General features: G+C 46.1%; 48 protein-coding genes (2 of these 48 only partly in view). 29 read left to right on the top strand and 19 right to left on the bottom strand.

From position 1 onward, the window contains the following. From pgi to RIG68_RS14995, 6 genes are all read left to right on the top strand, one after another. A protein-coding gene (pgi, locus tag RIG68_RS15020; protein WP_350123781.1) for a glucose-6-phosphate isomerase crosses the window boundary here: on the top strand, positions 1 to 1,251 show its 3' portion. It extends 402 nt beyond the left edge of the window; the window shows 1,251 of its 1,653 coding nt (coding positions 403-1,653); the start codon falls outside the window, past its left edge; it ends in the stop codon at positions 1,249 to 1,251. An 87-nt stretch (positions 1,252 to 1,338) separates the two neighbouring features. After that, positions 1,339 to 2,043, top strand: a complete 705-nt coding sequence (locus RIG68_RS15015) for a helix-turn-helix transcriptional regulator (RefSeq protein WP_350123779.1) — start codon at positions 1,339 to 1,341, stop codon at positions 2,041 to 2,043. A 44-nt stretch (positions 2,044 to 2,087) separates the two neighbouring features. Next, on the top strand, positions 2,088 to 2,510 hold the full coding sequence (locus tag RIG68_RS15010; RefSeq protein WP_350123776.1) for a hypothetical protein: 423 nt from the start codon (positions 2,088 to 2,090) through the stop codon (positions 2,508 to 2,510). A gap of 20 nt (positions 2,511 to 2,530) precedes the next feature. Further along, complete coding sequence (locus tag RIG68_RS15005) at positions 2,531 to 2,944, top strand: ATPase (RefSeq protein WP_350123773.1); 414 nt, start codon at positions 2,531 to 2,533, stop codon at positions 2,942 to 2,944. A 111-nt stretch (positions 2,945 to 3,055) separates the two neighbouring features. Then, the gene (locus tag RIG68_RS15000; RefSeq protein ID WP_350123770.1) at positions 3,056 to 4,012 is read left to right on the top strand and encodes a glycosyl hydrolase family 18 protein; all 957 of its coding nucleotides are present in this window, start codon (positions 3,056 to 3,058) and stop codon (positions 4,010 to 4,012) included. A gap of 239 nt (positions 4,013 to 4,251) precedes the next feature. Then, positions 4,252 to 5,199, top strand: a complete 948-nt coding sequence (locus tag RIG68_RS14995; RefSeq protein ID WP_350123767.1) for a glycosyltransferase family 2 protein — start codon at positions 4,252 to 4,254, stop codon at positions 5,197 to 5,199. A 4-nt stretch (positions 5,200 to 5,203) separates the two neighbouring features. Here the strand turns inward: RIG68_RS14995 and RIG68_RS14990 are convergent, their stop codons facing one another. Further along, a complete protein-coding gene (locus RIG68_RS14990; protein WP_350123764.1) occupies positions 5,204 to 6,769 on the bottom strand; it encodes an ArnT family glycosyltransferase in 1,566 nt (521 codons plus the stop codon). A 143-nt stretch (positions 6,770 to 6,912) separates the two neighbouring features. Between RIG68_RS14990 and RIG68_RS14985 the strand changes: the two genes are divergently transcribed. From RIG68_RS14985 to RIG68_RS14970, 4 genes are all read left to right on the top strand, one after another. Further along, positions 6,913 to 8,151 (top strand): CehA/McbA family metallohydrolase domain-containing protein, encoded by a 1,239-nt coding sequence (locus tag RIG68_RS14985; protein WP_350123761.1) that lies wholly within the window; start codon positions 6,913 to 6,915, stop codon positions 8,149 to 8,151. Positions 8,152 to 8,519: 368 nt separating this feature from the next. Then, entirely contained in the window at positions 8,520 to 8,966 is a 447-nt protein-coding gene (locus tag RIG68_RS14980; protein WP_339793510.1) for a hypothetical protein, read from the top strand. Between the two features lie 272 nt (positions 8,967 to 9,238). Beyond that, a complete protein-coding gene (gene susR, locus RIG68_RS14975; protein ID WP_350123758.1) occupies positions 9,239 to 10,825 on the top strand; it encodes a SusR family glycan utilization regulator in 1,587 nt (528 codons plus the stop codon). Between the two features lie 61 nt (positions 10,826 to 10,886). Then, entirely contained in the window at positions 10,887 to 12,164 is a 1,278-nt protein-coding gene (locus RIG68_RS14970; RefSeq protein ID WP_350123755.1) for an amidohydrolase family protein, read from the top strand. Positions 12,165 to 12,214: 50 nt separating this feature from the next. Here the strand turns inward: RIG68_RS14970 and RIG68_RS14965 are convergent, their stop codons facing one another. After that, on the bottom strand, positions 12,215 to 13,810 hold the full coding sequence (locus RIG68_RS14965; RefSeq protein WP_350123752.1) for a zinc-dependent metalloprotease: 1,596 nt from the start codon (positions 13,808 to 13,810) through the stop codon (positions 12,215 to 12,217). A gap of 348 nt (positions 13,811 to 14,158) precedes the next feature. Between RIG68_RS14965 and RIG68_RS14960 the strand changes: the two genes are divergently transcribed. From RIG68_RS14960 to RIG68_RS14925, 8 genes are all read left to right on the top strand, one after another. Continuing rightward, positions 14,159 to 14,545, top strand: a complete 387-nt coding sequence (locus RIG68_RS14960; protein ID WP_350123749.1) for a hypothetical protein — start codon at positions 14,159 to 14,161, stop codon at positions 14,543 to 14,545. Positions 14,546 to 14,554: 9 nt separating this feature from the next. Beyond that, positions 14,555 to 15,454 carry a DUF5777 family beta-barrel protein gene (locus RIG68_RS14955; protein ID WP_350123746.1) on the top strand — a complete coding sequence of 300 codons (900 nt, stop codon included), beginning with the start codon at positions 14,555 to 14,557 and terminating at the stop codon, positions 15,452 to 15,454. Continuing rightward, the gene (locus RIG68_RS14950) at positions 15,451 to 16,011 is read left to right on the top strand and encodes a YceI family protein (protein ID WP_350123743.1); all 561 of its coding nucleotides are present in this window, start codon (positions 15,451 to 15,453) and stop codon (positions 16,009 to 16,011) included. Before RIG68_RS14955 ends, RIG68_RS14950 begins: the two co-directional genes overlap by 4 nt. Positions 16,012 to 16,049: 38 nt before the next feature. Next, the gene (locus tag RIG68_RS14945) at positions 16,050 to 16,532 is read left to right on the top strand and encodes a TspO/MBR family protein (protein ID WP_350123740.1); all 483 of its coding nucleotides are present in this window, start codon (positions 16,050 to 16,052) and stop codon (positions 16,530 to 16,532) included. Between the two features lie 34 nt (positions 16,533 to 16,566). Next, a complete protein-coding gene (locus RIG68_RS14940; protein ID WP_350123737.1) occupies positions 16,567 to 16,935 on the top strand; it encodes a DMT family protein in 369 nt (122 codons plus the stop codon). Between the two features lie 158 nt (positions 16,936 to 17,093). Further along, on the top strand, positions 17,094 to 18,176 hold the full coding sequence (locus RIG68_RS14935; protein WP_350123734.1) for an SGNH/GDSL hydrolase family protein: 1,083 nt from the start codon (positions 17,094 to 17,096) through the stop codon (positions 18,174 to 18,176). Continuing rightward, a complete protein-coding gene (locus RIG68_RS14930; RefSeq protein ID WP_350123731.1) occupies positions 18,176 to 18,670 on the top strand; it encodes a hypothetical protein in 495 nt (164 codons plus the stop codon). Before RIG68_RS14935 ends, RIG68_RS14930 begins: the two co-directional genes overlap by 1 nt. Positions 18,671 to 18,726: 56 nt before the next feature. After that, positions 18,727 to 19,257, top strand: coding sequence for a hypothetical protein (locus RIG68_RS14925; RefSeq protein ID WP_350123729.1), 531 nt, complete (start codon positions 18,727 to 18,729; stop codon positions 19,255 to 19,257). Positions 19,258 to 19,287: 30 nt separating this feature from the next. Here RIG68_RS14925 and RIG68_RS14920 read toward each other — a convergent pair whose 3' ends face one another. Continuing rightward, the gene (locus RIG68_RS14920; RefSeq protein ID WP_350123726.1) at positions 19,288 to 20,352 is read right to left on the bottom strand and encodes an endonuclease/exonuclease/phosphatase family protein; all 1,065 of its coding nucleotides are present in this window, start codon (positions 20,350 to 20,352) and stop codon (positions 19,288 to 19,290) included. A gap of 85 nt (positions 20,353 to 20,437) precedes the next feature. Here RIG68_RS14920 and RIG68_RS14915 point away from each other — a divergent pair, with 85 nt between their 5' ends. Beyond that, positions 20,438 to 22,051 carry an AsmA family protein gene (locus RIG68_RS14915; RefSeq protein WP_350123723.1) on the top strand — a complete coding sequence of 538 codons (1,614 nt, stop codon included), beginning with the start codon at positions 20,438 to 20,440 and terminating at the stop codon, positions 22,049 to 22,051. A 20-nt stretch (positions 22,052 to 22,071) separates the two neighbouring features. Here RIG68_RS14915 and RIG68_RS14910 read toward each other — a convergent pair whose 3' ends face one another. From RIG68_RS14910 to RIG68_RS14895, 4 genes are all read right to left on the bottom strand, one after another. Further along, a complete protein-coding gene (locus RIG68_RS14910; protein WP_350123720.1) occupies positions 22,072 to 22,974 on the bottom strand; it encodes a DUF4340 domain-containing protein in 903 nt (300 codons plus the stop codon). A gap of 47 nt (positions 22,975 to 23,021) precedes the next feature. Then, positions 23,022 to 24,539, bottom strand: coding sequence for a GldG family protein (locus tag RIG68_RS14905; protein ID WP_350123718.1), 1,518 nt, complete (start codon positions 24,537 to 24,539; stop codon positions 23,022 to 23,024). Between the two features lie 12 nt (positions 24,540 to 24,551). Beyond that, positions 24,552 to 25,277, bottom strand: a complete 726-nt coding sequence (locus tag RIG68_RS14900) for an ABC transporter permease (protein ID WP_350070523.1) — start codon at positions 25,275 to 25,277, stop codon at positions 24,552 to 24,554. Positions 25,278 to 25,380: 103 nt separating this feature from the next. After that, positions 25,381 to 26,304 carry an ATP-binding cassette domain-containing protein gene (locus RIG68_RS14895; protein WP_350123715.1) on the bottom strand — a complete coding sequence of 308 codons (924 nt, stop codon included), beginning with the start codon at positions 26,302 to 26,304 and terminating at the stop codon, positions 25,381 to 25,383. Between the two features lie 333 nt (positions 26,305 to 26,637). On the opposite strand from RIG68_RS14895, the gene RIG68_RS14890 reads away from it, so the two are divergent. After that, positions 26,638 to 28,560 carry a PAS domain-containing protein gene (locus RIG68_RS14890; RefSeq protein ID WP_350123713.1) on the top strand — a complete coding sequence of 641 codons (1,923 nt, stop codon included), beginning with the start codon at positions 26,638 to 26,640 and terminating at the stop codon, positions 28,558 to 28,560. 82 nt (positions 28,561 to 28,642) lie between these two features. Here RIG68_RS14890 and RIG68_RS14885 read toward each other — a convergent pair whose 3' ends face one another. Continuing rightward, on the bottom strand, positions 28,643 to 29,092 hold the full coding sequence (locus tag RIG68_RS14885) for a DinB family protein (RefSeq protein WP_339791716.1): 450 nt from the start codon (positions 29,090 to 29,092) through the stop codon (positions 28,643 to 28,645). 309 nt (positions 29,093 to 29,401) lie between these two features. Here RIG68_RS14885 and RIG68_RS14880 point away from each other — a divergent pair, with 309 nt between their 5' ends. Genes RIG68_RS14880 through RIG68_RS14870 form a run of 3 tightly spaced genes read left to right on the top strand, consistent with a single transcriptional unit; the run spans position 29,402 to position 33,543 of the window. Beyond that, positions 29,402 to 30,748, top strand: a complete 1,347-nt coding sequence (locus RIG68_RS14880; protein ID WP_350123711.1) for an efflux RND transporter periplasmic adaptor subunit — start codon at positions 29,402 to 29,404, stop codon at positions 30,746 to 30,748. A 1-nt stretch (position 30,749) separates the two neighbouring features. Then, positions 30,750 to 32,090 (top strand): ABC transporter permease, encoded by a 1,341-nt coding sequence (locus RIG68_RS14875; RefSeq protein WP_350123708.1) that lies wholly within the window; start codon positions 30,750 to 30,752, stop codon positions 32,088 to 32,090. Beyond that, positions 32,083 to 33,543, top strand: a complete 1,461-nt coding sequence (locus RIG68_RS14870; RefSeq protein WP_350123705.1) for a TolC family protein — start codon at positions 32,083 to 32,085, stop codon at positions 33,541 to 33,543. Before RIG68_RS14875 ends, RIG68_RS14870 begins: the two co-directional genes overlap by 8 nt. A 54-nt stretch (positions 33,544 to 33,597) precedes the next feature. Here RIG68_RS14870 and RIG68_RS14865 read toward each other — a convergent pair whose 3' ends face one another. The 4 genes from RIG68_RS14865 to RIG68_RS14850 form a co-directional block, all read right to left on the bottom strand. Beyond that, entirely contained in the window at positions 33,598 to 34,935 is a 1,338-nt protein-coding gene (locus tag RIG68_RS14865) for an OmpA family protein (RefSeq protein ID WP_350123703.1), read from the bottom strand. Between the two features lie 266 nt (positions 34,936 to 35,201). Then, positions 35,202 to 36,203, bottom strand: coding sequence for a PorP/SprF family type IX secretion system membrane protein (locus RIG68_RS14860; RefSeq protein ID WP_350123701.1), 1,002 nt, complete (start codon positions 36,201 to 36,203; stop codon positions 35,202 to 35,204). A 76-nt stretch (positions 36,204 to 36,279) separates the two neighbouring features. After that, positions 36,280 to 42,027, bottom strand: coding sequence for an MBG domain-containing protein (locus RIG68_RS14855; RefSeq protein WP_350123698.1), 5,748 nt, complete (start codon positions 42,025 to 42,027; stop codon positions 36,280 to 36,282). 541 nt (positions 42,028 to 42,568) lie between these two features. Further along, positions 42,569 to 43,162, bottom strand: a complete 594-nt coding sequence (locus RIG68_RS14850) for a T9SS type A sorting domain-containing protein (protein ID WP_350123695.1) — start codon at positions 43,160 to 43,162, stop codon at positions 42,569 to 42,571. 603 nt (positions 43,163 to 43,765) lie between these two features. Here RIG68_RS14850 and RIG68_RS14845 point away from each other — a divergent pair. The 3 genes from RIG68_RS14845 to RIG68_RS14835 all read left to right on the top strand — a co-directional run bounded on the left by RIG68_RS14845 (position 43,766) and on the right by RIG68_RS14835 (position 47,243). Further along, positions 43,766 to 45,589: a sodium/sugar symporter gene (locus RIG68_RS14845; protein WP_350123692.1), complete on the top strand. Its 1,824-nt coding sequence runs from the start codon at positions 43,766 to 43,768 to the stop codon at positions 45,587 to 45,589. A gap of 81 nt (positions 45,590 to 45,670) precedes the next feature. After that, entirely contained in the window at positions 45,671 to 46,177 is a 507-nt protein-coding gene (locus tag RIG68_RS14840; RefSeq protein WP_350123689.1) for a hotdog fold domain-containing protein, read from the top strand. Positions 46,178 to 46,199: 22 nt separating this feature from the next. Beyond that, positions 46,200 to 47,243, top strand: a complete 1,044-nt coding sequence (locus tag RIG68_RS14835; RefSeq protein ID WP_350123686.1) for a hypothetical protein — start codon at positions 46,200 to 46,202, stop codon at positions 47,241 to 47,243. On the opposite strand, the gene RIG68_RS14830 is transcribed toward RIG68_RS14835, so the two are convergent. The 7 genes from RIG68_RS14830 to RIG68_RS14800 form a co-directional block, all read right to left on the bottom strand. Continuing rightward, entirely contained in the window at positions 47,234 to 48,571 is a 1,338-nt protein-coding gene (locus RIG68_RS14830; protein WP_350123684.1) for a YihY/virulence factor BrkB family protein, read from the bottom strand. The two genes, RIG68_RS14835 and RIG68_RS14830, sit on opposite strands and share 10 nt — an antisense overlap. 202 nt (positions 48,572 to 48,773) lie before the next feature. Further along, positions 48,774 to 49,928, bottom strand: coding sequence for a hypothetical protein (locus RIG68_RS14825; protein WP_350123681.1), 1,155 nt, complete (start codon positions 49,926 to 49,928; stop codon positions 48,774 to 48,776). Beyond that, positions 49,915 to 50,598, bottom strand: a complete 684-nt coding sequence (locus RIG68_RS14820) for an ABC transporter ATP-binding protein (protein ID WP_350123679.1) — start codon at positions 50,596 to 50,598, stop codon at positions 49,915 to 49,917. Before RIG68_RS14820 ends, RIG68_RS14825 begins: the two co-directional genes overlap by 14 nt. 17 nt (positions 50,599 to 50,615) lie before the next feature. Then, a complete protein-coding gene (locus RIG68_RS14815) occupies positions 50,616 to 51,827 on the bottom strand; it encodes an ABC transporter permease (protein WP_350123676.1) in 1,212 nt (403 codons plus the stop codon). A gap of 16 nt (positions 51,828 to 51,843) precedes the next feature. Then, on the bottom strand, positions 51,844 to 53,058 hold the full coding sequence (locus RIG68_RS14810; protein ID WP_350123673.1) for an ABC transporter permease: 1,215 nt from the start codon (positions 53,056 to 53,058) through the stop codon (positions 51,844 to 51,846). Positions 53,059 to 53,068: 10 nt separating this feature from the next. Next, positions 53,069 to 53,815: an outer membrane lipoprotein-sorting protein gene (locus RIG68_RS14805; protein WP_350123670.1), complete on the bottom strand. Its 747-nt coding sequence runs from the start codon at positions 53,813 to 53,815 to the stop codon at positions 53,069 to 53,071. 9 nt (positions 53,816 to 53,824) lie between these two features. Continuing rightward, complete coding sequence (locus tag RIG68_RS14800) at positions 53,825 to 54,403, bottom strand: TetR/AcrR family transcriptional regulator (RefSeq protein ID WP_350123667.1); 579 nt, start codon at positions 54,401 to 54,403, stop codon at positions 53,825 to 53,827. Between the two features lie 189 nt (positions 54,404 to 54,592). On the opposite strand from RIG68_RS14800, the gene RIG68_RS14795 reads away from it, so the two are divergent. The 3 genes from RIG68_RS14795 to RIG68_RS14785 all read left to right on the top strand — a co-directional run. Then, on the top strand, positions 54,593 to 57,136 hold the full coding sequence (locus RIG68_RS14795) for a beta-N-acetylhexosaminidase (RefSeq protein WP_350123664.1): 2,544 nt from the start codon (positions 54,593 to 54,595) through the stop codon (positions 57,134 to 57,136). 76 nt (positions 57,137 to 57,212) lie between these two features. Beyond that, on the top strand, positions 57,213 to 57,602 hold the full coding sequence (locus RIG68_RS14790) for a Dabb family protein (protein WP_317490858.1): 390 nt from the start codon (positions 57,213 to 57,215) through the stop codon (positions 57,600 to 57,602). Between the two features lie 51 nt (positions 57,603 to 57,653). Then, positions 57,654 to 57,671: the 5' portion of an MBL fold metallo-hydrolase gene (locus RIG68_RS14785; RefSeq protein ID WP_350123662.1), read on the top strand. Its footprint extends 834 nt past the window's final position; only the first 18 of its 852 coding nucleotides appear in the window; it begins with the start codon at positions 57,654 to 57,656; the stop codon falls past the right edge of the window.

Genomic DNA, 57,671 nt, shown 5'->3' with positions numbered 1-57,671 from the left:
CATGCGGGTGAACTGAAAGGATTTTCTGGCAAGGCTATCAGGCATGTTGTCAATATTGGCATTGGAGGTTCTGATTTGGGCCCCTACATGGTCACCGAGTCACTAAAACCCTATCAGGTAGAGGGCATCGAAAGCTACTACGTATCGAACGTGGACGGTACACATTTACTGCAGACACTCAAGAAGGTAGACCCAGAAACTACCCTGTTTATAGTTGCTTCTAAGACCTTTACTACTCAGGAGACAATCACCAATGCAGAATCTGCAAGAGACTGGTTGCTGGCCGCCTGTAAAGACAAAAAATACGTACGCAACCACTTCATCGCCCTTTCTACCAACACAGAGAAGGTGGTGCAGTTTGGTATTGCCGAAGAGAACATGTTCAAGTTCTGGGATTGGGTAGGTGGCCGTTACTCACTTTGGTCGGCCATTGGTATGTCCATCGCCTGTGCCATTGGGTTCGACAACTTTATGGAGCTGCACGAGGGGGCTCATGCCATGGACAATCACTTCCTCAATGCTCCGCATGGGGAAAACCTGCCCACCATACTTGCTTTGATTGGTGTGTGGTACAACAACTTCTTTGAAGCAGAAAGTCAGGCTATTCTATGCTACGACCAATACATGCACCGCTTTGCGCAATTCCTGCAGCAGGGTGAAATGGAGAGCAATGGCAAGTCGGTAGGGCGTGATGAGAAGGACGTGAACTACGAAACAGGCACCATTGTGTGGGGAGAGCCCGGCACCAACGGTCAGCACGCTTTTTATCAGCTTTACCACCAGGGCACGAAGCTGATCCCATGCGACTTCATTGCTTCGGCCAACAGCCAAAACCCTTTGGGAGACCACCAGGAAAAGCTTCTCTCCAACTTCTTTGCTCAAACAGAGGCATTGATGATTGGAAAAACCAGAGAAGAGGTCATTGCTGAATTGAAAAAGGCCGGCAAATCGGATGAAGATATTGAAGCGCTGACCCCTTACAAGATTTTCAGAGGCAACCGACCTACCAACAGCTTCCTGATGAAGAAGCTAACACCGAGGGCGCTTGGGTCGCTGATTGCCCTTTATGAGCACAAAATCTTCGTTCAGGGCATCATCTGGAACGTGTACAGCTTCGATCAGTGGGGAGTAGAATTGGGCAAACAATTGGCCAATCAGATTCTACCAGAGCTACTCAACGGTAGTGCGGTTACCAGCCACGATTCGTCTACCAACGGGCTGATTAATGCATATAAGGGACTGAAGGAATAACTGTCTCCTTAGCCGCTATTTACAGGCAATATTTGCATTGCAGGGGGTAAGATAAATTCCTAAATTGTCGTTCACTTTTTCATAGCTATGAACAGAATAGACCGGCTTTTTGGGGTAGTTACTTATATCCAATCCAGAAAATACACCTCACTTCAGCAGCTGGCCGAGAAGTTCGACAAAAGTGAGCGAACAGTATTTCGTGACCTGCGGGCAATTTCTGACATGGGCCTGCCCCTGGGCTTCGAACCCAACAAGGGATACTTTATTACCGACGGCTATTTCCTCCCTCCCGTTTCCTTTACCAATGAAGAAGCCAATGCGTTGATACTCATGGCTTCGCTGGCTGATCAGTTTACCGACAAATCCATCATCAGCCACAGCAAAACGGCCGTCGAAAAAGTAAAGGCAGTACTAAAGGGAAGCCAGAAGGAAGGTGTGGATCATCTGCACGAGCAAACCAGAGTACTTAAGTGGCACCACGACATGCTTGATACGCAGTATCTCACCATCATTCAAACGGCTATCAGCAGCAAGCAGGTGCTTAAAATGACGTACGAAAACAAAGGGCTTGAAACCAGCACCAGAGAGGTGGAGCCTGTTGGTCTTTTGTTCTACATGTTCGACTGGCACATGATCGCCTGGTGCTGGAAAAGAAACGACTATCGGGACTTTAGGGTAGTGCGAATAAAAAAGCTTGAATGCACGACAAAGCCCTTCAAAAAACCGGATCACATCAACCTGGATGACTACATAAAAGATCTTCCTGAAAGTTTTTCAAATCCGATGACATAGGGTTGTCAGTAGGAGGAATTTCTTTGAATATAAATAGCAAAGAAATGAACCACAGCCTTACCATTAAAAGAACCTACCGCATCCCGAACACTGTTTCAAATGTTTGGCAGTCGCTCGTCTGCCCTACCCTGATCGACCAATATGCTAACAATTGTGAGATGGCTAAACTGAGCACGGATGAAGCGGCTGATTCACTCGAAAGATGCGCAACCTTCAGGTCTGGAGACATCCTCGAATATGAGAAAGGTGTCAGGGTTAAGTTTTCCACTTTTGATGCCAATGCCGGACTGGCCAACGTCCCACAGAACTACATCCACATTACCTATGAGTTATCCGACATTGGCAATGAGACTGAACTCAGCATTACCATTGAAAACTTTATGGAAGTAAGCGAGCGATTTAAGCACTCTCAGTCAAAATGGAGCGATGTGCTGTCTCCCAGGGTTGAAAGTTTGCTTGCTAGCTGAATGAGCTTTGCACAAAGGATATGAGTAAACGCACGCCCGTAGGACTAACTAAAGACGCTGGTTTTCAGATCGGCGTTCGGAAAACACTCCCTGTAGAGGCTGCGAGGCTTTGGGCCTTCCTCCTTTCGGGAGAAGGTGTTCGGCTTTGGTTTGGGGACGTAAGCGAACTTCCCTTTCAAGTGTCTGTCAACAGCCCGGAGGGGATGGAAGGGCTTGTTACTACTTTGAAAGAAGGGTCTCATTTGCGCATGAAATGGAAGAAACCTGGCTGGGAACATTTTTCTATGTTGCAGATCAGGGTTATTCCTGCGGGTAAAAAGTCAACTATTTCGTTTCATCAGGATCAGTTGATCAGCGAAAGCCAAAGAGCAGAAATGAAGACTCACTGGGCTGTTGTCATTGACAAAGTAGGGGACCGCATTGCTTCACTATGATTTATTGTTTTCATTGATCACCATTCCCTACCCCCACCTTACCATTGACGTATTGTAGGCCGGTTCATTTGAAGGGAAACCCTACCTTCGGAAAAATAACATCCTCTAGCTATGCGAGTAAACTCATTTGTCTTGTTTCTACAGTTCTTGCTCCTCAGCACAATCGCCAGCGCTCAGAGTGAATTCAGGGTAGTTGGCTACTATTCGCTACAAGCGGCGCAAACTGGGGAGGTGAAAACCGTTCCGTTCAAACAACTCACCCACGTGAACCTATGGTTTCTAAATCCAGACACGGAAGGGAACTTTGTCAATGATTTATCCGGCTTGGTCCCGTTCGTTGAAGCAGCTCACAAACGCAATGTAAAAGTACTCTTTTCCATCGGGGGCGGTAGCCACCAGCCGCAGTACCAGGCCCTGCTTGAAGATGGCCAGAGGAGCAAATTCATTGAGTCACTCGTGATGCAGGTAACCAAATATGGACTGGACGGGCTGGACGTCGACCTCGAAAGCGCCAATATAGATGAAAACTATGAAGCGTTCGTCACTGAGTTGGGGCAGGCGCTCAGGGCAAAAAACAAACTAATGACAGCGGCCATTGCCGTGTACTACAAAGACCAGCTTACCGACAAAGCGATTGCCCAGTTCGACTTTGTCAATGTAATGAGCTACGACCGCACTGGCCCCTGGCGGCCGGAGAAACCAGGCCCTCATGCCTTGTATGAGCACGCAGTGGACGATCTAACCTATTTTGGAGAAGATCGCCAGGTGCCAAAAGGTAAAATGACGCTTGGGGTTCCGTTTTATGGCTACGGCTATGGCCCGGAGCTTACTTCCAAAGCGATCAGCATGAGCTACGGCAAGATTGTGGAGACGTTCGAAGGATCAGAGCTGAAAGATGAATGGACAATGCCTGATGGGAAGATTCTCTATTACAATGGCATCCCTACCATGAAAAAGAAGGTGACTTTGGCTAAGGAAAAGGCTTCCGGCATCATGATCTGGCAGATTCAAGGTGATGCCAAGGGTTCGAAGTCATTGTTGAGGGTGATTAATAAGGCGGCTAAATAGATCACGTACCAGAATTTCAGAATGGGTCTTCACCTAACCCTACAGATATTTCACTCCGCCCGGGCCCTTTCAGGGCTTGGATAAGGTTGCATCAGAACCCTAATAGACACAGTATCCTATTATACACCCCACACCCCCAACTGAATGATTTCTTAACAATTTCTTCAAAATCAGGTCAATACATCCGTTTGAGTATTTCATAACATTGTTGGGTTAAGTATTCCGATTGTCTCCGATCAATGACTCCTTCGCAACCAATACTGGCCATCGTGGTTCCATGCTACAATGAGCAGGACGTCATCATTGACTCTCTTTCGACGTTGCGGGCCATTTTGAAGACAATGGTGTCAGAAAAACAAATTTCACCAGACAGCTATATTGTTTTGGTGGACGATGGCAGCACCGACAACACTTACAGCCCTATTCAAACCCGGCGAGACAAGAATACCCGCATCATCAAACTGGCCCACAATGTTGGCCATCAAGCAGCCTTGCTGGCTGGCCTGCACTACGTGACCGACAAGGTGGATTGCTGCATCAGCATCGACGCAGATCTTCAGGACGATATAGAGGTGATGCCAGAAATGGTCCGTCATTTCTGCAACGGGAAGCAAATTGTGTATGGGGTACGAAGTAACCGGGACAGCGATACTCTTTTCAAAAAGGGTACCGCCTCACTTTTCTATCAACTGATGCAGCAAATGGGCGTCCCCATTATAGACAATCATGCAGATTTCAGGCTGGTTTCCAACACGGTTCTAAAAGAGTTTAGCAAATACAAAGAGGTCAATCTGTTCTTAAGAGGTGTTTTTCCGCAGATGGGTTACCCTTCCAGTTCCGTTACTTATAGCCGAAAAAAAAGAAACGGAGGAGAGTCAAAATACCCACTCTGGAAAATGATGAAGCTGGCGGCAAATGGCATCACGTCATTCACCAACTATCCTTTAAAAATCATCACCAATGTTGGGATAATCGTGTTTGCTGGCAGTTTACTGGCAGCTTTATGGGTAGTCTACGTGGTCATCGCCGATAAAAACGTGCCTGGTTGGGCTTCCATTACCCTTCCCATCTATTTCCTGGGGGGAATCCAACTGCTTTCATTAGGCATAATTGGAGAGTACATTTCACGAATATATCTTGAAACCAAGCAACGACCCTTTTACCACATTGAAGAGATTGTGGAGTGATCTCCTATTCTTTGACCATTATAATGGCCGTTGGCGGCTCGAAAAGGTACCTTCCTTCAAATACTTGCTTCATGTCCGTTCTTCTCACATCCCTCCACTCCTTCTCGGCGGAAATCACAATGACTGAACCATGCGCTTTAATGAAATCATCCAGTTCCTCCTCGTTGTGCAGATCAGGGACAATTCGGTGAAGATTGAATACATAGGCGGGATTGATTCTTCGATAGTGCACCACGGGCATGTCATAGCCTTTAATTAAGGCCAGGCTATTCGCTACCGGGTTTAGCCGATCTACCGCCGGCATAGGAAACTGAAAAACAAGCATCAGGAGAACAACAAATGAAGCCGTGTAGCTATACAAGGCGCTCGCCATCTTCTTCTGATGTATAAACCAGAGACCGAGCACACCACCCAGGGAAGCAATCACAAATACCAGCGAATAGCCAGGAGACAGCTGCTTAAGCTCCGGGATGTTTTGGAAGGCTATCCATGCCGCAACGGGCAGTGCGATGGAAATAATGAGGTAAACAAACGCATTAAAAATTGGTCTGAATCGCTGCCAGCCCTTCTCTTCTTCCACCTTTACCAGGAAATAGCCTAGCAAAACGGCCACAAACGGCATACATGGCGCCGGGTAGCTTGGCAGCACCGTCTGCGAAAAGAAGAAAAAGCCGATAACAGCTATGAAGACACTGATAGAAAACAGCAGAAACGGCTGTTGTTTCCTTTCCTTCCAGCCAACAAAAAAAGCCTGAGGCAAAAATACCGACAGCGGAAGTAGTGCTGCAATCACTATCACAACGCCATCGAACGGGAAACCATGATGACCTTCGAAGGTGCTTGTATACCTGGAAATGTTGTGCGTAATGAAAAAGTACTCAGGCCATTCCCAGTTGGTAGCCAGCCCCGTGCCTACATACCATGGCAGACCAATCGCCAGCGACAGTACAATACCTTCGAAAGCCCTGAGTGACACAATCCTTTGCCAGCTGAAGTCTCTATTGAGCAACAAAAAAACAACAACAGACAGACCCGGTAAGGCATAGGCAATTGGTCCTTTGGCCACAAACCCGAGACCTATGCAGAGGTAGAACACGTAGAGATATGTGCTCTTGTGAGTTTGGTAGCCATAGAAAAACGACAACATGCCAAGGGTAAGAAGGAACAGCAAATAAGGATCCGGGGCCGCCATGCGAAACTGCCACGACATCTGAAGCGAGGCTGCAAGAATGAGAGCGGCGTAGAAAGCTACTTTTTCACCGAGTAGTTTTTTCACAAACTGAAAAACAACTATCAGCATTAAAACACCAAAAAGAACAGAAAACAACCTGGCTGAAAACGAATTGATGCCGAATAACTGATAGGCACCCATCATAAAAACGTACTGGAGCACGGGCTTGTCATGAAACTGGCCGTTAAATCTGGGGACGAAAAAATCTCTTGTTTCCAACATTTCTGCAGCACACTGCGCATTCTTGGCCTCGTCGAGAAAGTAAATAGAGGTTCCCCAGAAATTCCAGCCATAGCTCAGCAATCCCGCCATCACAATTACCCAAAGTCTGTTCTTCATAGTGCTAAAGATAGGCTACAGGGCACCTATGTTGGTAAGACACAGGCCGAACTTCACAAGAGCTTAACACGCCGATTCTCAAATTAATTTTTTCATATTCTTTTGTTCGTAGTCTGGAAACAAACGATGCGGAACTTCGCAGAATGAAGGTTCTTCGAAACACGCTTCTCGTACTCCTGACATTTTTTTTCACGCTGTCTGTCCAGCAATTTCTATTCTGTCCACGATTCAACTTTCAGGAACCCACATCATTTTCTGGCCCCAATATTTACAATCCGTATGCAAAGGCTGACTCATTGCATTGGCAAAAAGCCAATTTGCATGCTCACTCAAATGCCTGGCACGGCTTCACTAATGGTAATGGAACAGCTGAGGATATATGGAAAGCCTATGACTCGCTGGGTTACGCCTTCCATTCCGTGTCAGAGTATCATGCCATCGACAAGTTCCAAGCAGGCAGCTCCAACTACATCCCAGCCTATGAGCATGGTTACAATGTAAAAAAAACGCACTATCAGGTACTTGGTGACGAAAAAGTAACGTGGCTCGACTATATTATGCCGCAGACGCTCTGGAACAAGCAATGGCTGCTCAATAAACTATCGCAGAATCCGGAAACGCTGGTTGTTCTCAATCACCCTGCCATCCGCAGCGGTTTCGCCACAAGCGACCTCCAATACCTGGAAGGCTACCGGTGTATGGAGGTACTCAATCCGGCTGCCCAATCGTTCGATCATTGGGATGCCGCCTTGTCGGCAGGCAAACCCGTTTTCGTTGTTGGCAACGACGATATACACAACGTTTTCAAAACCTCCAGTCTGGGGCGATTTTGTACTGTGGTGAATGTAGCGGAGGTAAACAAAGACAATTTGTTTAATGCCTTAAGAACTGGTAACAGCTATGGCATGAGTTTGATGAAAATGGAGAATGAAACGCTGGCTCAAAAAGCGCATAGGATTGGAAACGCTCCTCAGTTGATCTGTCTCCAGGTTGTTCATGACACCATCTCTCTTCAAGTGAGTGAAATAGCTGATGAAATTACTTTTATTGGGAAAAATGGCTCTGAATTATCAAAAACATCCGGCAGTTCAGTAGCCAGTTATACCCTGGCACCGGGTGACGAATATGTAAGAGCAGTTGTGAGTTACGCAGACGGCACATCTCTCTACCTCAACCCTGTGTTCCGCTATAGTGATATGCCATTCAAAGTATCCGAAACAACCATCAATGCATCAGCCACGTTGCTGTTTCGCTTTTTGGGTGTTGTTCTTTTAACTGGCTGGGCCTATGTCATTTATCTTATCCTCCCCTACCGGCTCACCCGAAGGAGAATGGCTTACTCAGGTTGGGATGGGAACAACTTCCCATCAGAAGCATACTAGCTGTCTGAAAAAAACCTACACTACAATTCTCATCAGCTCTGGAATAAAAAGGAGCAACCCAAAGCAGTTGCCTCATCCCATTCGGGTACTCCACTAATAGAATCCGGTGAGAAAACCGGATTTCCACGGCTATATTATATCTATATCATGAGGCAATCAAAAACAATCTATTTGTTTGACAACCAGATTGTTATGCATTTAAAGGGTTAAATATTTCTATATTCGGCAATCACTTTTTTCCCTTTCCTTCCCCTATAGGTAATTTCATAATATTCAACAGCTGTATGGTAAAATACGAGGATTAAATTTCGAAGCTCACAATCTCAGTCGCTTTACCATTCATCCCTGTACCTACAAACTGATACATTATGATACAACCCTACTCAAACAGCAGAACAATGAAGTTCGAAGGCGACAGCAAAAGCAGCGACCTTCTTATAGGAAATTTTGGCGACGTAGAATTCATAGCCAACGGTCAGTTCGATTTGGCTGGCATGATTTACAATCCAAAGGGCGCCGTCGAATTTGATATCGCAGGGACCGGCGCCGTTTCATTTAACGGCATCTGCCGGAAACTCACAGTAAAAAATGCCTCAGGCAACTGTCGCCTGGACTTCAGTAAGCTCAATTGCAAAGAAGTGAAGTTTATTTCGGTGGAAGGCGGTTCTCAAGTAATTATTGGAGCAACCCGGTTTATCAGCGAGGCAATTTTAAAAGACGATGCCATTCTCCAGTGTTCAGACAAAACAATATTGATTAACTATACGGTTTCAGATAAATCTCAAATAGAAAGAATGCCGAAAATGGCCAGCTAGGCAGCAAAAGATTTTTCGATTGCTTCGCCGCAACGATAAATTATAAAGTATCATTCCACATCATTTCGGGAAAGCACCCGAAAGGTTTGTAGGGTTGACCGGGGGTTTTATATCTCCGGTCATTTTTTTGTCCTGAAAAAAGCTTAAAATGAGTTAATTTTCTAAAAGAGGAGAAATACCTTACCAGAAACCAGTGCTGCCATGGACGCAACTCCGAGGCAGCCACCTCTCTGACAAGGAAATTCAACTGCCTTTTATGATAGGTTAACTCAATGAAAAAGTACCTCTTAATTGCATTTTTTGTTCCCTATCTCGCTTTCTCCCAAGAGGTTCCCCTTTTGAATACCGATAGTATTTTAACAGTACTTGAGGGAGAAATTGCGATTAAAGAGTCGTATATACAAAAGAAGTTGAGCACCTTAGACGCCTATAAATCCTCTCTCAGTAAATCAAGCAGTCTCAGCGACAAATACAGGGCATGCTGGCACATAGTGGATCAATACAAGTCCTTCCAATACGATTCCGCATTTTTCTATTCACTCAAACTCTCTGACCTCGCCTATCAAATCGGATCTTTTGAGTGTATTCAAACCGCTCGCATCAAAACAGCTTTTGTGCTGGAGTCGGGCGGACTGCTGAAGGAGGCTGCCGACACCCTGGAGGCGGTAGACCTGACCAACGTTCCTGATAGCATCCGAAGTGAGTTCTATTCGGTCACCACAAGGCTCTACGATTTCATGGCCTACTTCGTAAAGGATTTTTATTACGCCAAAATCTACCAGCAAAGAAGCAGAGACTATATGACCAGGGAATTGGCGCTTCATTCGCAGTCCTCCCTTCGCTCTCATTTTATTCGCATCCAGATCAGTCAGGCGGAAGGCGACTTCGAAGAGACAGAAAGAGTGTACCTCTCAATGGTCAAAAACTTTAAATTGACTCACCATCAGCTGGCCATGAGGTCGTATGATATGGGGGTCGTTTTTGATGAAAAATTCCCTGAAAAAGCCATCTACTACAAAGCACTCTCAGCCATAAATGATATCAGAGGTGCTGTAAAGGAGAACGTTTCTATGAGGGAGTTGGCAGAAAGCCTTTTCAGGAAGGGTGACTTGCGTCGATCCTCTCTGTTTATCAAACAAGCCCTCGACGACGCCAACTTCTACTCGTCCCGGCTTCGAAAAGTAGAGGTATCAGACATACTTCCAATTATCGAGGGAAAACAGTACCAGGAGCTGGAAAGCAGAAACACAAGGGTCATCAACTACTCCTACATCATCACCCTGCTGGTGATTGCCCTGGGGCTGTTCCTATTTATCATTTTCCGGCAGCTCCGTAAACTTCGGATATCAAAGCGAAACCTCGACACCGCCAACGAATCACTGTTCAATACCAATCACAAGCTGGAAGAATCCAACAAAATCAAAGAGGCTTATATTGGACAGTTTTTTAACCTTATTTCGGAGCACCTGTTCAAAACAGAAAAGCTAGTGACCTCTATCAACCGAAAACTAAGTCAAAGAAAGTTTGACGACCTTTCAGAGATCACGGACAACATTAATTCCTTCAAAGAGCGGGAGCTGCTTTACAAGAACTTCGATGATATGTTTCTCAACCTCTTTCCTGACTTTATAGAGAAGCTCAATGGCCTGCTGAAAAAAGATGAGCAATTAGATTCACATATGAAGTTACTCACCCCTGAAATCCGGATATACGCTCTTTTGAGACTCGGCATCAACGACAACAATCAAATAGCTCGCTTACTGAATTACTCCATTAACACGATCTACACCTACAAAACTCGGCTTAAGAATAAGGCCGTTGACCCCGAAACTTTTGAAGAATCTATCATAGACATATAGCGTCACCGCCAGAATAAGCCATCCCGCTATGCCCAGCCCTGAAATTCATTATCTTTATTAGATGAAAACTAGCCACTGCCTTGTTCTGGCCCTTATGGGTTTTATTTCTTGCTCAGCGCCAAAGGAAACCGACAACAAAGTTTACACAGCCTTCACCGGAGCCACTATTATTGATGGAACTGGCGCTGCACCTATCCAAAATGGTGTGCTGCTGGTGGCAGATGGTCGTATTGTGACGATGGGGGCAACGAGTGAGGTGACTTTGCCCGACAACACCACAGTGAAAGACCTTTCGGGCAAGACCATCATCCCAGGCCTTATCAATGCACATGGCCACGTTGGTGATGTAAAAGGCATAGAAGGTGGACACTACTCAAGGCAAAATGTAATCGACAATCTTAGCCTTTTTGCCAGATACGGCGTCACCACAGTGGTCAGTCTGGGGGCTGACAAAGAAGAAGCGGTATCGTTAAGAGCAGCCGTAGATACAGCGGCCAGGCAAAGAGCCCGTTTGTACATCGCAGGGGAGGTGATTTCCGGCAATACTCCGGAAGAGGCTGTTGCCGTAGTAGATCAAAATGATGCCATGGGGGTTGACTTTATGAAAATAAGGGTGGACGACAACCTCGGCAGCAGCCCAAAAATGACTGAGGAAATCTATCAGGCAGTGATCAACCGCTCTCATGAGCTGGGCTACAAAATAGCCACTCATATGTACTATCTGGACGACGCTAAAAAACTATTGGCAGCTGGCTCTGACTTCCTCGCCCACAGTGTCCGTGACCTCCCGGTGGACGATGAGCTTGCCGGCCTGCTCAAAGAAAAGAAAGTTTGCTACTGCCCTACCCTCACCAGGGAGCTTTCCACTTATGTTTATGAGGACACGGCTTTCTTCTTTTCAGACCCTTTCTTTCAGAAGGAATTTAATGAGGCCACAGTGCAGCCGCTGCTTGACCCGGCCAGACAAGCGCAGGTCAAAAACAGCAAAAGCGCCCAAACCTACAAACAGCAGTTACCAACCGCCATGGCCAATTTGAAGACGCTTGCTGACAACGGTATCACCATTGCCTTTGGCACCGACAGTGGCATCCCCACCCGTTTTATGGGCTACTTTGAGCACCTGGAAATGGCCATGATGGCAGAGGCCGGGCTGAGCCCTATGCAAATCATCGTGTCGGCAACGAGCGACGCTGCCAAGTGCCTTGATCTCAAAGATATCGGCAAAATTGCGTCAGGCTATTGGGCAGACTTTGTGGTGCTGGATGCCAATCCGCTGGAAGATATTAAGAACAGTAAGAGTATTTCAGGGGTTTGGATTGGAGGAGAGGAAGTCAAGTAGTCCTTGATCAATCCAGGCAGGCGGCTTTTTCAAGTAACGCTCTATTATTCCTACTGCTTGATTATCTTATACACTTCACCATCTACGTTAAAAAAGTAGAGCCCTTTCTTCCATGTCCCAGTGGCAACATCAAAGGTGGATTCCGTGATTTTTTGCTGAAAGTAAATCGCACCGGAGATATCATAAATTGTTATTTCCTCTGCCGGCTTACCCAGCTCTATATGTAAGTTCTCCCTGAAAGGGTTTGGTCCATAGCTGGTTTCCTTTTTTGCTTCTGCACCAGACAAATCTATGGCAATATTGGCAGAGGCAACAAGTTCATTGTATATCGAATACTGATAGATTCTGTAGATATTTCTCTCAAGCGCTGGGTTTTTGTGAATGAATTCATAGCCAACCGGTTCATTTTCTTTGCCAATAGCAGGAATTGTGTCAAGAACTCCTGTGCTCTCTAAAAGCAGAACGTAGTAGCTAACCTGATATTCGTAGCTTGTTTCCCAATTCAAAACCACGTTTTCTTCTATCCTGTCAGCTGAGAAAACCAATCTTGGGCATTGTTGAAAATGTGCCAATACCTCAGGGCTCGACATATATTCATTGATCTCATCCTTACTTTTTCTACTCCAGGAGCCTCCACTTATATTGGCTGACATCAGATAACCCTCCGTAGAATCATGTCCCGAACCAAACGCATGTCCAATCTCGTGCACTATAGTGGCGACAGTAGTTGTAAGTGAATTTTGGCGTTCAATTAGCATCATCCCAAGAGATGTCTCGGGTGCAGCAAACAGATGACCGATGTAGTTTCCCGTGTTATAGTTGAATTGGGTTATTCCAATTGTGAAATCAAATAAACCAGCTGATATTTCTTTCTTTTCCAGCCAGTTTCTTAAGTAGAAATTCACATCGCCAAAACTTTTTACTGAAGGATCGGCCACAGGTGGAAATGGGCTTTCTTCTATAGGCATTACGAGTTGCTTGATGCGCAGGTTGAAGTCAATATCGAAACTGCTGAAGTAAGTCTGTACAATTGAAAAGTACTCTAAAATCTCGGCCTCTGCCCTTCCAAACTGCTCCAATGTCCCACCAAGGCCCATATCACTCACGATTTGGAACTCGATCAATTGGCAACTTGAGTAAGCGAGCCGACTTCCAGCACTACCAACTTTGGTTTCTAGATCCATGTGCAGATCAAAACCACAATTGACGTTGAGATTTAGATCACTACTGTTGTTAGCAGAAAACTGGTACATGGAAGAATCAAGACGGATCAACTGAAAATACTCTTCCTTTTCATACCACCTCATTGAGTTGATCTTCCCGTCAATTGTCGTTGCAATAAAACGATCTTTACCATCCGAGCCATAACCTTCCCACAAATGGACGCTACTAGGAATCCAACCATCACCTGTGAAAATCATGTCGTATTGTTTGATTTCACTTCTCCTCCAGTGAACCAGGTATTCACCTGTCGGCAAATACAACTGACTCGCCTGGCTTTTGGTGATTTGCCCCCCTCGGATGAGCCCAGTTTGCGACGTAAATCGAGTGTTGGCCTGGCCTGGATCTGCCACAAACCTTACATCATTTTGCGCAATTGCAGAAATGCTTATAGCGAGACTGAAAACAAACAAGATGATTTTCATTGAAAAAAACTCTCTGAAAGTGGATGTTTACTTCATAAATGTATGAAAAACAGCATTATATTTTCTCTCAATCTTTTCAAAAAAACTAAGGTTTCTTCAAGGAATTTAATCGTCTCGGAACCGGAAGCTGGCGGTTCGATTAGTCCCTGCCAATGCCTGATGGTTAGCTCGCATGTCGTTTCAGCAGAAAAAGACCTCTTGTGTCCATCGGATCTGCCGGTATGGCATTAATTTTTTAGGGGAGGCCACCAACCCGACATTTACTTCGTATTTCATATAAGTAAGTCGTGTGAATATTACTTATTTGTAGATAAACCGTCAGTCAACCCTTCAACCAAAAAGCGTTATATGCGAAAACTGTTTTTACCAGTGCTTCTTTGTTTCGCCCTGGCCTCGTGCAAGTGGGACAATGAACAAGACCTCTATCCCGAGGAAACAGGAGGCGGCACCAACTGCGATGGATCAACTGCCATTACTTATTCGGCTTCCATCCAACCGATACTATCGGCTCGATGCCTTTCTTGCCACTCGGCAAGTGCATCCTCAAATCTAGGCGGGGGAGTCAGGCTCGATTCCTATCAAAATGTGAAAGTAAGGGCCGACAATGGCAGTCTGCTGGGCACCATCAAGCACCAATCCGGCTACCCCCAAATGCCTCAGGGGAGCAGCAAGCTTTCCTCCTGCCAAATCAGCCTGATAGAGCAATGGATTGCGGAAGGAACCCTTAATAATTAACACCGAACCATGAAGAGACTTTCAATTTTTATCCTTTTGGTTGCCTTTGCCATTGCACCATCACTTGCACAAGACCTGGATGACCTGCTCAACTCGATGGAAAGCGAAACCATCGACTATACCACAGCCACTTTCAAATCCTCCAGGGTCATCAACCTTCATTCGCCCGAAAGAGTAGCCCCCGGCGCAATGGAGTTCAGAATCTCGCATCGTTTTGGTCCACTCAATGGAGGTGCCTACAACCTGTGGGGCCTCGACCAGTCGTCGGTTCGTTTCGGGTTCGACTTTGGACTGACCAAATGGCTCATGGTTGGCGTGGGGCGGTCAACCTACGAGAAGACTTACGACGGCTTTGTGAAGGCAGCCATCCTCCGCCAGTCGAGCGGTAAAAAAGTAATGCCCCTTAGCGCCGTTTGGGTCAGCAATATGTCGGTAAATGGTTTGAGGTGGGAGTTTCCCGACCGCACCAATTACTTTAGCTCACGCATAGCCTTTGTGCATCAGCTTGTGCTTGCCCGCAAATTCAGCGACAGGTTCTCATTTGAGGTCGTGCCTACCTGGGTGCACTTCAATCTGGTAGAGGGTACCACCGACGTCAATGATATCCCTGCTGTTGGCTTCGGAGGCCGGATCAAACTCTCCCGCAGAACCGCCTTAAATGGTGAATACATTCTGAGGGTCGCCGACAAAAATGCCCCTAACGTAGCTAACTACAACGACTCCTTCTCTATCGGTTTTGACATCGAAACAGGTGGACACGTCTTCCAACTACACCTCACCAATTCTCTGGCCATGATGGAAAAAGGCTTTATTGCTGAAAACACCGACGCATGGGGCAATGGTGGCATACATTTTGGTTTTAATGTCACAAGAGAGTTTACACTGTCCAAAAAATCTACAATGGAATGAAAAAGACACCGAAATTAACCTTTGCAGTACTCCTCGCTCTTTCCGTATATGCAGGAACTGCCAGAGCGCAGATCTATATGCTGGAAAGCTCCAACGTCCGCTTCTTCTCCGACGCACTGATAGAAGACATCACAGCCACTACTACCTCTGCTCAGGGTTTGATCAACGTGTCCGAGAAGACCTTCTCCTTCAGGGTGCCAATCAAAACATTTGAGTTTGCCAAAGACCTGATGAAAGAGCACTTCAACGAAAACTACTTGGAGAGTGAAAAGCATCCTTACGGTACTTTCAAGGGGTCGATTCTCGGCAACTTCGATTTTACAAAAAATGGTGTTTATGAAGTGACCGCCAAGGGTGTGCTAGACATACATGGTGTGCCGCAAGAAAGATCACTACCGTCAAAACTCTTTGTCGAGGGTAGCTTCGTTCGCCTTGAGTCAATTTTCATGGTGAAATTAGTGGATCATGACATCGAAATTCCTCAGATTGTGTTTCAAAATATAGCAGAGGAAATAGAGGTGACTGTTAAATCGGATCTGGCTCCTTACAAAAAATAGCTCACCAAACTTATTGGCCAATTGTGGGTTATAACAAGATGGCTAGTAACAAAACAATTATTATCAGGGTCGCTGCTTCAGTCGTTATTTGCCTGGCAGTCGGCGCTCTCTCTGGTATTGCAACTTCATCATCGGTGTCTACCTGGTACACCACCCTAAACAAGCCGCCTTTTAATCCACCCAACTGGTTGTTTGCCCCTGTGTGGACCCTGCTTTACGCAATGATGGGGGTGGCCGCAGGTAGTGTTTGGTCCAGGGCGAAAGAGTCAATTGGGGTAAAACTCGCATTGGGCCTGTTCGTGGGACAGTTGGTACTAAATAGCCTCTGGTCTATCCTGTTTTTTGGTCTGAGAAACCCTACTGCTGCATTGGTCGAAATTGTGGTGCTTTGGATTGCCATCCTGCTTTCTATCAATCGATTTTATCTCATTAGCAAAGCTGCTGCCTGGCTACTGGTTCCCTATCTTATTTGGGTATCTTTTGCTGCCTTGCTAAATGCATCCATCGTTATATTGAATTAGCCCTTTCAGTATATTTGCCGCTTAATCTTCACTTATGAAAGCGGTTTACACCATCCTTCTGCTCATTACTTCCAACGTATTCATGACACTTGCCTGGTATGGCCACCTCAAGTTCAGGGAATTGAAGTGGTTTGAAAGTCTTGGTCTGGTGGCTATCGTATTGATTAGCTGGGGCATAGCATTATTTGAGTATATGTTTCAGGTACCTGCCAACCGAATCGGCTTTCGAGAGAATGGCGGCCCGTTTTCGCTCGTACAGCTCAAAGTCATTCAGGAGGCAATCACACTAATTGTGTTTACCGTCTTTACCTTACTTGTTTTCAAAACCGAGACGTTTCGATGGAACCACCTGGCCGGGTTCGCCTGCCTGGTGGCAGCAGTATATTTTTTATTTAAGAAATGACCTAAGCCATAACAACCTGTTTTTATAAGGCATCGGTTATTTTATCTGCCAATATTTTTAGAAGTTTATACTGGCATTTTAGTGACATGCCATGGGTAAATATATTGGCTTGGAAGCAATGCCCTGTCTGCCTTCTTCATTGAGTTAAAAAGCATGCGATGAAAAACCACCTAGTCCTACCTCTCCTGTTGATAATTTCGATTTTAACGGGTTGCTCTCAGCTGGAAAAGCTTAAGCTGGAGGCCGACAATCAGCAAATCAACTACACCGGCCGAATCGATTTTGGAAACCCCAAAGCACCTGTTCTATTCTGGTCGGGCTCGGAGGCAACATTGACTATTAACGGCACGGGCCTGAGGGTCGAGCTTGCGGACGAACGAGGCGACAACTACTTCAATATTGTCATCGACAAAGACAGTATCAGGTATATCAGGCTAGACAGCGCAACAAAGTGGTACACACTCGCCAAAGACCTGGAAGAGGGAGAGCATACCATTTCGCTCATCAAAAGAAATGAATGGGACAAAGGAAGCACCACCATTCACGGGTTTGAAGTTACGGGCGAGCTGCTGCCAACGCCTGAAAATTCGAGAACGATAGAGTTCATTGGCAACTCCATCACAGCTGGTTATGCCATCGAAGATCTGACTGGTGGCGATTCGCCTGACAGCGTTTATACGAACAACTACCCAACATACGGAGCGCTAACCGCTCGAAATTTCAATGCGGACTACCTTTGCACTTGCCGCAGCGGCATTGGCATTATGATCAGTTGGGATCCCACTATTATCATGCCCGAGGTTTTTCCCAGGCTAAACCCAAAAGACTCGGCAAGCAGATGGGACTTTTCAAGAATAACACCCGATCTGGTTGTGGTTAACCTCTTTCAAAATGATTCTTGGTTGGTCAATATGCCTGAGCAGCCTTCCTTCAGTCTCCGACTGGGAGAAACAGCCCCGAGCGAAGAAAAGATAATTGCCTCTTACCAGGAGTTTATCAGCATGGTCAGAAACGTGTACCCCGACACGCCCATCATTTGTGCGCTGGGCAGCATGGATGCCACCAAAGAGGGCTCAGCATGGCCAGGCTATGTGCAGGAGGCTGTCGACGGGCTGGGCGACTCGTTGATCTATACCCATTTCTTCCCCTTCATTGAAAAAGGAGGTCACCCAAGGGTGGCTGACAACAAAAAGATGGCAGAGAGTCTGACGTCATTTATAAGTGCAAAACTTAAGTGGTAATGGATGTAAAGCGGGACACTATCAAGGTTATTTGGATGAAAATGATTCTCCTGATAGCGCCGCTGGTGATCGTAGCGATGAGCTTTATGGTGTCACTGGCAAAAGATTATACTTCGACTGGCACGACACTTGCCGTTCTTCTCATCATGCTGCTGGCCAACTATCAGGTTTTCTCATCCCTCTATCCGATTCTGGCAAAAATCACCCTTGACGAGGAAAAGCTCACCATAAAGTATCCGTTCTGGGGCCGGGAGAAAAGCTTTAACTACAGCCAGCTTAAAGGATTCAAAAAGCAAGTAGTTCCATTAAACTTCCTGGCTAAGTTCGGCCTTTTGCTCTACACAGAAGATGGAAAAGTCGCTGAATTGTCGCCACTTTTCATCACCAACATACCAGAGATTGAAGATTTCCTTCAAACGAAAACCAACAACCTTGGTAAAGAACCATTTCGACTATTCAAGACAGTCTGGGATCGGCTGTTTTGGAGGTATTGACTTCATCCCTTCCAACTAAGTCCGCCCTAGTGATGTCTTTAAAAAAAGACAAACTTATGCGAGCTTCTGGAGTATTAGCCATTTTCTTTGTTTTCATTTTCTTAAGCTGCGGACAAGATGAAGGTATCAATCCGGCAGAAGAGAGCCTTGACTTCTTCGTTGACGCCAAACTCACTGGTGAATTTCCCTTTGCCTTTCCAGGCGATAATGTTGTTTTCCATCGTCATTACACCAGGGAAGATGACAAAGCCATAGCAGACGATGAGTACTCAGAAGATTTTTTCGTGGAGTTGGAAAACCCGGGGGAAAGCTTTGAATATACTGGTGAGGAGCTAAAGAAATTGAAAACGCTCTTTCTTTACTATTGTTACTGCGGATACACGTCGGATGTTGCTTTGAAAGAGGGCTCTATCAAAGGCACGAAAAAGTCCGAAAGGAAATACGAGTTGGACGTGGACGTCACCTATGAGTACTATCACATCGATCAGACCACAAAAGACACTATTGATACCTACACCAGGCAGGTGAAATACAAGGGCGTGCATCAGCAGGATGCAGTACCATCCGGCATGAGTGGTGCCAACTAAGCGAGTTAGATAGACTACGAGTTCGCTTTGTTAAGGAGCTTTTGCTGCCTTCACCGTCTCTCTGGCTTCCTTTTTATCTTCCTTACTTGCTACCGGAGCTGTCTCGTTATCGGGCGTACGAAAAGGTATACTTAGTTGAATCAAAATGGGAAAATGATCCGAACCAAAGGCTGGTAATCGCTGAATTTTGTCAACGGTGAAATGGCTGGACACGAATATGTGATCCAGGGGCCAGCGAAAGAGCAAGTATTTGGCATGAAAGGTATTGAAAAAGCCCCTTCCCACCCTAGGGTCGAGCAAGCCACCGATCCGCTGAAACAAACGTGATGTGTGCGACCAGGCCACATCGTTGAGATCACCTGTGATGATCACGGGTAGCGTACACTCTTTTGCCATTCTGCCTACCAAAACTAACTCCGCATCCCGGGGCGTCGACAAGTCTTTTTCCGTTGGGCTGGGCGGTTCCGGGTGAACGACAAACAGCTTTACTTCCTGGCCTCCCTCGGGCTCAAGCGTCATTTCAATCGATGGTACCTCTTCGCTTATGTGGTGGCTGACACTTGCATCTTTAAACGCCACATTGCTATAAAAACAGATACCATAAGTATTGTCAAGCGGAAGAAGAATGTGCTGTTTATAAAGAGATTCCAGTTCCTTCAGCCCGTCCTTCCATTTCTCATCGGTTTCGAGTGTAACAACAATGTCAGGCTGAAAATCTTTAACTAAATTAACAAGCGCCTGATAGTTGGTGTTGTACATCAATACATTAGCCTCCAATACCGAAATCGACGTTGACGAAAAAGCCGGGTTGGTGTCTTGCACCTGTTTGCTGCTTACGGAGGTATAAGGATAAATGATTGCCAACTGATAAAATACAGCAAGCAAGCCAACTGCCCCAATGCTTAAGTCTATCCAACTGCCGTAATCGGCAAACACAAGGTGGGTCGTCAAAAAAAGTAAATTCAAGACTGTTAGCTGAACGTGGGGGAAATCGAAAATGCGGAAATACCAGTCATCCTTTCTCACCAATTGAAAACTGGTAAAAAGTGAAGTTATCATCAATAGCGCCGAAAAGACTACCTTTAGTATATTCAATGAAGTGTAAGCTTACCGTTCTAGTCTCCTAAACTATTAAGATATTCGTTATCCCCACAATCTATTGTTAGTATCAAGGCCCATAATGAAGATAACACTGAAGATTGTTGCCACTGGTGCAGCCATATTGTTAATACTGGCAATTGTAGTGCGATTTTATGGCAGTGATTTCGTTGCAAAAAAGTTAAATACTCATTTTGAAAAGCTAACCGAGAGCAGCTATGCTATTGGCTACCAAAGCCTCGAAACATCTATTTTACCACCTGGAGTTACCATTCGGGGATTAACAATATCTCCCAGGGACTCCCTTCAACCAAAACCGTTCCTCATCAAGGGAAATTTACTGATTCCTAATATTTCAGCCACTCAAATTTCTGTTCAGGGAATATCCTTAGTCGGTCTACTTTTCAAAGACGAAATTGTCGTCAGCCAGGTTGGCCTCGATTCGCTTATCATTAAAACAACTTTACTCAGCGACAAAGACAGCACAGAAGCCATTCAGTTAAATGCCGCTGGCGAAGGCACTGATATGAAGGTCGAGATCAGGCAACTAAGCCTTCTCTCAAACGAGTTTTTTCTATTTGACGCTGTAAACGATTCTATTTCAAAGGAAATCACTCATGGCACTATTAACGCAGAGCTTCAAAATCTGATTCCATTTTCTCTTAATGATCAGGAAGAACTCGTAAGTGATGGAATAATAAAACTTACCAGGTTCCGCTATTTGACGCCTGACGGCCTGTATAAATTACAATTGGATTCAGCCAGCCTGGACTGGCGGGCAGAAAGCCTGGCGCTCTCTGGCTTTCACCTTATCCCACAATATCCGAAATACGAGTTTGCTCTTAAAAAAGGCCATCAGGTAGGTCGAAACGAAGTAGACTGCCAATCAATTACAGCTCAGAAAATCTCTTTCCCCCTGCTCATGAAAGGCGAGCTGCTGTCTATAAGCACTTTGAATTTTGACTCGTTAGTTGGCAACTTTTACCGGGACAAACGACTCGATCGCCCGGAAAATGAACCTGCCAAGCCTTTGCCACATGAATCTCTTCTGTCCTCATCGCTTCCATTCGATATCGATTCAATTGTGATCTCCAATAGCAGAGTCGCTTATCAGGAAGTCAGCAAAAAAGGCACAGCAGAAGGAGAAATCTCCTTTGATCGATTAAGCGCAACAATCGCCAACATAAAATCAAACAGCAATGAATATGCCACCCTAAAAGCCCGCACTTTTCTCTTCGATCAGGGACTGCTGCAAACGGAGATCCGGATCCCGATGAATCCAGACTCTCTCTACCACGTAAGTGGCTCAGTGGCGCCTATGAAAATGGCTGCTTTCAATAGGATATTGACAAACGTGGTTTTCATTTCAATAGAATCTGGAGATCTGGAGGAGCTCAAGTTCAATTTTAGCCACAACCGAACCAACTCGTGGGGTGAGCTAAGCCTCCTATACCAAAACTTTGAAGTAAGTGGAACCGACCAGGCCCGAGACAACTCCGACAATGTATTTCAGGATGTTAAACTTTGGTTATTTAACAAACTGATATTGAGAAAATCCAACGAAATGGAAACGGCACGGAACGGACAAATTAACGCCGACAGGCAAATAAAAAAATCCGTTTTTGCGTTTTGGTGGCATTCCCTTCTTTCGGGCATTAAACAGTGCATCAATCCTTTCGAAAAACCAAAAGAGTAGCACAAGCTTACTGCCAGATTTTACCTGGCTAAGAAATAGCCAGCTCCTTTAAATACTTTGTCGCTAAGTGCCGCATCTTTAAAATACTCTTCAGGATTTGAGTCAGAGCGAACCACCAGTTCTCCATTTGGCACATAACCCTCCATTTTCAAAGGATTTCCACTTTTAACGAGGTAAGTCACACTATACAGCGGGCTTCCAATGGGATTAAAATCATCAGCAAAGTTTCTATTGGACAGGTAGGCAATGCCTTGCAGGTATTTGGCCGTATTGGCTGAGTCAGCAGGATGCCCGTCTAGCAGCCATTTACCATCTGTCTTACTGAGTGTAAAGGCGGAATCCGGATACTCAAAGGTCACCTGATAGACACTGTCTTTAGTGATTCTGGCCAGCTGCTGATTGCGATACGAGGCAGAATTGGTCGAAAGGCTGGCTCCCATAAAGTTTGCTGCTGAATAAACTTCCGGCTTGTCGAACAACCTTACGTAGGTGCTGAACTGTCGCTGCCCTTCCATATTGAACCTCCCCACCACAAGGTCGAGCGTTTTCTCACCTCCTTCAAAAACTTCTACCCTCGTGCCTGCGCTATCCACCTGGTAGTCCTTCCATTTTGAGTCATCCTTAGCCACAAGCCTGCTTGGCTTTACCGACATCAGGCTATTCAAGGCACCTTTGACGCTGGATGAGGTTGCCGCCACTTTCTTGTCTGTGGCAGTATTTACCTTCCACTTGCCAGCCTCCTTCTCCATCACAAGTTGCTCACCACCGGCTTTGATCTGAACCTTTGTGACGGCAGCAGTATCAATCTGCACCAGTTCCGACCTAAACGACTTACTTCTACCCCTATCTGTTGTGAACTGAACCACAAAGTAAAGAGCAATGAGTATCCCAAGAACACCCAATAATTTCAATGTACTTTTCATAATTCGTGTGATTTTTCCGCTTTACGAACAAATACTACTCAACGGATCTAATAATTGCCTGCTGCCCACTGTTGCCTTTTGCGATTGTTTCTTTGCTTCCGCACAAAAGCATAGATGAGCAGCAGCAGTATGGGAAGCAGCACATTGCCATATTTTAAAAGCTCCTTTGTGCTATCCTCCAGCTGAACCAGTGGCCTGGCTGTTACTCCCTTGGTTCGAAGGTCGATCAGACCGGTGTCGTCCGAAAGCCAGTCGATAGCATTGGAAGCAAAGCTCACATTGTCGGCATTGAGCTGTTGCTGTTGCCCTTGTGGCCCATTGATAATAAATTGACCGTTCGACACAACGACCATCTTCGACGATGCAGCTCCACTCAGAGGCCCTTCTACGGCCATCGCCACCGGCAGTGAGCTATTTTGAAAATCATTCTCCGTCCATTGCCGTTGAATATCAACTGTTGTTGGTGGGCTCACCAGACCGGAAAGCTCCGAGGTTATGAGCAGATTCGTTGAATGGAATGCGGTATCAGTCTTGGTGAAACTAACTGTGCTGGCAAATGGCAAAAAGATAGACTCCAACCCTTTGGAAGCAGGGTGCTCAGAGAAGTTTTTGATGATGGGGAAGTAAGGAAAGGCAATTTGCCGGTTCATCGTAAACTGGCCCATTTGCTGCCGTACCGAGACCGGCGCATTTTCTGCATCCACCACAAACTCCCTTCCCATTTGAATGCCCAACCTTGACAGCCAGCTACTTACGCCGATGTCGTTAGCAGCCGACAAATATGCCTGGCTTAAGTCGCCGTTCAGGTTGCTGTAGGCCACGAACATGGTACCTCCGCCGGCCAGGTATTTGTCGAGCTTGGCAAAGTCTGCCTGAGGAATGGTATCCTTCGGATTGATCCAGGCCAGCGACCTGTAGTACTGAGGAACTGTGGCAGAATCGGAAAGAGCGAATGATTCAATTTGATAAAGCACCGACAACTGTTGGTATAACTCAATCATCTCCTCTAGTGGTGCCTCGCCATGCCCCTGTATCAAACCGATCTTAGGCTTGTCCGCAATGGCAATTTTTTTGATCGCCGTCGTAAGCGCATATTCCATGGCCGCTCCCGGCTGTATCAGGGGAATAATCTCCTTGCGGTCGCCCATTTGAATGATGGCCCCAAGGTAAGCCCTCATTTGCTTCATCTGGTCTTTTTCCCGCACATTCACCATCACCGGGTTAACCCCAGCCTGCTGGGCTTCCTGCTCTTTTTGCTCGTTCTCGTTGGGATTCAAAAATTCGTAAACCAGATAGCCGCCCGACCTGTTCTCGTATTCCAACAGCAAATCTTCAAAGTCCTGACGGGTGCTCACCAGCTGAGTGGGCAAGTCTTCAGAAAAGTAGGCCTTCACCGTGACCACCTCCGGTAAATCTTCCAATATGTCTTTGGTGGCCGTGCTGAGTGTGTATCGCTGATCTTCTGTAAAATCGCCCCTGAAATACAGTTTACTTGACAACAAGTTGACTACCACAAGAATGGCAGCCAGTATAATCAATTGAATAATTACATTTCTTCCCTTCATGTCAGTAGTAGTTTAAGATTGCCAATTGCGACGTGAAAGCATAGCTTGAGAAAACATTAATGAGATGACTATGAGCGAGCCAAAATAGATTAAATCACGAGAGTCGATCACCCCCCTGCTCATAGAATCGAAGTGGGTTTGCATGCTGAGGTAATAGAAAACACCACCAGCAATACCCCTGAAACTTGAGCCCAGCACATCGAATAAAATCTGAAAGAAAATTCCGATAAAAAGTGCCATTAGAAAGGCCACGATCTGATTGCTTGTGGTGCTGCTGGCAAATATGCCAATACCGATATAGGCGGCGGACAGCAACATGAGCCCAAGATAGCCGCCGATAATTCCGCCATGATCCACATTGCCCAGCTGTGACACAGTTATGTAGTAAGGTAGCGTACACAGCAGTGCAATAGCCACCAGTAGCAGGCAGCCGAGAAATTTACCTACTACAATCTGAAAATCGGACACAGCCTTCGTTGAAAGTAATTCGATGGTTCCACTCTTGTTTTCCTCTGCCAGGGTTCTCATAGTGATGGCCGGAATAAAGAAAAATAACGTCCAGAATGAAATTCCGAAGAACACCTGCAAGCTTGCCTGGTTGATCATGAATATATTGCTTCCGAAAAGCCAGGTAAAAAACCCGCTCATTCCCAGAAAAATAATGATCATTACATAGGCGATCAACGAATCGAAATAGGAGGCCAACTCCCTTCTGGCAATGATCCAAATCTTGTTCATATCAGTCGTTGTTGCTAGTTAATAAATCGACATTTGGTTTCAGAGATGTAAAGTCAATTGTGTTTGTCGGCCTTACCGCAATTTCGTATTGCGGTGTATAGGCTTAGTTGGTTAATTCTCTAAACACATCTTCCAGTTTGGTTTCATGGCCTGTCATTTCCAGTAGGTACCACTTTTTTGATACACACAGGTCAAACACCTCTTTTCGGGACGAAACTTCCGGCTTACTCCGAACTGAGAAGAAACCGGCTTTCCCGTCCACAGGCTCAACAGTTTCTACCGAAGCCAACCCAAGCAGCGCCTTTTTGACATCTGCGTCAGAGGCTTCAATTTTAACAGTCAGCAGCTCTTTGCCCTCCGCCTGGCTTCTCAACGTGTCGGAGGTACCGTCTGCCACAATTCTGCCCCTGTTAATAATCAGAATGCGATCGCAGGTGGCCTCCACTTCCGAAAGGATATGAGAGCTAAGGATCACCGTTTTCTCTTTGCCCAGTTTTTTGATCAGTTTTCTGATCTCTATGATTTGGTTAGGGTCAAGGCCGGTAGTTGGCTCATCCAGTATCAAAATCTCCGGGTCGTGAATCATGGCCTGCGCAAGCCCAACCCGCTGCCTGTATCCCTTAGAAAGTTCGTTGATTTTCTTGTGGCGTTCCCTTTCCAGGCCGCACATGTCAATCATGTCGCCTATTCTGGACGGTATTTTTTCTTTGCTCACTCCCTGTATTTCTGCACAAAACCGCAGATAGTCCACAATCGCCATATCAGTGTAGAGTGGATTGTTTTCAGGCAAATAACCGATCTTCTTTTTTATGTCCTCCTGCTGATTAAGGATGCTCAACTCGTCCAGCCTGACATCCCCACTCGTTGGTGCCATGTAGCAGGTAATCATTTTCATGGTGGTGCTTTTTCCTGCTCCATTTGGCCCCAAAAAACCAACTACCTCGCCGGTGTTAATTTTGAAGGAGATATCATTAACTGCCTTCTGCTCTCCATATTTCTTGGTCAGGTTCTCAACAACTATTGACATGATTTTTCTGTCTTAAAAAAACAATTAAGAAGTTTTCAACAACTACCAGCTTTTGAGTACAGTTCCGAAGAATTCCCGGAAACGGTGGCAATTTTATAAAAGCCTAAAGTTTTTGTCAAGTTTTGATGAAATGCCAATTGTTAAAAAATATTAAAAAAACATGGCGCAATTAAAAGACCCATAGCTGATATTGCGTTGTTAATTCAGACGACAGCGGGAAATAAAAATCAGCCTGCTTTCTTTTTCGCCAGCTATTCTTTCTTAAGTTATTAACTCTCATAGTCGACTTTAGTGAAGTTCACTAAAGCAATCCTTTTTGTAAATTTAGCTTGCATGAAAAGAAGCAGGGAAACGGCCACCAATGCTGGCAAAAAAACTGAAGTTAATGAAAGTATCAAGGCGTCCATGTCCAACGCCTCTCATGGAGTAGCACTGATAGATAAGGACTATGCGATTCAGAAGTTTAACCCCCACTTTGAGAGCGCTTTTTCACAGATTACAGGCACACTACCTAGAAGAGGACTCTCAATTATCGATTCACTTTTTCTAAAACATAAGGAAGCGACTTTCTCTCTTTTTGAACGTGCATTTAAGGATCAGGATACGATAAACAATATTCGTATCGAAGACACTAACTATAGTATGCGCCTTGAGCCAGCCCTTGACAGAAAGGGAAATTTAATCGGTGCTTTTCTTTACTTGATTGATGAAAAGGATGCTGACAAAAGTGAGCCTCCTAAGCCCCAAATGAACTTCCGGGCCCTTTTGGAAAGTAGTACTGACGCCGTTATCGTATTCTCAGCAGAGGGCAAACCAATTTATGTATCACCATCCACTGAGAAAGTGCTGGGATATACGCCGGAAGAGACGATGCAACTTGACCTGTACACAAATATACATCCCGATGACCTCCTTGCCAATCAAAAAATCATGGAGAAAATCATCCTCAGCCCAGGCATTCCAATAAAGGGGTATCGCTCAAGAATTCTGCACAAAGATGGCAGCTACCACATATACGATTCAACAGCTGTGAACCTGCTGAACGACCCATCTATAGGTGGCATTGTGGACAACATTAAAGAGGTTTTAGAAACAACAACTTCCAATGGAGAGGACGAACAATTTACAGATCTGTACTTCAATGCCATCGAGAGCTCGAAAATAGGTGTTTGGGAAATTGACCTTGTATCTGGCAAATCGGTAAGGAATCGAATTCATGATCAAATTTTTGGATACAGTGAGCAACCTGCTCAGTGGGACTTCCCGACCTTGCTCCAACATATCCACCCGGAAGATCGGTCGGCTACCAAAGAAATTCTCGAAGCGGCCAGAGCCGATGGCTTCTTTGATTTTGAAGTGAGGGCAATTTGGCCTGACAAGTCTGCCCATTGGATTAGGATGAAAGGAACCTATTTGAAGGATTCTCGGGCCCGGACTGAAAAACTTAGTGGCTCGGTAATAGACATTACCGAACGCAGGGCTACTTTTCAGGCGCTATTAAACAGCGAGAGTCGTCTGAAAGGCATTATCGACCACATGTCGGAAGGGCTGATAGTGGCTGACAAGACAGGCCGACTCCTCTACTGGAACGCAGCAGCTATCAAAATGCATGATTTCATGCCTTTGCAAATCCCTCCCAAAAATTTTATTGAACTGCTGAAATATTTCAAATTTGAACAACTAAACGGTCGATCTCTTCCTATCAGCAAATGGCCTTTAACAAGGCTTTTGAATAACGAAAAAGTGGGTGGCGTTGATGTCAGAATAAAAAGCATCAAAAACCATTGGGCCAAAGTGTTGAGGTACAATGGTGGTTCGTTTGCCGACAATCATGGCAGCCTGGTTTATTTCCTCACAATCAGTGACAAAACAGAAATAAACAACATCAAAAAGCACTTGCGTGACAGTGAAGAAAGGTTTTTGGACGCCTTCCATGCAAGCCCCGTGGCGCTGTGCATCACAAGCAGCAAAGACGCCATCTGTCTCGAAATCAACAAGAGTGCGGAAGATTTACTTGGTTACAGTTACGAAGAATATACAGGCAAGCCAATTCTAACACTCAACGGTGTGCCCCTGGCCGAAATGAAAAAAATATTTAGCCAAAAGAGTGAGCCCTCAAAGTCCTGGGAAAGGAAACTCTCGATCAGTACAAAACGAGGACAAAAAAAACTGATACTTTTTTCGGTTGAACAGGTTACGCTCAACGGTGAGGAATGCAGGCTGACAGTTTTTATGGACACAGCCAAAGCGAGATAGGTACAAAGAACGACTTTGGCTTGTCGGAGCTATGATTGCTGTAAGGAAACCAATAAAGTTTCCTTCGGGCTGGGTTTAGAAACTATTTGGCCGCAGTCTTACCGAGCATCTTCCTTATCAGGCTTACCTGCCCAATGTGATATGCCTCGTGGCTTAGGTATTTTACTATCACATCACCCTTTTCTCTATCAAGGCGTCCCTGGCTATCCCACTCCAAAACCCAGGCGGAGATATCATTAAACTGCTCTTTCAAGATATCGAGGCACGTCGCCCAGTCAATTGTTTTGGGCATTTTTCGGGGATCGCCAGTCTTGCCGTAGTACTGCTTGAGCTCCTGCGGAAAAGTCATTTCACCCGTCAGGTCTTCAAGCAACGTATCTCGCTGAGAAGCAATATGGCCCACGATCCAGTGGATATTGTTGATGTTGTCGTGAGTGAACGCCAGTGTTTCATCAATTGTGAGATCCGCCAGCAATGATTCTATTTTTTTCTGATTGAATTCGAGACTGGAGATAAGAATATGAGACGACATAAAAAGCTTTTTGCGTGCACTAAGATAGTAAGATGCGCCCAATAACTGCCAACGATCAGCTTGAAATAGCCAAAATAACCTAAAAACAAGAGCGATTACTTGACTTTCGGCTAAATAAAGTGTCGTCAGGTAAATACATCAACTAAATTGTTAGGTATATTTGTAACTAATAATTTTTTCTAAAGTATACCAACCGTACCGCAATTTGAGTTATAAAAGAAGTTAATTACCTCTTTTGATTTTTTTAGTATGATTTTTGTGCAAATTCATACTTCTGTTAATTGTGTATGCTAATCGAACTTAACCATCATGAAAAAAAGATACATTCTACCTGCTTCTATTCTCATGCTACTCGTTGCTGTTTTGTATTTCAGTCAAAGCAAGAGCAGCGAGGAGAACGACATTATCGTAAATGTGAGCAAAGGAAAATTTGTGGTTGACGTAACCACCACTGGCGAGCTCAGCGCCCTGCGTTCGGTAAGAATTTTGGGTCCCACAAGAGCTCAAAATTATAGAATTTACAACTTAAAGATAGAAAGCCTGGTTGATGAAGGAACCGTGGTTAAGAAGGGGGACTTTGTAGCATCTATTGACAAATCTGAACTTCATACCAGGCTTTCGGATGCGGCAAACAACCTGGAAAAGGCCCAATCGCAGTATGAACAAACAAGGCTTGATACCGCCATCAACCTGAGAGCTGAAAGAGAAAAAATAATTAACTTAAGATATGCGCTACAGGAAAAACAATTAGTGCTTGATCAGTCTCAGTTCGAGCCGCCTGCAACGGTAAAGCAAAACCAAATAGCCATGGAGAAAGCTCAAAGGGAGCTGGATCAGACGGTGGAAAACTATCAATTAAAAATTCAGCAGTCGGTCGCCAAAATGCAGGAAGTTGGCGCTACTCTGAGAAAAGAACAATCTGACTATAATTCTATGAAGTCTCTGCTTGAAGACTTCAACATACTTGCCCCTCAGGATGGAATGGTTATTTACACAAAAAACTGGGATGGCAACAAAATCGCAGCAGGTTCGCAAATAGGTGCCTGGAATCCTGTTGTGGCTACACTTCCCGATTTGACCCAGATGATGTCGGTCACTTATGTCAATGAAGTAGATATCCGGCGAGTGGCCCCGGGGCAAAAAGTTAAAATTGGCCTTGATGCCTACCCCGACAAGGAGTTGAGCGGTGAGGTAATGAAAGTCGCCAATATTGGTCAGCAAAATCCTAATTCGGATGCCAAAGTTTTTGAAGTAACCATCAACGTCAACGAAAGGGATCCTTCTCTGAGGCCTTCCATGACAACCAGCAACAATATAGTTGTTAGCGAGCTCGATTCGGTAGTTTTTGTCCCCCTTGAGGCCATCCATTCACGCAACGACTCCATTCAATATGTAATACTGAGCGACGGCACCAAGCAGGAGGTCGAAATGGGGTTATCCAATGCCAATGAAGCCATTATCAAGCAGGGGCTTTCCGGTAACGAAAAGGTATACCTATCGCTTCCTGCCAATATCGATGAAGGCGATATCAAGCTCCTCGAATCGTTAAATGGCAAGCGAAACCAGGGCGAGAAAAACGAAGTAGCCGAAATGACTGAATCGTCAGCCACACAATCCGCCGCTGGAAAACCTCTAGCTAACAACCCAAATCACTAAGATGAACAAGAAGCTGCTGGCCAACTTCCAAATTGCCCTGGAGGCAGTTTTGGCCAATCAATTGCGTTCACTACTAACTGCGCTAGGGATTATTTTCGGAGTAGCAGCTGTCATTGCTATGCTGGCCATAGGAAACGGCGCAGAAAAAGAAATTCTTGAGCAAATAAAAATGGTGGGAGTTAACAACATCATCATTGAGCCAGTAGTAGAACAGGAAGAAAAGAAGATAGACGCCACCAACTCCAAGGGAGAAGACAAGAAAAAATTCTCTCCAGGGCTGAGGATAGCCGATGCACAAAGCATTTTTGAAACGATACCAGACATCCAGGCAGTAAGCCCCGAATGCGTGATGGAGACCGTCATCATCAAAGACGGTTTTCGGAGATCAGCCAAACTCGTTGGTGTAATGCCCTCCTATTTTGATATTGGAGCTTTTGCCCTGAAAGAAGGGAATATGTTCAGTGAAAGTCAGATTGAGGGTGGCCTTCCAGTCTGCATAATTGGCAAAAGTATAAAGGCAAGATTTTTCAGCAAAGAGGATCCTATTGGAAAAACCATCAAAGTTGGCAACCAGTGGCTGGAAGTTGTCGGGGTGTTAGATGAGCGCCTTATTTCTGAAAAAAACATCGCCAAACTCGGCATTCGGGACTATAATATGGATGTTTATGTCCCTGTTAAGACGTTCCTGATCAGGTACAGAAACCGAGAGCTAATAACAGAAGCCATACTCAAAGCTGCGAGCCGAAACAACGACGACAATGGCAACAGTTCTGACAAACAGCCTAGTAACTATCACCAAATCGACAGGCTAGTCATTCAGGTGAAAGATGCTTCCAAGATGCAAAGCACTGCGGAAATCATCTCCAGAATGATAGAAAGGCGCCACTTTGGAGTGATCGACTATGAAATCACCATTCCTGAGCTATTGCTTAAACAACAGCAGCGAACGCAAAACATTTTCAATATTGTGCTTGGAGCCATTGCGGGAATTTCGCTGCTGGTTGGAGGTATTGGTATTATGAATATCATGCTGGCGTCCGTTATGGAGAGAATCAAAGAAATTGGCCTTCGCCTTTCCATTGGAGCGCAAAAAACTGACATCGTTACTCAATTTTTGTTCGAGGCCATGATGATCAGTGTAAGCGGTGGAATAGTCGGCGTTGTACTCGGCATTAGCCTTGCCCTGGGCATATCCAGCTTTGGAGACTTCCCCACTATCATCACTTTTTCATCAGTCATCGTTTCGTTCGGTGTAGCGGCCACAGTGGGCCTTGTGTTTGGAATAGCTCCGGCACAGAAAGCTGCCAGCCAAGACCCGATAACATCCCTCAGGTATGAATAATAGAAGCTATTTACTCTTTTTTGTTTTTCTGTTTTTTTCGTTCGCCGTTGATGCACAAAAGTTGCAACTGACGCTACGAGACATTATTCAACGGTCGCAGGATCAATCTCCCTCGGCAAAACAAGCGGAAACAGTCAAAGAAAACCGATACTGGCAATACAGGTACTTTAAAACCAACTACAACCCCCAGCTTGGACTTAGCGGAGACGTGCCCAGTTTTAGCAAAGATATTCTGGCAACCCGTCAAAATGACGGCAGTTTGATTTTTCAACCCAGAACACAGACCAATTCGAACTTATCCTTTGGTCTGACACAGCCCCTGGGGTTAACCGGAGGTACAGTTTATCTGCTTTCCGATGTGTATCAGTTTCAGGATTACGAACGAACTACCACCCAGTGGACAAGCAATATCCTAAGACTGTCGGTGTTCCAACCCATTTTTGCGTTCAACTCGCTAAAATGGCAGAAGCGAACTGAACCCATCCGTTTTGAAGAAAGCAAAAGAGAGTACGTGGAGCAAATGGAGTTCATCTCCAGAATGGCTGTGGATAGGTTTTTTAGCGTGCTCGATGCTCAGATCAACCTTCAAATTGCGCAGTTTAATCTTGCCAACAACGACACGATTTATCAGATTGAAAAAGGCCGCTTCAATATAGGCACTACATCAGAAGACAAACTGCTGCAGGTGGAGCTTCAATTGCTGCGTTCAAGGCAGGACGTGGCGCAGGCGAGCCTCGATTTTGAGAATGCAATATTGAGACTAAAAACCTTCATAGGACTCAACGACAACCAGCAAGTGGAACTGGCAATGCCAGAAGTAATTCCGCAGTTCGAAATCGCAGTAGAGCAGGCATTGGCCTACGCAAAGCAAAACAGAGCAGATTTTATTGCCTTTGAGCGGCGACGGCTGGAGGCAGAGCGTGATGTGGAACAGGCAAGAAAACAACGGTTTCAGGTGAACCTCTCGGCTTCCTACGGATTAAACAACCGTGGTGATTACCTCGGCGATGTTTACGCCAACCCTAACTCACTTCAGCGGGTCAATATCAATTTTGACATGCCTATTTTGGACTGGGGAAGAAATAAGTCAAGGCTGCAAACCGCCCTGGCAAACCAACGGCTAACTGATTACGTCATTGCCCAGGACGAAGTGAATTTCGAGCAGGAAATCATCACGCAAACAAAGCAGTTTGATATGCTGCTGAGCTCACTGGAAATAACAAAGACAGCTGATCAGGTGGCACAAAAGCGGTACGAAGTTGCCCAAAACAGGTACTTAATAGGCAAGATAGATATCACCAATCTGAATATTGCCCTAACAGAAAAAGACAATGCCAAGCGTGCCTACATCGGTGCACTCGAGAGCTACTGGCAGGCTTATTACGACCTTAGAAGACTTACGCTGTATGACTTCCAGGAGAACAGATTGCTTTATACACCTGACTTGAAGTAGCCCATCTGTCGCAGCTCCGGAGATTCTTCTCCGGAACTGCGATTGGAGAACCTGCTATTGTGCAGCCACTGAGTTTCGCACAAAGACTATTTCAACCTTGCGGGCTTCTGAAGCTCGTTGGGTTGTTTGGGCAAAACCATCGCCAATCACTTCGCCTTTCCCCTCCACAATAACCAATCTTGGTTTAGCAACCCCCAGCGCATTAGTCAAATAATCACTCACGGCCAAAGCCCTTCGCTTCGAAAGTACTTGATTGTATTCGCTGCTGCCAATTGGGTCGGCATAGCCATTGACTTCGATATTCAATGCACCCTGCTCCGAAAGGAGCTCTGCAACCTTTTGAATTGTCGCCTTTGAGTCAGTCGACAGTACAAAAGAATCAAAAGCAAAATAAACCGAAAGCGGCTCAGGAATGACATCATAGCTACCTTCGACCTGATGCGATATCTTGGTTTGCATCTCTTCAGGCTTCACATCAGCCACAGCTATCGGCAATTCTTCGGCTAGTGGCAGTAGTTTGGTTGCACTCATAAAGAATATATCTGCTTTTCCACCATCCCGGTTGGATGAAAAGTAAGCGTTCCCATTTTTCTCAAAGTAGTAGGCGTCAAACCCCGCTGAATTTACCTGCTCGCCAAGATTTACCGGCACCGACCAGTTACTCCATGAATCATCCAACCTGGACGACATAAAGATATCGGCATCCCCGAATCCTCCATGGCCATTGCTGGCAAAAAAAAGAGTAGACTGATCTTCAGACAAAAAGGGGGAAATTTCAAAACCTGCACTGTTAATGACCGATCCAAGATGTTTAGCATCCGACCACGAACCGTCAGGCTTTCTTAAACTAACGTACAAATCCTCTTCACCAACCGCTTCGTCTCCCATCATAGAAACGATAGTAACCTTCTGACTTTGGTGGACATACATACCATAAAAGTCATTTTTGGTTTTAACCTCTACCCCTTGCTCTCTTGGGGTTGTCCACTTCCCATTTTTGATTGTACTGTACGACAGCCCAATCTTGCGCCTGGGGAAAGAGCTATAGTTATTAATCAAGAAGATGGTGTCTCCATTGGCTGTGAACCCAGTCATTGCATTGTTGTCGCCGTTATTAATTGTCGGAAGGGCATTAGAGGACTCAGTCCAGCTGCCATCTGAGGCTCTATCTGAAAACCAAATATCCTGACCAGCCTGCTTACCGCCAATATTCCGTTCGAACCCAGCTCGCACAAAATATAATCTTGAGCCATCTGGTGACAGCATTGGAGTAATTTCCTCCGCTTCTGAGTTGATTGTTGATGCAAGTTTCTCCACGCCTTCGAAAGTGTATTGACCAAAAGCAGTGGAACCTGCCAAAAAGATGATACTGAATATTTGTAGTGTTTTCATCTGTATAAAATTTAATTTTTAGCGGCCAGATGGAATAGCCCAAACCCTTTGAGAATGAAAGTCACTTATCTAAATGCCTTCATTCATTTCGCTGGGTATGGCTCTCCTTATGGCTATTTCATGTGTATAAAATTTGTTTTTTATCGGTCCGCCGAAGCGGGAATAGCCCAACTTCCTTTGAAAATGAAAATCGATTGCTCTACGACGTTATTCATCGTTCCACGCCGGTCTCGTTGGGTGTGGCTCTCCTCATGGCTATTTCATGATTACCAAAGAGGACTAAACCTGTTATGATTGTAAAGCTTTAAACCAAGCACTATTTCGTGACTTCCATTGTTAACGTCGGAGGCATTACCTATCCTCGATTCCAGCGAATAGCTAAAATTGATTTTGTCGGTGATGTCAACTCCCAGGAGAGCGATAATTGACTGGTCGTTGCGGAAAGAAAGACCGGCTGAAATTAGCTTATTGTAGCGCAGCCTGGCACCCAGATCAACTACAACGGGTTGGCTGGTTTCCACTCGGACGTTGACATTAGGAACGACGTCAAATTTTTGAAAATATAGCCTGTAGCCCCCAACAGCATGAAAGATGTGATTATTACCGTCCGTGTTTAACAGATCGTTACCACTTAAGAGGGTTCTTGACAACTGCAATGCACTTATTCCCACATAATACAGGTCTGAGTATAAAGCAACGCCCGCACTAAGATTTGCGTAGGTATTGTTAAACCCATTGGCCATAAACATGTTGTAGGTGGCGTCGTTCACTTGGTCGGCCACCACCACTTCCGAAAGATTTACCCGGTAATTGGAAATGCCACTGGCAATCCCCAGACTCAAGTAAGTTCTCTCGGTAATGGCGATATGGCTGGCCACATTAAGCATGGTCTGCATTTGGTCAAATGGCCCTTGCTCCTGCTTCAGCACATAACCTCCGAGGCCCCATTTTAACTTGGAAACCGGGGTATGTGACGTGACAGCGCCCTCTGGCTGACTAGTCCGAAGTGAATTCTTTCTGTAAGGATTTGCCTTTGGTCTAATGACGCCATTCGCCGACACAAAATAAGTTTTTGGTGCCCCCTCAAACCCTACCCACTGCTGGCGGGTTCCGGTTCTTATGTCGAGGAAGTCTGTAGCACCAGTGAGTCCCGGATTGAAGCCAGGCAGATTCTGATAGTATTGGCTGAGGAATATCCCCCCCTGCGAGTAAGCCTTACATATGCAAAGCGACAACACAGCTATTAGTGCGAGTAGTTTAAATTTCATGACTTTTGATATTTTTCTTTGTTGAATTGAAAGGGGTATCGTGCAGCACCCATGCAGACCGCTGCACGACACCATTTTATTGAAGGATCATTACATAGCTTTTATAACCACGTCCTGAACCATCGTTGAGTTCGATGACATAATAGTACATATCAAGCGGCAACGACACTCCATTTCTTTGGCCCGTCCACGGCTGGCGATAGCCCACTGAGCTGAACACCAAACGGCCCTGGCGGTTGTAAATATTGACCGACATGTTGCGGTAGAAATGAGCATTCTCAAATTCCCAGCTATCATTTACATTGTCATTATTGGGGGTAAACGCTGATGGGATCACCAGGTCGGGGTGGAAGCCCGGAACGACCTGAACACCGAACACTCTTTCCAGGTAAGCCCCGGCCGGGTCAGTGGTTCTCACCCTTACTGAAAGCAGGGTAATTTCGTCGATGTCGAAGCGTACGTTGGTCAGCAGTTTGTTGCCTTCGATGATAAAGCTCTCATTGTCGATGGAGCCCTCTCCGTCCACAAGCTCATAAGTATGCGAGTCGCTGTCGATGTCTTCTGTGTTGAATTCAGCAGCTTTGAAGCCAGGAGCAGCGTCTTCAGCAACGTTCACATTGTTGAAGATGATGGCATGTGGGGCATCGTTTACCGGTAAAACCTCAACTGTCACACTTACTGTCTCAGAGGCTATTTCACCCTCCACTACCTTGTAGCTAAACACATCCGTTCCATTGAAGTTGGCATCGGGAGTGTAAACGAATGAGCCGTTAGCATTCAAAACAAGGCTTCCATGAGAGGCGTTCTCTACCAGAACTGCCTGCAGTCCAGCCGTAACCACGTTGCCGTCGTTCACCAAAACGCCTGGCGCATCAACTGCAAGCACCTCATCTTCATTCACCTCATAGCTATCGGCTGCGGCCACAAGGCTGGCCTGCTGCCCCCGGATCACAAGCACGTTGATCTCAGTTTCGATGCTTATATGAATGCCGTCAGATACTGTAAGTGTAAGTGTGTAGGAAGTGGCTGTTTGCATAGCGAGTGTAGCGCTGTTTGCAACCACTAAGTCGCCAGAGGCTGCTGACAGGCCAAATATCCCATCATCATTTCCCGACACGATGGCCCATCCCTCAAGCTCGGTGCCTTCGTCTGAATCGTGGCCCATTACCTTACCTACCAAGGTTCCGCTGGCCACTGTTTCTGCCACCTGGAACGACTGTGCGGCCAGGACTACAGGCACACTGTCATTTTCGTTGGTGACGAATACTTCTATAATCTGGTTGATGACATTGACACCATCGGTGGCTGTTACCTGCACCACATACACATTGTCTCCATTAGCATCGGTCGGTTGTTCGAAATCCGGCGCTGATTTAAAGGTAAGTTCACCTGTGATTGCGTCAATAGTGAACAGCGCCATATCCCAGCCACCTGAAAGGCTGTAAGTGATAGTTGCTCCTTCGTTGCCGTCCGTTGCAGTAACCACGAGCACATTTGTTTCATTTTCTTTCACTGACGGGCTGCCAACCGAGGTAAATACCGGTGCAACATCTTCAATAATTTCACCATCGGCTACAACGAGGCTTGTGGGAGCAACGTATTTGAAGGCATCTGCACCGGCAATGGTATAAGTAACCGTGATGGTTTTGTCCACACCTGAGTTGGGGTTATCATAGGCAGCGGCGGCGGTAAGCTCTACAACATCGCCGTCAACAACACCAACAAGAGCTCCTGCAAGTACTTCAGCAGTTGTCAAACCATCGTGCAGCTTAGCTTTGGTCAGAACGGGGTCTTGCACCGTCAGTTGCCTTGGAGTGATTTGAAGCTCCCCATCTGCAAAACTCACAGTATAGTTGCCGGAGGTCAAACCTGAAGGACTTATTGTATATACGCCTGGATTTTCGCCGATAGTTCTGGTAAATGCCAGCACACCGCTAAAATCTGTTGCGTTATCGCCTTCAACCAAACCATGATAAACTACAGTAGCAGTAGGATCAGCCTCTCCATATTGCTTCGTTTTGTCTTCGGCTGTAATGATCAGCGCCTTCTTCGTAATCTCCAGTTCACCAGCCGCAAAACTGATAGCATAGTTACCGGAGGTAAGGCCAGAGGGAGTAATTGCATAAGTGGCTGCGTTCTCTCCTGCTGTTCTGCTGAACGATAGTGTACCGCCAAGGTCTGTAGCATCTTCGCCGCTAATAAAGCCTGCGTAGGTTACCGTGTTGGCAGGATCAGCCGCACCATATTCTTTGGTCTTATCTTCCGCTGTGACGGTCAAAGCCTTTTTGGTAATTTCCAGGTCACCAGCCACAAAGCTGATGGCATAATCGTCTGAAGTAAAGCCAGCCGGAGTAATAGCATAGGTGCCTGCACCCTCGCCTGGTGTTCTGCTGAACGACAGTGTGCCATCAAGGTCAGTTTCATCTTCACCTGAGGCAAACCCTGAATAGGTCACCGAGTTGGCAGGGTCAACTTCACCGTATGTTTTGGTCTTGTTTTCTGCCGTTACGGTAAGTACCTTTTTAGTGATCTCAAGCTCACCGTCCACAAAGCTGATCGCATAGTTGGCTGATGTGAGGCCTGAAGGGGTGATAGCATAGGTGTTTACAACCTCGCCAGCCGTTCTGTTGAACGAAAGCGTACCACCCAGGTCTGTGGCATCTTCGCCAGTGATAAAGCCTGCATAACTAGCTGTATACACAGGGTCGGACGCACCAAACTCCTTCGTTTTGTCTTCGGCTGTAATGATCAGCGCCTTCTTCGTAATCTCCAGTTCACCAGCCGCAAAACTGATAGCATAGTTACCGGAGGTAAGGCCAGAGGGAGTAATTGCGTAAGTGGCTACATTCTCTCCTGCTGTTCTGCTGAACGATAGTGTACCGCCAAGGTCTGTAGCATCTTCGCCGCTAATAAAGCCTGCGTAGGTTACCGTGTTGGCAGGGTCAGCCGCACCATATTCTTTGGTCTTATCTTCCGCTGTGACGGTCAAAGCCTTTTTGTTCACTGTAAGGGTTTGCTCTACAGCAACAGCCACTGCATAAGTATCGTCCCCTGCCTGAGATGCGGTAATCGTTGTGCTCCCAGCCTTTTTAATAGTAGCCTGATTGCCCACGATTGTGACAATGGAAGGATCGGTGGCTACATAGGTTACTACCTGGTTTTGATCTGTCCTTTCGATACCTACTGCAAATGGCTCGTCGCCCCAAGTTTTTTCGCTGATAGGGTCAAAACTGATTGTCTGAGCAATTTTTGGGGTACTAAAGCTCAATTCATTTCCATAGCTTGTGCCCAGTGAGTTGATAGCGTAAGCACGAAAATAGTAAGTGGTATTCACTTCCAGTCCAGTTACGCTATGAGAGAATGTGCCGGTGCCTGAGCCAATCTGTACTTTCGTGTTAGCCATTGTAGGTCCAGCTGTGGTAGCATAAACGACACCTCTTTCCGTTACATCCAGACCTCCATTGGAGGTCACATTTCCACCAAGTGTAACAGAGGTTGATGCTAAGTTTGTTTGCGTGGTGGAAGATACCGTAGGAGGGCCTGTAAGGACAGCGGAGCTAACTTGAATGTTGTTCAAGGAGATCCATGAGTTGGCGCCGCCCTGCTTATAAATTCTGACTTCATCAACATTGGCAAATACCGACGACAAGATGCCGGAGTTAGTCAACGCAATATAGTTTCCGTCCAGGTTTCCGGTAAATGTTATTGTTCCCTTTGAGGAGGCGTCCAGAAAAGCCTCCGCAACAAACGTGTCGCCTTCATAGCCCCCCCAGTCATGAAAATCTACCGAGACCAAAGAGAATGCAGTTCCGTTGTCAGATCTAATTGACCACCCGAAATGAGCATCTGTGTCTCCATAGGTAATGATTGCCGGATAGCCTGACCAACCTGATTGCGTGTTGTCGTGGTATTGGATAGGTTGTGCTTCGAGCTTCACGCCGGAGCTATTGACAGGCATTACCTGCAGGTTGAGGTCGCTGATCACCGCCGATCCTCCGTCACCATCCTGGGCAATATTATCTTCAAATCCAACCTCGTTCGAGAAAGAGATGGTAGGGCTGGAGGCCAGCAAAACAGTTTGGACAACAGGGCCGAGCCTTTCACTCACCATAGCACTTCCTGCATCAGTACCGTCGCTGGGTGTTACCTCAAAAGTAATGTACTTGCCTTCGTCTTCAGGCTGAAGGATGTAGGTGGTTTGTGTAGCACCAGCAATCGCATCGGGTGCCACGCAAACATCTGCAACTCCCCTGTACCATTTGTAAGTCGAGCCACTTTCAGCATCGCTGTTTGTGTCGGTATAATTGTAGGTTCCTGTAAGTGTCCCCCCTACTTCGGCCGCTCCAGAAATGGCTACAAGAGAAGCCGTAGGTGCGGTATTGCCAGCAGCCACCGTTACCACCAGTTGTGGTTTGTTGGTGGCGCTGTTGTCAGATTTGAACCCAAACCAATTATCTCCCTCTGCTGTATTTCCAGCAATCACCATCGAAGCAGTGCCATCTCCCTCAGCTTGCTGCTTAATGAATGCGGTGACGTCAAATTCCTTCCATCCTGTGGCGGTAATAGACACATTGTCGCTTAGGGAGGTGTTTTTGGAGGGGACAGCATTAGTTGTAGCAAGCCAGGCGTCATCGTTAGAGCCCCAGATTTTTGCGAAAACTGTGCCTGCGCCTACTTCGCTTACATAAAGCCGAAGCTTTGCGTCGGACACGGTACCGGTAACGGCGGCGAGGTTAAATTTTATTGCTGCATCAGAGTACCACCCCCACCAGTCTCCAACGTAGTTGGTTTGTGAGGTTGAATAGCCTGAACCGTCCTCAATATAAGTGTCCATTGAAGGCAAAAGCGTGATCGGGCCAGTGCCGTCAGTTGTGGTAAAAGTTATTTGTGAGCCGTAAGAAGTGCCGGCTGAATTGATGGCATATGCTCTTACATAGTAAGTGGTGCTGAGCGAAAAGTCAGAGACTGTTTGCGAAAAAACGCCTGAACCGGTACCTATTGCCACCTGCTCTCCCCGGCCATCGCCAATGGCGGGCGACGGCGAGGTGCTGTAGACGATCCCCCGGTCCGTAATGGTACCTCCGCCGTCACTGGTTACATTGCCACCAAGACTGGCATACGTTCCACCTATCAAATCTGCGGCTGTAGTAGTAACAGTAGGCAGCGAAGCAATTGCCGGGCCTACAATCAAATTATCAAAATTAAGCTCCCACAAGCCCGAAAACATCAAAGTCACTGTAGTAACATTCAAGTTTTTTGATATTGTGACAGTAGTGTTTGAACCGTAGGTGTCAGACGAAGCGCCTGAACCATTGTAGTTGGCCGTAAGCCAGGGGGCGGTATAGCCGCTGGTAAAATTTTTGTATTTTAACCATACCCCATAAAACTGAAAGCGGGCTCCATCTTTCCTCTTAATGGTGATTGAACTAGTGGCTGCCGTGCTGTAAAAAAGGCTGGAGCTATTTGACACTCCACCGCTGCCGGAAAAAGCCCATCCTCCGTTTCCTCCGTTTTGTATTTCGTAAACCACTCCACCAATGGTAACCTCAGCCGACGTCTTCCACGAGGGAACAGACGGGTGGGAAATCAAAGTGGGTGATGAGGCAAAGGTCTCAGTAGTTTGAGCTTTCAGGTCATCCGCAATTGTCAACAAGGTCAATACTACTAAGAGAGGTAATCCCCAGCCATACATCCACGACCGGTTAAGTGCTGACGAGATTTGATTGGCGACGGTGGACAATATCCCCACTAAGTCTAAGCCCGATTTACTGGCTCGCAAAAAAAATGGCGCATGCCGACCATTTGTTTGTTTTGTTAGATTCATATTCCAGGACGTTATTAGTAATTCACTTTCCTTATGCGACAGACCATGGTCTTTGCACCTGACAAAGGGAACTCTTTCTATCGTCCTGATTTTTTGGTTTTTAGCTCCTCTCTCACTTGGGTATTACAAACAGGCAATTAGCATTAAAGCCCTCCAAGGGGCACGTCGACGTTTGCAAGTGGGTCTCCGCTTAGTCGAACTATTTAGACATTTCATCGAAAGAAAGCTGTCACTTATCGAAGCAGTCACTAGAAACCCCCACGGCCATGCTTCACGATTTTATAAAAATTGCCGGGGATAAAATTCCGTTTTGCGCATGTTTTGTCAAAAACGGAGTTAAAAATTACATAAGAGTTCGCACTGAAACCGGTAAGTCCGGCATTCTGTTAGCCTAAAAATTATGTGACTAGCCCACCATTCCTAAGTCTTTAACATAAAAAAACCGGAGGCCTTCGCCTCCGGCTATGTTTTCAGTTAAAAAAGTCCTTTTTGCTTTTGAGTGGCTAAAGTAAGCTGGCTTTCACCAGTATCGAGAAAAATATTATAAGCTCCTGACAATTGTTTTGTCGCCCATCGTAACTTCCATCTTCACGTCGCTGGCAACTATGTTGCTTAGGTCGAATGTTTTGCTGAAGCTACCCATCTCGTCAATGGCGCCATTAAAGAAGATGACTCCATTCTTGTCAGCAATCTTAACTTTTACTGCCTGATGACCTGTCTTCTTCACCACCAACTGATATTTACCGCTTGATACCTCCTCAACATCCACATCGTAAATTGCCCTTACTGCCGACCTGTTCTTCACATGCTGAATGGTTTCTTCAATCACCTTGCCGTCCCGCTCAACCGTCATACGGTAAGTTCCGTCGGGCAGATCCTGCAAGTTGTAGGGGCGGTCAAAAGAAGTAGTGTAAGCAATCTTTTCTTTCATAAGGGTATTGCCTTTTTCGTTGGCAATTTTGATTGTTACCTGACCTGGGCTGTCGGCGTCGAAACGCAGATTATAAATACCCATCGCAGTGCTTTGAGTGATTTTTACTTGTGAGGATTTAGTAGCTTCATTGGTATTTTTGGAAGCTAAAGCCATACTGGTAACCATTACCAGCATTGCTGCTGTTGACATAACTTTTTTCATAATATTCGAGTTTTAAACCTTGTGATGTTGTACGGGCAAGGTTTCGGCCAAGTTCTCAGAAAAGGTGAAAGAAAATTTGAAAATAAAACTGGCAAAGGAGTAAAGAAGGTAGCTGGATTAGTTTTTTATCAATAGAACCAATGGTTTATTAACGCATTTTCAAAAAAACAATCGTTAGGCCGCAGGCTCTGACGATAAACCGCCATGCTCAGGGTTACAAAAAAGAAGCAAAAAAAACCTCTCCACCACTTAAAAAAGAAATACCCCGTTCATGTCGATTACAAACCTTTTTCAAATCCGTACACACTTGTGGTCATAAACGAACACCGTTGGCGAGTTTTTAGCTCTGTTTTGCCCAACCTGTGTCTAAAGGGAGCAAGAAACCTATATAATAATGGTGTTCGCAGCGCTCAACACACTTGAAGTGAGTGGTTCTGTTTCGGGCTTAACATCAATAACTTGTATAATTCTAAGTTGTCTTCGACCTAGCTTCAGCCCATTCCCAACGCCTATTTAAACCAAAGTTACTTTGCGATAAGCCCGCAAATGCGTATTATGCTGCCCAATTAGTGAAAATCCAGCCACTTAAACCATATTGCTGTTATGAGCTTTTCGTCAATTGACATTGTTGTATTTTGTATTTATGCTCTTATCATCATAGGCATTGCCTGGTGGGTCTCCAGAAAAAAGGAAGGCGTTGAGCAGGATTCAACCGATTACTTTCTGGCAGGAAAATCACTTCCCTGGTATGCAATAGGCGCTTCTTTGATCGCCTCCAACATATCGGCAGAGCAAATCATTGGCATGTCCGGATCTGGATTCGCCATAGGAATGGCCATTGCTGCTTACGAGTTAATGGCAGCCGTAACGCTGCTACTGGTGGCCAAATACCTTTTGCCCATCTATTTAAATAAGAAGATTTTCACGATGCCCCAGTTCCTCTTGCTGAGATATGATGGCAGGGTAAGAACTAGTTTGGCTGTGTTCTGGCTCCTTCTCTATGTTTTTGTCAACCTAACAACGGTGATGTTCCTGGGAGCGCTTGCACTTAATACCGTTATTGGCATTCCATTCCTGTATGGCATCCTTGGGCTTGGCACATTTGCTCTCCTTTATTCAATTTACGGGGGATTAAAAGCTGTAGCGTACACCGACATAATCCAGGTGATATTCCTTGTCATCGGCGGCATTCTAGTATCCGGAGTCGCTCTTAATTTAGTAAGTGGCGGCGAAGGTGCTTTTAGTGGCTTCCTCACCCTCATCAGGGAAGTACCGGGCAAGTTTGATATGGTTTTTGATGTAGACTCCACCTATATGATCAATGGTGAGGCCAAGTCGTCCTACATGGATTTGCCCGGAATTTCAGTACTTATTGGAGGCATGTGGATTGCTAACCTGGCCTACTGGGGATGCAATCAGTACATTACACAACGAGCCCTTGCAGCCAAGGATCTTACTGAAGCACGTAAAGGCGTGGCATTCGCAGCCTTCCTGAAAGTGATCATGCCCATCTTTGTGGTGATCCCGGGTGTTGCAGCATTTTACCTTGTCGACAAAACAGGAGATGCCAACATCATTAATGCTATGATGAGTGACGGGCTCATGAAGCCTGACAAGTCTTATCCGGCTATGCTGTCGCTTGTGCCAGCCGGGCTCAAGGGGGTAACATTTGCCGCTTTAATTGGTGCCATTATTTCATCATTGGCTTCTATGATGAACTCAACAGCCACGATTTTCACGATGGACATTTACCATAAGTTCATCAATAAGGAATCTACTGAAACCAATCTGGTGAAAGTCGGTCGTATTACCAGCTTCGTCGCTTTAGCAATTGCGTGCCTTGTAACGCCCGCTCTGGAAGGCTTTGATCAGATGTTTCAGTACATCCAGGAGTTTTCCGGCTTTGTGACCCCTGCTGTCACTGTCATCTTCCTATTTGGTATGTTCTGGAGCAAGTCAACGTCCAACGCAGCCTTGTGGGTAGCAGTGCTTTCCATACCTATCAATGCCTTTTTCTACTTCTTTGTGCCTGAGGTGCCATTTATTGACCGAATGGGCTTTGTGTTCATTATCCTTTGCTTTGCGATGATCATCATCTCATGGATTGACAAGGAAGGATTCAAATGGAAGGATCAGAATTTCCTTATCATTGTTGGCTGTCTTTTCCTCTTTATCATCATGGAGGGCGGTAACCACGAAATGTTTGATGGAACCGTCCTGAGCATGGATACCCATATTGGGAAAACGCTTATTCACCTGATGAGCCTGATGTTCGTAGCGGTGGCTCTGTTCCTTTCTCAAGGCATTGACTACGACAAAAAAGCCATTGATATATCCAAAAGGGTTTACAAGTCTTCGAAGCAGTTTAACACCATGGCGCTCATCATCGTTGTGCTGGTTACCCTCATCTACATTGTATGGTGGTAACGCCTACTCAATAAGATTTCAAGGCTCGGAGATATCCGGGCCTTTTTTGTTAATTTCGCTGGTATTCAAAGGCACAGCACTATGAGCAGCACCACTACTCTTACAGGAAAGCAGGAAAAGTTCAGGCAGAGGATGTTGAACCCATTTCTTTTCTGGATGTACACCTTTGGCAATGTACCTGCGGGATGGATAGCCGGAATGAGACTAAAGGTACTGAACAACGACAGAGCTGTTACTACCATCCCTTTCAAATGGCTTAACAAAAACCCTTTCAAATCGATATATTTCGCTGTTCAAAGCATGGCGGCAGAGCTTTCTACAGCTTCCATTGCCCTTTTGGCGATAACGGACAGGAGCCCCAGTGTGGCTACTATCATTGTTGATTTGAAAGCAGAATTCCCAAAAAGAGCGACTGGAAAAACCACTTTTACCTGTGAGGATGGACAGAGAATATTTGATGCAGTTGAGCTAGCCATAAGCTCGGGGCAGCCTCAAACTGTGACCGCCAAAACCACCGGCACTTTGCAGGACGGCACAATCGTTTCTGTCTTTCACTTCACATGGTCTTTTAAACAACGTTCTAAGTGATTTTATGAGGTTAGCCAGCATAATGCGCCATTCTTTTCCGCTCGTTCTATTTCCACTATTATTTTCCTGTGGCGGGCTCTCCACTCAGGGTGATGAGACGGTTGATCCCAGGCTTTCTCCCGAGAAAAAAGAATTACTCAAGTATCAAAGAGAAATAGCCTCGCTCGATATTCGAAAAATCACCACCTACCTTTACGACTGTGAGGCGACTGCGCCAAGGAGTAGCAGTACGGTGCTGGAAGAAAGAGAGTTTGACGAAGAAGGAAGGCTGCTGAAACAAGCAGCCTATGAATATTCAGGTGAGCTAAGAAGCAGAACCCACTACTTCTATGGACCGGAAGGCGACAAAACCTATCAAAACCTGTATAACCTAAACAATATTGTCATTCAGACTAAGTATTACGACAAGTTGGGATATGATACCCTCACAACAGACTTCCTTGAAAACGGACAGGTGAGAAGTGAAATGCGCAAGATTGTCACCCTGAACCCTGACGGTTTCCCGATTAAAATAGAGGAAAGAGATAATCTGGACAGAACCCACGCAGTGGCCACCTACTCCTACAAAGACGAAACACTACTGGAAGAAACATTCACAAGGTTCAATGTGGTGTCGAGCGATGAAGTGGCTACCCAAGTGATCCAGTACAATGAGTTTGGTGATCGCATCTACATGTCAAGCTCCACTGCAAGCATTATTGAGGATGAGGTATTGATGGAGTATGAATACAATAAGCACAACAAAATTGCTCATGCTCGCCTGCTGAACAAAGATCGGCTTGTTATCAGAGAGAAGGCCAACTCCTTCTATGGTGACGGCACTCCCAGCCATATTTCAGATTTCCATATAGATGAAACTACGGGCGATACCACCCGCACCTATGAGGAGAATTTCAATGATAGTGGAAAATTGATTTCGTATTATATGAAGGCAGCAGCAGGTAACATCACCCAAAGTGGAGAATTCACCTATGACAAAAAAAAGCTTCTTGATGCGATCGAATTCAATCAGGAGCAAAACCCCAACTACATCTGTACTTATCTGGAATACGAATACTACAAATGAAGCTCGCCAAGGGGCCTGTTCACCATTGACTTGTCCATGTCAGCTTCCATGGTGTCAATCGTTTGTAGCATAAGTGTCGCCTCATCATCATTGAGAATACATATATTGTTCAGACCTCTGTTCTCAAGGCGGTCAATCACCAGATAGGCGGTAATTAAGTCAATGTCCATTGCCGGCTGGTAAGTACTGTTTTCTCTTTCTCCCATGTTGATCTCCGAAAGAATTTTCACCTCTACGAGCTCCCTCACAATCACATTGGCAAACCTGAAGGGAACCAGCAACCGGTCGGTGATTTCGCCCACAGTCAAGCCAGGCTCTCCTTTTTTGAACCTGAGTATAAGCAGCCTTACGATAAGCAGAGCGATGAACTCCTTGTGCCTGGTGCTGGGCTGGAGGGTCTCATTTGAGAATTCATACCGGGCTGCATTTTGATGGGCAAATGAAAGCTCAGCCCCAAACAACACGATCATCCAGCTCGCCTGGGCCCAAATCAGAAACAACGGAAGAGCGGCCAAACCACCATAGATGTCGTTGTACTTTGAAACACCAACCTGAAACTCAATATAACCCCACTGAAGCAGTTGAAAGGCAGTTCCTGCAACCACGCCGGCGATAACGGCCGACTTCACTTTTACACCTGTATTAGGCATAATCAGGTAAAGCAATATGAGCAACAACCAAATGAGGGTGTATGGCAAAAATTTAAGCAGAAACAAGATAAGAGGGGCGAACAAATCCAAAAGCTCAATCTGTTGGGTGAGGGTTTGCACCTCAGAGCTGGCTAAAACTGTGAGAGAACTGGAAAAGAAAACCAGGATTGGCGAAATAAGCAATATCGCTGTGTACTCGGATATCTTTCGCTGTAAAGACCGCTGTTTTTTGATCTCCCAAATATCGTTAAACGTTTCCTCTACGCTGTTGAGCAGCCGTAAAACCGTGTAGAGCAGCACAATCAAACCTACTCCCGCCACCACTCCTCCTTTGGCGTTTTTCAGCATATTTTCTGCTGCTTCAAAGGCAAATTCCGTTGCCTGTTCTTGCCCCGCCAGCAGCGTGCTGATGGAATTCTGGATATCAAACCCAAAGCCCTTACTAATACCAAAAGCGAGCGCAATTACAGGGACAATCGACAGCAAAGTGAAATAGGTCAACGCCGAGGACTTGACACCAACCTCGTCTCTCACAAAGCCTTTCCCTGCCAATACCAACACCCTTATTTGTCTGTAAAGAAAGCTTCTGCCCCTGGGAATCGAATCCAGCTTAATTCTCCATATGTCAACCTCAATAAACTGAGCAATTTTATCAATTCTCTCTTTCAACGACGCCATAAAAGGACTTTAGTGGTTAGGCTATGCTGCGCAAAGATAAAAATACTCAATTAAGGAAATAAAAAAAGGAGCCGAAGCTCCTTAGTACCTGAACCCAAGTATAAATTCATACCTGGGCAAACAAGATTTGACTTTCTTTACGTCGATTCTTACTCTTTACAATACTAAAACACCCCTTGCCTGAGAACCCCCTACAAAAAGGTTAAAAGCTCCATTTAACACGAGTATAAGCTACTTTGGCCAGTAGTGTATACCCCTCTCCTATGTCGCCAAGAAAGAACTGACCGAGCAGATCGAGGTCAAGGTTAGGAACCACTGAGTAGGTGACAAAAGGGCTCGTGAAACATCCCATATCGGACGGAAAGACCATGACCGACAGCCCACCGCTCACCAGCGGATGGAACGGATAGCTGGCCTGGCTGAAGACTGACCACTGGTACGGAGACAAGCTCCTCACATCCAGCTTATTGAGTGAAAAGGCACCCAGGGCGCTTTGATCAGGCTTGCTGGTTCCCGATGAATTGAATAAAAAAGAACCGTTGACGTAGAATGAGTTGGCAAAAGAGTAATCAATTGAGCTTGAAGTAATGAACTGAGCCTTGCGCCCGGCTGCCTCACTGAACCACGTCATTTCACCTTTGAATCCAGCGTTTTTAATACTGCCAGCCCAGCCCCCTCCCAGCACAGCATGCTCGTTCATTTTCCCGGCGAAGCCCTGGAAGTCGTAGTTCCATTTATTGGTTCGCCAGATGCCAGCCGCCACTACCTTGTCCCATGAATCAGCAGCTTTGACTGTTGCCTCCACGCTAGATGCTACACCTGTGTAGTATTGTACCCTGAGAGCATCGCTGCCAGGCCTTTCCTCATAGTCGAAGTCGAAAAACGAATACGCATTAAAAATGTCGTTGGGGTTCCACACCAGATTTTGTCCCCAGTTGATGCGCTGTCGCCCGATTGTCACCTCCAGGTTGTTTTTGTTCCATTGCAGGTAAGCACGGTCGATCATCATGTGCAGCACCGCCTTGTCATTATTAATTGGCAGCACCGACATGTCTACATAGTCGTTGTTGACATCCACATAGGAGCCGTAGTTGGGAATTAGTCCGAGGCTGTTACCAATAAAAAAGCGATTTCTTACCTCCAAAGCGCCGGTCAGATGTTCATTCGGATACCACTTTAGGTTCAGCCTGTTGTGAATCAGGTTATCAAAGCTGGCATCGTTGGGCGTGGAGAAGTTAGCCGTGAATAAATCTTTCACATAGCCCTTGAGAGTTAACTTGGGCGCTTCGTCCTGAGCCTGCAAGCTAAACCCACCTGCTAGCAGGATAACCAGCCCTGCATACTTAGCGAACTTCATCCGAAACTATTTTTCCATCTTCAAGCGTAATTACTCTCCTCGCCTTGTCAATTACCCGCTGGTCATGAGTAGAGAAAATAAAGGTAGCGCCCTCTTTCTCATTCATATTGGCCATCATGTCGAGTAATGTGGCGGTAGAATGAGAGTCTAGATTGGCCGTTGGCTCATCAGCCAGAATAAACTCCGGCTTCGATGCCAAAGCCCTGGCAACTGCCACCCGCTGCTGCTGCCCCCCCGAAAGCTCGGAAGGTCTGCGGTTCATTTGGTCTTTCAAGCCTACCTTAGTCAAAAGCTCGACCGTTCTTGCCTTTCTGTCCTTCTCGCTCTGCTTTTGCAGCAGCATAATAAATTCCACGTTTTCCTCAGCAGTAAGCACCGGAATAAGGTTGTAGGCCTGAAACACAAAGCCAATGTGTTGCAACCTGAAATCAATGAGCTCATTGTCGCTGAATTTGGAAATATCCTCTCCCCCCAGCTCAATGGTTCCTTCGGAGGGCACATCGAGCCCCCCAATGATGTTAAGAAGGGTGGATTTGCCCGAACCCGACGGGCCGACGATGGCGGTAAATTCACCTTTCTTTATTTCAAGGTTTACATGGTTCAGCGCATGAACCGGCACCTTGTCAGGATTGTATGTTTTGCTGATGTTTTTAGCGTTGATAACTATCATTTCTAAAAAATTGAATGTTAAAGTTTTCTTAATGCTTCCACTGGTTTCAGTTTGGTGGCTTTTCGGGCTGGGTAAACTGCCCCAAGCACCGCCGTAACCACCACCGTGAAAGCCAGCATGAAATAATTACTGGCGTCCAGAGAAAGATAAATAATTGAGTCGATGCCGTACTGCTCCAGAGAAGCGGCGTAGGCCGAGAAATCAAACCCATGGGAGCTGAAGTAAACAATGGTCAAATACCCCATGAGCATTCCTAACGGTGCACCCGCCAGTGAGATCAATATTGTCTCTATCATGATCATGGTGAACACACGGATCCGTTTCATCCCAATGGCCATGAGCATGCCTATTTCTTTAGTTCGCTCGAGCACAGCCATAAGCATGGTGTTGATGATGCCAAAAACCAGCGCCAGCATAATGATAACCATCAGCACCGTTTTGGAAATCTTTGTTTGCTGGGTCATCACCTCCAGGTCGGGAGCAAGGTCTTTGTACGAAGCCACCTCAAGGGCTGGCAGCGAAGTTTGTACAGCCGCCTTCACAAGCTCCACTTCCTGAATGTCATGAAGCACTATCCCTATTTCTTGCGGTTGTACCCAGTCTGTCAGCTTTTCGAGGTCTCCCTTTCTCACAAATACCACACCTTCGTTGATTCGTGGCGACTTGGCTTTAATGATGCCCTCGATCCTGAAAGAGCCGGCGGTAATGTTGTTGTGACTGTCCTGAAAGGTAAGCACCACTTTGGATCCTAACCTAACTTTTAACTTCTCAGCCATATGCTGGCTCAATACAATTGGGTTCCGTTTTATTTCTGTAAAATAAGTGCCCTCGGCCAGCTGATCATCCAGGTAAGTGACACTCGCTTCTGCCTCCGGATCAATGCCATAAATCATTGCACCCTGTGTGGAATTAGCCGAACCAACCATGCCCGAAACGATCAGCCTTTCGGAGTACGAGGCCACTTGAGTCATTCCGGCAAGCACAGTTTCTACTTCATTTGGCTCATTAATACTGTTATTGAAAGTAGGATCATTCTTGTACGCTTTGTTGTGCAGCTGTATATGACTATAGTCGTACTTGATAGAGTTGCCCACCATATTGTTGGTGATGCTATCGGAAAAGGCAAACAAAAAAAGTAGTGCCCACACGCCCAGGATCATGGCGCCGATGACCACTCCGCTGCGGAGTTTGTTGCGCCAGATGTTTTTCCATGAAATATTAAAAATCATACTTCTTCCATTTAAGTTAACTGCGAAGTGCCTTGATTACCTTAAGCTTACCCACAATCCAAAGAGGATATACAGCCATCAATATGGTCATGATAAAGACCACTTGCGCCTGGTTCACGAAAACCTCAGGAGCAAGCGAAAACGGCAGGATAGGCTCCATGCCCAGTTTTTCATAGGCCTGAGCCATCTCGCCCCCCACGTGAATCGGGTTGAGATAGAAATAGGCCAGAATGGGACTGGCGGCCACTATACCCATAACGATCCCTAAGACCGCCAGCATAATGATCTCCAAAAACAACATTCCCTGCATCAGCCGTCGCTTCATACCAATCGACAGCATCACACCGAACTCATACTGCCGTTCGTTGGTCATCATAATGAAGGTGCCGAAGATGCCAAAAGCTATAATGGCATACAGCACATACAACATGATCCGCCCACTAGCATAGTCAACTTCAATGCTCTGGACTAGCTCGGGCATCAGCTCCTTCCAGTCCATCACCTCGTAGACAGTTGTATCAAGCTTCGAGGTCAAGTCTGCTTTCACCGACGGCACTGCTTCGGAATTGTCGAGCAGCAAAGCCAGTGACGTAGCTCTGTTGGGCATGTTAAAAAAATACTGGGCATCGCTAAGCATAATATAAGCAGCTTGTGCGCTCATTTCCTGTGTCGGAAACCTCAATGTGCCTACAATCCGGTATTTGCCAGCGGCATTTGCCCCATGATAGCCCTGACTAATGAGCACCAGGGTGTCGCCGGGCGCTGCCTTCAGGTAGGTGGAAAGCCCTTCCCCTATCATGACATCTCCAGGGGTGGACAGGTATTGTCCCTCCACAATCTTACCCTGCAGATCGGTGAGCCCTGTTTCCTTTATGGGATCAATGCCATTGACCAGAACACCCTTGGTAAGCGTGCCATGCGACGCCAGGGCAAAGGACTCAATTCTTGGCACATAAGCACTCAAGTCTGCCTCTCCCGACAGCCTGGTTTGAAGACTTTCTGTCACTTCGAGGCTATTGTCAAGCGTTTTGTCGTCCCAATAACCTTTTTCATGCACCTGGATATGACCGGTGTAGAAACGGACGGCATTTTCAATCATTCGCTCATAAGACCCCAGCTGCATGCTCTGCATGATGCAGGCAAAAAAGACAGCAAATCCTATGGAAGCAAGAGTAATCAGCGTTCGGCGCTTATTGCGCCAGATATTACGCCAGGCTATTAATAGCAGCATAATCAATAGGTTATCTGATACGTTTTAAATTTTGGATCGAAAAAAAGTCGTCAGGCTGATCGGCATCAAAAGTCCTGGCCACATAATCGATCACGGTTTTCTGATCCGGGTTTTCGGCAGGTATCATCTCCATGTGCGTGGGCAATGTTCTGCCTCCCAACTCTTTGATATCGGACAGCACCATCGTATTCACCAAATATTCATCTTCATCGTAATACTTGATGAGTAACTGCAAATAGTCTTTCTGATCGATGTAAGCTTCTATTTTGCCCCACACTACTGGCGCATCCTCCTTCGGAGTCAGTTCCATTTTCCAACACTTTCGGCTTAGCATAGTGGTGTCACCAAGCAGCTTATGGGTATAGTCGGTGACAATGGAAGACTGGCGCACCAGGTCATCGTTGGTGAAATCTGAGCCCATCCACGACTGCATCATCATGGATGGCGGCATTTTTATTACCCTGTCAATAGAAGGCTGCCAGTTCCACATCTCCTTGGCTCTTTTCAAAAAGGCCGTGCCCTTGTCTCTTGCCGGCCCTGTGATCAGTATCAGCGAATAATCCTGGTTCTTGTTCCAGCTTTTCATTGTGATTTCCCGAGTCCAGTCGGGCCGGACAATCTTCATCACCATTTCGGCGTAACCATTCTCCCCCTGCATTTTCTCATCCGCCTTTTTAATGATTTCAAGAGCCGTTTGGGCGTTTGCCTGATACGCTAACAGACAAAAAATAAATCCTGTAGTCAAAAAGTGTTTCATAGCTATCAATTATTGATTTTGTATGTAGTCAATGAATTTTCGTTTTACGTCTTCAAATGGGTACTCACGCCCTAGCACGAGGTAGCCAAAGCCAATGCCGTCCATAATAGCACCGAAGAAAAAGTACTCGACCTCAGCTCGCCCGGGAAATATCTCCTCGAACATGGGCATTAGCATGTCCTTCTTGGCCTTGCCCACAGTATCGAACCACGGCTTCATACTTTTCACCACGTCAGGCTGCATCATCAGAGTCAGAAACAGGCGCATGTACTCCTGATTATTGTACATGAAATCAGCCGATGCTTCTGCCATACCTATCAGCCTTTGCTTGGCGGTTGCGTTCGGATCCAGGGTCAGGATATCCTCTGAGTTCTTCATTGCCTCAGTAAAAATGGCCTGAAGCAAATCTTCCTTGCTTTCGAAATAATTGTATATCAGCCCCTTCGAAATACCCGCCTTGGCAGCAACCTGAGCGATAGATGTGCTATGAAACCCATTGTGGGCAAACAAATCCAAGGCTGCAGCAATAATCTTCTCCCTGCTCTGCTCTCTTATCTCCTCTATCTGTGCCTTGGTTCTTGGGCTCATTTATAAGTTACTTTTACATTGACTAAACGGTCAGTCAAAAATATGGTTTCATTTTGACAGTTTAAAATTTTCATACTATTTTTTTGCATTTTTGAATACAGGCCTGGGCTTTCCTCAAAAATGTTTCCGCACACATTTTAATTTAAAGCCTATCTTCCGATATTGAAGCCTCAAACAAACCCGTTCGCTATGAGATCCTTCTTTCGATTCACTCTTGTATCATTGTCACTTTTCGTGTTTTCCTGCGGCACTAAGGAAAACAAGCCGGTCGACGCAGATGATATTCAACTCAGCTGGGAGCTGGTGGAAAATCAGGCGGGCGGAGAAAGCCAGCACAAGGCAAAGTTTACTATCACCAACAATGGTCCCGCACTCTCAGGTACCGACTGGGCCATTTACTACAATCAAATCGCCAGTCACGATTTCGTCTTCCCCGAAGGAGCAAAGTTGGCTATAGAGTTTGAGCTGGGAACGCTTTTTAAACTAGTACCAAAAGAGGGGTTTGAATTGGCCCAGGGTGAAACGCTCACCTTCGAGTATGCGGCCGGGGGTGCTATCGTTAAAAACTCACAGCAACCGCTTGGCCCCTACCTTGCTCAGGGAAATGATAACGCCAAAACCATCAGCAACTACCAACCTGTCACGCTCACCATGGATAACCCGGAAGTGCTGAAGGTCGTAAAGACGCTGATTCCCACAGCTAAGAATCTCTTTGAGAAAAACCAATCGCTCAAGATGCTCCCTACCTCCCAGCTAGGCAAAGTGATCCCGACGCCCATGAGCATAAAAGCAGGAAAGGGTTCATTCATGCTGCAAACTCCGCTCGTCATCTATCATGAAGCTGGTTTGGGCAGTGAGGCAGAATTACTTAAGTCGGCTCTGAGCGAGGTGCTTGATGGTGAAGTGAGTACGCAGGAGGGCAAAGGCCAGTCGTTGCAGCTTAAGTTGGGTAAATCCGGAGGGCCTGAATCCTACACGCTGTCTATTAACACATCGGGGATTCAAATTACCGGAACTGATGCCGCCGGAGTATTCTATGGTATCCAGAGTTTAAGAGCGCTACTGCCTGTGGCTACTTATGAAACGCCCGCATCGGGTATTTCGCTGGATCAACTCACTATTGACGATGCTCCACGTTATCCCTACCGGGGCATGCACCTGGACATGGCCAGAAACTTTGAATCGAAGGAAACGGTGTTCAAGCTGCTCAACGTGATGGCCTACTACAAGCTCAACTACTTCCATATGCACCTGAGCGAAGATGAAGCATGGCGGCTTGAGATACCTGGCCTTCCTGAGCTGACTGACATAGGCAGCCGCAGGGGGCATACCACCACCGAAGAAGAGTTTCTTCACCCGGAATACGGCTCCGGCCCCGACCCCAACGATCCTAACTCTCCCGGCAATGGTTTTTACAGCAAGGCTGACTATATAGACATACTTCAACACGCATACAAAAGACATATCAGGGTGATCCCTGAAATTGATATTCCAGGGCACTCCAGAGCCGCAATCGTCTCAATGAAGAATCGGTACAATCGCCTCATGAAAGAAGGCAAAACCGAAGAGGCCAACCAGTATGCGCTTCACGACCCCGAAGATGCGTCCGAGTACATGTCGGTGCAGAACTTCCCCGACAACGTCATCTGCGTTTGCCGTCCCTCCGCTCTCACTTTCATGGAGAAAGTATTTGACGAAATCATTGCCATGCACAAGGAAGCCGGAGTGCCATTGGAGTCGATTCACATAGGTGGCGACGAAGTGCCCAGGGGTGTTTGGGAAAAATCACCGATTTGCAATGAGTTCCGGGAGACTCACGCTGAAATTAAGAAAACCCATGACTTGATGCCCTATTTCATCGGAGAGCTGATCAAAATATTGGAGAAAAAAGGCATGCCAACATCTGGGTGGCAGGAAGTGGCCATGCGAGAAGGGGCCGATGGAAAAGAAGAGGTAAACCCGGTATTTGCCGACTCCGGTATGCGCCCGTATGTATGGATACCTGACCCCAACTTACCAGGGCTTTTGGCCAACGCAGGATACACACCCATCATTGCCAATGCCACCAAGCTGTACTTTGACCTGGCCTACAACAACGATCCTGAAGAGCCTGGCCAAACATGGGCCGGGTTGGTAAATACGCAGTCGGCGTGGGAAATTGTGCCTCAAAATATCTTCTATTCTTCAGAAAAAGACAGTCGGGGTAACTCAATAGATGTGGAGGCCGAAATGAAGAAGATGGTGAAGCTGACACCAGAAGGAGAAAAAAACATTCTTGGGATACAGGGACAGCTTTGGGCAGAAGTGGCTAAAACACCTGAATTACTGGAATACGTTGTTTTCCCAAAGCTAGTTGGACTCGCTGAAAGAGCCTGGGCTGGTAATCCTAAATGGGCAGCCATCGACAATCTGGAGCAACGAATAAAAGCAAGGGACGCAGCCTGGAATGGCTTTGCTAACACCATGGGACAGAAGGAAATGCCAAGGCTAAGCTACCTTGAAGGAGGCGTAGGCTACAGAATCCCACGGCCAGGGGCGAAAATAGAAGGTGGGCAGCTCCTGGCGAATAGTGAGTATCCAGGCTTGATTATTCGCTACACGACCGACGGATCAGAGCCCACAGCCAGCTCCCCGGAATACAACGAGCCAATAGCGGTGAGCAGTACGGTAAAACTAAAATGCTTCGACGTCAGAGGGAGGTCGGGCATGAGCTCTACAGTCTCTCCGCAATAAGATTCTCACAAAACTTCCTGAAAGCGTTCATCTTTCAGGAAGTTGAGTTATTATTGGTTAATAAAACTCCAACAAAATGAAAAACCTGCTTATTTGCTTTGCCGTTGCTTTTGTCGCAATCGCTTTCACTTCATCTAACACTATGGCTCAGGGAAAAGGAAATTCACTTCGTCACGTGGTACTATTCAAGTTCAAAGACACTTCCTCCGCAGAAGATGTGAAGAAAGTGGTAGAAGCCTTTGAGGCGCTCCCTAAAAAGATCAAGCAAATTAAAGCTTTCGAATGGGGCACCAACAATAGTCCTGAAGGATTGAATCAAGGACTTACTCATGCTTTCATCCTTACCTTCAACAGCGAAAAGGACAGGGATGATTACCTCGTCCATCCAGATCATAAAGCGTTTGGAGGTATCGTGGGGCCGCATCTGGACGGTGTAACAGTAGTTGATTTCTGGGTGGAGAAGTAAAGATCAACGAAGCGATCCAATTTTCGTTAATGGGTTAGAAAATACCATCCCATGAACCGCAAAGACTTT

The sequence above is a fragment of the Imperialibacter sp. genome, from assembly GCF_040222385.1.
In the GTDB taxonomy this organism is placed as follows: Bacteria; Bacteroidota; Bacteroidia; order Cytophagales; family Cyclobacteriaceae; genus Imperialibacter.
Note: the sequence above shows the minus strand (reverse complement) of the source record. Positions and strands in the feature narration are given on the sequence as shown.

Bases quoted from the DNA above. Each gene is read 5' to 3' on its own strand.
- RIG68_RS15015 (WP_350123779.1), top strand. From the start codon at position 1,339: ATGAACAGAATAGACCGGCTTTTTGGGGTAGTTACTTATATCCAATCC.
- RIG68_RS15010 (WP_350123776.1), top strand. From the start codon at position 2,088: ATGAACCACAGCCTTACCATTAAAAGAACCTACCGCATCCCGAACACT.
- RIG68_RS15005 (WP_350123773.1), top strand. From the start codon at position 2,531: ATGAGTAAACGCACGCCCGTAGGACTAACTAAAGACGCTGGTTTTCAG.
- RIG68_RS15000 (WP_350123770.1), top strand. From the start codon at position 3,056: ATGCGAGTAAACTCATTTGTCTTGTTTCTACAGTTCTTGCTCCTCAGC.
- RIG68_RS14995 (WP_350123767.1), top strand. From the start codon at position 4,252: ATGACTCCTTCGCAACCAATACTGGCCATCGTGGTTCCATGCTACAAT.
- RIG68_RS14990 (WP_350123764.1), bottom strand. From the start codon at position 6,769: ATGAAGAACAGACTTTGGGTAATTGTGATGGCGGGATTGCTGAGCTAT.
- RIG68_RS14985 (WP_350123761.1), top strand. From the start codon at position 6,913: ATGAAGGTTCTTCGAAACACGCTTCTCGTACTCCTGACATTTTTTTTC.
- RIG68_RS14980 (WP_339793510.1), top strand. From the start codon at position 8,520: ATGATACAACCCTACTCAAACAGCAGAACAATGAAGTTCGAAGGCGAC.
- susR (WP_350123758.1), top strand. From the start codon at position 9,239: ATGAAAAAGTACCTCTTAATTGCATTTTTTGTTCCCTATCTCGCTTTC.
- RIG68_RS14970 (WP_350123755.1), top strand. From the start codon at position 10,887: ATGAAAACTAGCCACTGCCTTGTTCTGGCCCTTATGGGTTTTATTTCT.
- RIG68_RS14965 (WP_350123752.1), bottom strand. From the start codon at position 13,810: ATGAAAATCATCTTGTTTGTTTTCAGTCTCGCTATAAGCATTTCTGCA.
- RIG68_RS14960 (WP_350123749.1), top strand. From the start codon at position 14,159: ATGCGAAAACTGTTTTTACCAGTGCTTCTTTGTTTCGCCCTGGCCTCG.
- RIG68_RS14955 (WP_350123746.1), top strand. From the start codon at position 14,555: ATGAAGAGACTTTCAATTTTTATCCTTTTGGTTGCCTTTGCCATTGCA.
- RIG68_RS14950 (WP_350123743.1), top strand. From the start codon at position 15,451: ATGAAAAAGACACCGAAATTAACCTTTGCAGTACTCCTCGCTCTTTCC.
- RIG68_RS14945 (WP_350123740.1), top strand. From the start codon at position 16,050: ATGGCTAGTAACAAAACAATTATTATCAGGGTCGCTGCTTCAGTCGTT.
- RIG68_RS14940 (WP_350123737.1), top strand. From the start codon at position 16,567: ATGAAAGCGGTTTACACCATCCTTCTGCTCATTACTTCCAACGTATTC.
- RIG68_RS14935 (WP_350123734.1), top strand. From the start codon at position 17,094: ATGAAAAACCACCTAGTCCTACCTCTCCTGTTGATAATTTCGATTTTA.
- RIG68_RS14930 (WP_350123731.1), top strand. From the start codon at position 18,176: ATGGATGTAAAGCGGGACACTATCAAGGTTATTTGGATGAAAATGATT.
- RIG68_RS14925 (WP_350123729.1), top strand. From the start codon at position 18,727: ATGCGAGCTTCTGGAGTATTAGCCATTTTCTTTGTTTTCATTTTCTTA.
- RIG68_RS14915 (WP_350123723.1), top strand. From the start codon at position 20,438: ATGAAGATAACACTGAAGATTGTTGCCACTGGTGCAGCCATATTGTTA.
- RIG68_RS14910 (WP_350123720.1), bottom strand. From the start codon at position 22,974: ATGAAAAGTACATTGAAATTATTGGGTGTTCTTGGGATACTCATTGCT.
- RIG68_RS14905 (WP_350123718.1), bottom strand. From the start codon at position 24,539: ATGAAGGGAAGAAATGTAATTATTCAATTGATTATACTGGCTGCCATT.
- RIG68_RS14900 (WP_350070523.1), bottom strand. From the start codon at position 25,277: ATGAACAAGATTTGGATCATTGCCAGAAGGGAGTTGGCCTCCTATTTC.
- RIG68_RS14895 (WP_350123715.1), bottom strand. From the start codon at position 26,304: ATGTCAATAGTTGTTGAGAACCTGACCAAGAAATATGGAGAGCAGAAG.
- RIG68_RS14890 (WP_350123713.1), top strand. From the start codon at position 26,638: ATGAAAAGAAGCAGGGAAACGGCCACCAATGCTGGCAAAAAAACTGAA.
- RIG68_RS14885 (WP_339791716.1), bottom strand. From the start codon at position 29,092: ATGTCGTCTCATATTCTTATCTCCAGTCTCGAATTCAATCAGAAAAAA.
- RIG68_RS14880 (WP_350123711.1), top strand. From the start codon at position 29,402: ATGAAAAAAAGATACATTCTACCTGCTTCTATTCTCATGCTACTCGTT.
- RIG68_RS14875 (WP_350123708.1), top strand. From the start codon at position 30,750: ATGAACAAGAAGCTGCTGGCCAACTTCCAAATTGCCCTGGAGGCAGTT.
- RIG68_RS14870 (WP_350123705.1), top strand. From the start codon at position 32,083: ATGAATAATAGAAGCTATTTACTCTTTTTTGTTTTTCTGTTTTTTTCG.
- RIG68_RS14865 (WP_350123703.1), bottom strand. From the start codon at position 34,935: ATGAAAACACTACAAATATTCAGTATCATCTTTTTGGCAGGTTCCACT.
- RIG68_RS14860 (WP_350123701.1), bottom strand. From the start codon at position 36,203: ATGAAATTTAAACTACTCGCACTAATAGCTGTGTTGTCGCTTTGCATA.
- RIG68_RS14855 (WP_350123698.1), bottom strand. From the start codon at position 42,027: ATGAATCTAACAAAACAAACAAATGGTCGGCATGCGCCATTTTTTTTG.
- RIG68_RS14850 (WP_350123695.1), bottom strand. From the start codon at position 43,162: ATGAAAAAAGTTATGTCAACAGCAGCAATGCTGGTAATGGTTACCAGT.
- RIG68_RS14845 (WP_350123692.1), top strand. From the start codon at position 43,766: ATGAGCTTTTCGTCAATTGACATTGTTGTATTTTGTATTTATGCTCTT.
- RIG68_RS14840 (WP_350123689.1), top strand. From the start codon at position 45,671: ATGAGCAGCACCACTACTCTTACAGGAAAGCAGGAAAAGTTCAGGCAG.
- RIG68_RS14835 (WP_350123686.1), top strand. From the start codon at position 46,200: ATGCGCCATTCTTTTCCGCTCGTTCTATTTCCACTATTATTTTCCTGT.
- RIG68_RS14830 (WP_350123684.1), bottom strand. From the start codon at position 48,571: ATGGCGTCGTTGAAAGAGAGAATTGATAAAATTGCTCAGTTTATTGAG.
- RIG68_RS14825 (WP_350123681.1), bottom strand. From the start codon at position 49,928: ATGAAGTTCGCTAAGTATGCAGGGCTGGTTATCCTGCTAGCAGGTGGG.
- RIG68_RS14820 (WP_350123679.1), bottom strand. From the start codon at position 50,598: ATGATAGTTATCAACGCTAAAAACATCAGCAAAACATACAATCCTGAC.
- RIG68_RS14815 (WP_350123676.1), bottom strand. From the start codon at position 51,827: ATGATTTTTAATATTTCATGGAAAAACATCTGGCGCAACAAACTCCGC.
- RIG68_RS14810 (WP_350123673.1), bottom strand. From the start codon at position 53,058: ATGCTGCTATTAATAGCCTGGCGTAATATCTGGCGCAATAAGCGCCGA.
- RIG68_RS14805 (WP_350123670.1), bottom strand. From the start codon at position 53,815: ATGAAACACTTTTTGACTACAGGATTTATTTTTTGTCTGTTAGCGTAT.
- RIG68_RS14800 (WP_350123667.1), bottom strand. From the start codon at position 54,403: ATGAGCCCAAGAACCAAGGCACAGATAGAGGAGATAAGAGAGCAGAGC.
- RIG68_RS14795 (WP_350123664.1), top strand. From the start codon at position 54,593: ATGAGATCCTTCTTTCGATTCACTCTTGTATCATTGTCACTTTTCGTG.
- RIG68_RS14790 (WP_317490858.1), top strand. From the start codon at position 57,213: ATGAAAAACCTGCTTATTTGCTTTGCCGTTGCTTTTGTCGCAATCGCT.